The organism is Pseudoalteromonas sp. NCCP-2140 (assembly GCF_023708065.1).
In the GTDB taxonomy this organism is placed as follows: Bacteria; Pseudomonadota; Gammaproteobacteria; order Enterobacterales; family Alteromonadaceae; genus Pseudoalteromonas.
Genome location: NZ_BRCZ01000015.1, coordinates 1 through 57,671, shown reverse-complemented (window position 1 = coordinate 57,671; position 57,671 = coordinate 1). Strand labels below are relative to the sequence as shown.

At 42.5% G+C, this 57,671-nt stretch carries 58 protein-coding genes and 1 pseudogene (1 of these 59 running past the window's edge); 40 read left to right on the top strand and 19 right to left on the bottom strand.

Annotation, left to right across the window (positions count from 1 at the left end; genetic code table 11):
• Positions 1-573: the final stretch of a cysteine desulfurase-like protein gene (locus tag NFU46_RS19045; RefSeq protein WP_251604073.1), read on the top strand. 666 nt of this gene lie to the left of the window's left edge; the window shows 573 of its 1,239 coding nt (coding positions 667-1,239); the start codon falls outside the window, past its left edge; its stop codon occupies positions 571-573.
• A gap of 123 nt (positions 574-696) precedes the next feature.
• Here NFU46_RS19045 and NFU46_RS19040 read toward each other — a convergent pair whose 3' ends face one another.
• A complete protein-coding gene (locus NFU46_RS19040; RefSeq protein WP_251604070.1) occupies positions 697-2,739 on the bottom strand; it encodes a glycoside hydrolase family 97 protein in 2,043 nt (680 codons plus the stop codon).
• A gap of 160 nt (positions 2,740-2,899) precedes the next feature.
• Between NFU46_RS19040 and NFU46_RS19035 the strand changes: the two genes are divergently transcribed.
• From NFU46_RS19035 to NFU46_RS19025, 3 genes are all read left to right on the top strand, one after another.
• Entirely contained in the window at positions 2,900-3,517 is a 618-nt protein-coding gene (locus NFU46_RS19035) for a methylamine utilization protein (protein WP_251604067.1), read from the top strand.
• Positions 3,504-4,733 (top strand): hypothetical protein, encoded by a 1,230-nt coding sequence (locus NFU46_RS19030; RefSeq protein WP_251604064.1) that lies wholly within the window; start codon positions 3,504-3,506, stop codon positions 4,731-4,733. The genes NFU46_RS19035 and NFU46_RS19030 overlap by 14 nt, the downstream gene beginning before the upstream one ends.
• 74 nt (positions 4,734-4,807) lie before the next feature.
• On the top strand, positions 4,808-6,409 hold the full coding sequence (locus NFU46_RS19025; protein WP_251604061.1) for a methyl-accepting chemotaxis protein: 1,602 nt from the start codon (positions 4,808-4,810) through the stop codon (positions 6,407-6,409).
• Positions 6,410-6,464: 55 nt separating this feature from the next.
• Here NFU46_RS19025 and speE read toward each other — a convergent pair whose 3' ends face one another.
• Complete coding sequence (gene speE, locus NFU46_RS19020; protein WP_054562846.1) at positions 6,465-7,328, bottom strand: polyamine aminopropyltransferase; 864 nt, start codon at positions 7,326-7,328, stop codon at positions 6,465-6,467.
• A gap of 198 nt (positions 7,329-7,526) precedes the next feature.
• Between speE and speA the strand changes: the two genes are divergently transcribed.
• Genes speA through NFU46_RS19000 form a run of 4 tightly spaced genes read left to right on the top strand, consistent with a single transcriptional unit; the run spans position 7,527 to position 12,506 of the window.
• Entirely contained in the window at positions 7,527-9,407 is a 1,881-nt protein-coding gene (gene speA, locus NFU46_RS19015; protein WP_251604058.1) for a biosynthetic arginine decarboxylase, read from the top strand.
• A 21-nt stretch (positions 9,408-9,428) separates the two neighbouring features.
• On the top strand, positions 9,429-10,307 hold the full coding sequence (locus NFU46_RS19010; RefSeq protein ID WP_251604055.1) for an acyltransferase: 879 nt from the start codon (positions 9,429-9,431) through the stop codon (positions 10,305-10,307).
• Between the two features lie 28 nt (positions 10,308-10,335).
• Positions 10,336-11,259 carry an acetyltransferase gene (locus tag NFU46_RS19005; protein ID WP_251604052.1) on the top strand — a complete coding sequence of 308 codons (924 nt, stop codon included), beginning with the start codon at positions 10,336-10,338 and terminating at the stop codon, positions 11,257-11,259.
• A complete protein-coding gene (locus tag NFU46_RS19000; protein ID WP_058586162.1) occupies positions 11,256-12,506 on the top strand; it encodes a mechanosensitive ion channel family protein in 1,251 nt (416 codons plus the stop codon). Before NFU46_RS19005 ends, NFU46_RS19000 begins: the two co-directional genes overlap by 4 nt.
• On the opposite strand, the gene chrA is transcribed toward NFU46_RS19000, so the two are convergent.
• Entirely contained in the window at positions 12,503-13,639 is a 1,137-nt protein-coding gene (gene chrA, locus NFU46_RS18995; protein ID WP_251604049.1) for a chromate efflux transporter, read from the bottom strand. The genes NFU46_RS19000 and chrA overlap by 4 nt on opposite strands.
• 33 nt (positions 13,640-13,672) lie before the next feature.
• Between chrA and NFU46_RS18990 the strand changes: the two genes are divergently transcribed.
• Positions 13,673-14,542 (top strand): ABC transporter substrate-binding protein, encoded by an 870-nt coding sequence (locus NFU46_RS18990; protein WP_251604046.1) that lies wholly within the window; start codon positions 13,673-13,675, stop codon positions 14,540-14,542.
• An 80-nt stretch (positions 14,543-14,622) separates the two neighbouring features.
• On the top strand, positions 14,623-15,255 hold the full coding sequence (locus NFU46_RS18985; protein ID WP_054562840.1) for an OmpA family protein: 633 nt from the start codon (positions 14,623-14,625) through the stop codon (positions 15,253-15,255).
• Between the two features lie 61 nt (positions 15,256-15,316).
• Here NFU46_RS18985 and NFU46_RS18980 read toward each other — a convergent pair whose 3' ends face one another.
• Positions 15,317-17,089, bottom strand: a complete 1,773-nt coding sequence (locus NFU46_RS18980; RefSeq protein WP_251604042.1) for an ABC transporter transmembrane domain-containing protein — start codon at positions 17,087-17,089, stop codon at positions 15,317-15,319.
• 77 nt (positions 17,090-17,166) lie between these two features.
• Between NFU46_RS18980 and NFU46_RS18975 the strand changes: the two genes are divergently transcribed.
• From NFU46_RS18975 to NFU46_RS18950, 6 genes are all read left to right on the top strand, one after another.
• A complete protein-coding gene (locus tag NFU46_RS18975) occupies positions 17,167-17,571 on the top strand; it encodes a DUF3224 domain-containing protein (protein ID WP_251604039.1) in 405 nt (134 codons plus the stop codon).
• Between the two features lies 1 nt (position 17,572).
• The gene (locus NFU46_RS18970; protein WP_054554414.1) at positions 17,573-17,752 is read left to right on the top strand and encodes a DUF4177 domain-containing protein; all 180 of its coding nucleotides are present in this window, start codon (positions 17,573-17,575) and stop codon (positions 17,750-17,752) included.
• Positions 17,752-18,369, top strand: coding sequence for a LysE family translocator (locus tag NFU46_RS18965; RefSeq protein WP_175082986.1), 618 nt, complete (start codon positions 17,752-17,754; stop codon positions 18,367-18,369). The genes NFU46_RS18970 and NFU46_RS18965 overlap by 1 nt, the downstream gene beginning before the upstream one ends.
• 187 nt (positions 18,370-18,556) lie before the next feature.
• A complete protein-coding gene (locus NFU46_RS18960; protein WP_251604036.1) occupies positions 18,557-21,451 on the top strand; it encodes a TonB-dependent receptor in 2,895 nt (964 codons plus the stop codon).
• 22 nt (positions 21,452-21,473) lie between these two features.
• Entirely contained in the window at positions 21,474-25,790 is a 4,317-nt protein-coding gene (locus NFU46_RS18955) for an alpha-1,6-glucosidase domain-containing protein (protein ID WP_251604033.1), read from the top strand.
• Between the two features lie 98 nt (positions 25,791-25,888).
• On the top strand, positions 25,889-26,431 hold the full coding sequence (locus tag NFU46_RS18950) for a PH domain-containing protein (RefSeq protein WP_054562834.1): 543 nt from the start codon (positions 25,889-25,891) through the stop codon (positions 26,429-26,431).
• Here the strand turns inward: NFU46_RS18950 and NFU46_RS18945 are convergent.
• The 5 genes and pseudogenes from NFU46_RS18945 to NFU46_RS18930 form a co-directional block, all read right to left on the bottom strand.
• Entirely contained in the window at positions 26,428-28,218 is a 1,791-nt protein-coding gene (locus NFU46_RS18945; protein ID WP_251604030.1) for an alkaline phosphatase, read from the bottom strand. The genes NFU46_RS18950 and NFU46_RS18945 overlap by 4 nt on opposite strands.
• 62 nt (positions 28,219-28,280) lie before the next feature.
• A pseudogene (locus NFU46_RS20505) lies at positions 28,281-28,358 on the bottom strand (rhodanese-like domain-containing protein); the annotation flags it as partial.
• Positions 28,359-28,441: 83 nt separating this feature from the next.
• On the bottom strand, positions 28,442-29,605 hold the full coding sequence (locus NFU46_RS18940) for a hypothetical protein (protein WP_251604027.1): 1,164 nt from the start codon (positions 29,603-29,605) through the stop codon (positions 28,442-28,444).
• Between the two features lie 182 nt (positions 29,606-29,787).
• Entirely contained in the window at positions 29,788-30,132 is a 345-nt protein-coding gene (locus NFU46_RS18935) for a rhodanese-like domain-containing protein (RefSeq protein WP_054562833.1), read from the bottom strand.
• 1 nt (position 30,133) lies between these two features.
• A complete protein-coding gene (locus NFU46_RS18930) occupies positions 30,134-30,322 on the bottom strand; it encodes a DUF2892 domain-containing protein (protein WP_054562832.1) in 189 nt (62 codons plus the stop codon).
• A 133-nt stretch (positions 30,323-30,455) separates the two neighbouring features.
• On the opposite strand from NFU46_RS18930, the gene NFU46_RS18925 reads away from it, so the two are divergent.
• The 3 genes from NFU46_RS18925 to NFU46_RS18915 are packed head-to-tail and all read left to right on the top strand — an operon-like array spanning position 30,456 to position 35,095.
• Complete coding sequence (locus NFU46_RS18925; RefSeq protein WP_062564815.1) at positions 30,456-30,758, top strand: metalloregulator ArsR/SmtB family transcription factor; 303 nt, start codon at positions 30,456-30,458, stop codon at positions 30,756-30,758.
• Positions 30,759-30,765: 7 nt separating this feature from the next.
• Entirely contained in the window at positions 30,766-34,053 is a 3,288-nt protein-coding gene (locus tag NFU46_RS18920; protein WP_175082982.1) for an efflux RND transporter permease subunit, read from the top strand.
• Positions 34,043-35,095 (top strand): efflux RND transporter periplasmic adaptor subunit, encoded by a 1,053-nt coding sequence (locus NFU46_RS18915; RefSeq protein ID WP_251604024.1) that lies wholly within the window; start codon positions 34,043-34,045, stop codon positions 35,093-35,095. Before NFU46_RS18920 ends, NFU46_RS18915 begins: the two co-directional genes overlap by 11 nt.
• Before the next feature lie 16 nt (positions 35,096-35,111).
• Here NFU46_RS18915 and NFU46_RS18910 read toward each other — a convergent pair whose 3' ends face one another.
• The 4 genes from NFU46_RS18910 to NFU46_RS18895 form a co-directional block, all read right to left on the bottom strand.
• Positions 35,112-36,179, bottom strand: coding sequence for a hypothetical protein (locus tag NFU46_RS18910; RefSeq protein WP_251604021.1), 1,068 nt, complete (start codon positions 36,177-36,179; stop codon positions 35,112-35,114).
• A gap of 95 nt (positions 36,180-36,274) precedes the next feature.
• Positions 36,275-36,952: a nitroreductase family protein gene (locus tag NFU46_RS18905; protein WP_055198623.1), complete on the bottom strand. Its 678-nt coding sequence runs from the start codon at positions 36,950-36,952 to the stop codon at positions 36,275-36,277.
• Positions 36,953-36,981: 29 nt separating this feature from the next.
• The gene (locus tag NFU46_RS18900; protein ID WP_251604018.1) at positions 36,982-37,344 is read right to left on the bottom strand and encodes a DUF5329 domain-containing protein; all 363 of its coding nucleotides are present in this window, start codon (positions 37,342-37,344) and stop codon (positions 36,982-36,984) included.
• A gap of 8 nt (positions 37,345-37,352) precedes the next feature.
• On the bottom strand, positions 37,353-38,207 hold the full coding sequence (locus NFU46_RS18895; RefSeq protein WP_251604015.1) for an endonuclease/exonuclease/phosphatase family protein: 855 nt from the start codon (positions 38,205-38,207) through the stop codon (positions 37,353-37,355).
• 175 nt (positions 38,208-38,382) lie between these two features.
• Here NFU46_RS18895 and NFU46_RS18890 point away from each other — a divergent pair, with 175 nt between their 5' ends.
• Positions 38,383-38,697 carry a Bor family protein gene (locus NFU46_RS18890; RefSeq protein ID WP_251604012.1) on the top strand — a complete coding sequence of 105 codons (315 nt, stop codon included), beginning with the start codon at positions 38,383-38,385 and terminating at the stop codon, positions 38,695-38,697.
• Positions 38,694-39,017, top strand: a complete 324-nt coding sequence (locus NFU46_RS18885; protein WP_054562825.1) for a Bor/Iss family lipoprotein — start codon at positions 38,694-38,696, stop codon at positions 39,015-39,017. Before NFU46_RS18890 ends, NFU46_RS18885 begins: the two co-directional genes overlap by 4 nt.
• On the opposite strand, the gene NFU46_RS18880 is transcribed toward NFU46_RS18885, so the two are convergent.
• Genes NFU46_RS18880 through NFU46_RS18865 form a run of 4 tightly spaced genes read right to left on the bottom strand, consistent with a single transcriptional unit; the run spans position 39,018 to position 42,881 of the window.
• Positions 39,018-40,256 (bottom strand): ABC transporter permease, encoded by a 1,239-nt coding sequence (locus tag NFU46_RS18880; protein ID WP_058586180.1) that lies wholly within the window; start codon positions 40,254-40,256, stop codon positions 39,018-39,020.
• The gene (locus NFU46_RS18875) at positions 40,249-40,956 is read right to left on the bottom strand and encodes an ABC transporter ATP-binding protein (RefSeq protein ID WP_054562823.1); all 708 of its coding nucleotides are present in this window, start codon (positions 40,954-40,956) and stop codon (positions 40,249-40,251) included. Before NFU46_RS18875 ends, NFU46_RS18880 begins: the two co-directional genes overlap by 8 nt.
• A complete protein-coding gene (locus tag NFU46_RS18870) occupies positions 40,956-42,122 on the bottom strand; it encodes an efflux RND transporter periplasmic adaptor subunit (RefSeq protein WP_251604009.1) in 1,167 nt (388 codons plus the stop codon). Before NFU46_RS18870 ends, NFU46_RS18875 begins: the two co-directional genes overlap by 1 nt.
• A gap of 48 nt (positions 42,123-42,170) precedes the next feature.
• A complete protein-coding gene (locus NFU46_RS18865) occupies positions 42,171-42,881 on the bottom strand; it encodes a YIP1 family protein (protein WP_251604006.1) in 711 nt (236 codons plus the stop codon).
• A 170-nt stretch (positions 42,882-43,051) separates the two neighbouring features.
• Between NFU46_RS18865 and NFU46_RS18860 the strand changes: the two genes are divergently transcribed.
• A complete protein-coding gene (locus NFU46_RS18860) occupies positions 43,052-43,945 on the top strand; it encodes an aldo/keto reductase (protein WP_405030699.1) in 894 nt (297 codons plus the stop codon).
• Positions 43,946-44,009: 64 nt separating this feature from the next.
• Here the strand turns inward: NFU46_RS18860 and NFU46_RS18855 are convergent, their stop codons facing one another.
• Together NFU46_RS18855 and NFU46_RS18850 are read right to left on the bottom strand one after the other, a co-directional pair.
• Positions 44,010-44,687 carry a TorF family putative porin gene (locus NFU46_RS18855; protein WP_130049946.1) on the bottom strand — a complete coding sequence of 226 codons (678 nt, stop codon included), beginning with the start codon at positions 44,685-44,687 and terminating at the stop codon, positions 44,010-44,012.
• Positions 44,688-44,975: 288 nt separating this feature from the next.
• The gene (locus NFU46_RS18850; protein ID WP_251604000.1) at positions 44,976-46,142 is read right to left on the bottom strand and encodes a hypothetical protein; all 1,167 of its coding nucleotides are present in this window, start codon (positions 46,140-46,142) and stop codon (positions 44,976-44,978) included.
• Between the two features lie 405 nt (positions 46,143-46,547).
• On the opposite strand from NFU46_RS18850, the gene NFU46_RS18845 reads away from it, so the two are divergent.
• The 18 genes from NFU46_RS18845 (at position 46,548) to rplQ (ending at position 57,248) form a co-directional block, all read left to right on the top strand.
• Positions 46,548-48,491 (top strand): AsmA family protein, encoded by a 1,944-nt coding sequence (locus NFU46_RS18845; RefSeq protein WP_251603998.1) that lies wholly within the window; start codon positions 46,548-46,550, stop codon positions 48,489-48,491.
• 275 nt (positions 48,492-48,766) lie between these two features.
• The gene (rplN, locus tag NFU46_RS18840; protein WP_010378257.1) at positions 48,767-49,135 is read left to right on the top strand and encodes a 50S ribosomal protein L14; all 369 of its coding nucleotides are present in this window, start codon (positions 48,767-48,769) and stop codon (positions 49,133-49,135) included.
• Positions 49,136-49,145: 10 nt separating this feature from the next.
• Complete coding sequence (gene rplX, locus NFU46_RS18835; RefSeq protein ID WP_054554391.1) at positions 49,146-49,460, top strand: 50S ribosomal protein L24; 315 nt, start codon at positions 49,146-49,148, stop codon at positions 49,458-49,460.
• A gap of 16 nt (positions 49,461-49,476) precedes the next feature.
• Entirely contained in the window at positions 49,477-50,016 is a 540-nt protein-coding gene (gene rplE, locus NFU46_RS18830) for a 50S ribosomal protein L5 (RefSeq protein ID WP_054554390.1), read from the top strand.
• Positions 50,017-50,026: 10 nt separating this feature from the next.
• Positions 50,027-50,332, top strand: coding sequence for a 30S ribosomal protein S14 (rpsN, locus tag NFU46_RS18825; protein WP_054554389.1), 306 nt, complete (start codon positions 50,027-50,029; stop codon positions 50,330-50,332).
• Positions 50,333-50,353: 21 nt separating this feature from the next.
• Positions 50,354-50,746, top strand: a complete 393-nt coding sequence (gene rpsH, locus NFU46_RS18820) for a 30S ribosomal protein S8 (protein ID WP_054554388.1) — start codon at positions 50,354-50,356, stop codon at positions 50,744-50,746.
• 13 nt (positions 50,747-50,759) lie between these two features.
• Positions 50,760-51,293: a 50S ribosomal protein L6 gene (gene rplF, locus NFU46_RS18815; RefSeq protein WP_054554387.1), complete on the top strand. Its 534-nt coding sequence runs from the start codon at positions 50,760-50,762 to the stop codon at positions 51,291-51,293.
• Positions 51,294-51,302: 9 nt separating this feature from the next.
• On the top strand, positions 51,303-51,653 hold the full coding sequence (gene rplR, locus NFU46_RS18810; protein WP_036974021.1) for a 50S ribosomal protein L18: 351 nt from the start codon (positions 51,303-51,305) through the stop codon (positions 51,651-51,653).
• A gap of 9 nt (positions 51,654-51,662) precedes the next feature.
• Entirely contained in the window at positions 51,663-52,169 is a 507-nt protein-coding gene (gene rpsE / locus NFU46_RS18805; RefSeq protein ID WP_036974018.1) for a 30S ribosomal protein S5, read from the top strand.
• A 3-nt stretch (positions 52,170-52,172) separates the two neighbouring features.
• Entirely contained in the window at positions 52,173-52,355 is a 183-nt protein-coding gene (gene rpmD, locus NFU46_RS18800; RefSeq protein ID WP_016710201.1) for a 50S ribosomal protein L30, read from the top strand.
• 4 nt (positions 52,356-52,359) lie between these two features.
• The gene (rplO, locus tag NFU46_RS18795) at positions 52,360-52,794 is read left to right on the top strand and encodes a 50S ribosomal protein L15 (RefSeq protein ID WP_054554386.1); all 435 of its coding nucleotides are present in this window, start codon (positions 52,360-52,362) and stop codon (positions 52,792-52,794) included.
• A gap of 10 nt (positions 52,795-52,804) precedes the next feature.
• Entirely contained in the window at positions 52,805-54,133 is a 1,329-nt protein-coding gene (secY, locus tag NFU46_RS18790) for a preprotein translocase subunit SecY (protein WP_036974013.1), read from the top strand.
• A 22-nt stretch (positions 54,134-54,155) separates the two neighbouring features.
• Positions 54,156-54,269 (top strand): 50S ribosomal protein L36, encoded by a 114-nt coding sequence (gene rpmJ, locus NFU46_RS18785; protein WP_002959476.1) that lies wholly within the window; start codon positions 54,156-54,158, stop codon positions 54,267-54,269.
• Positions 54,270-54,397: 128 nt separating this feature from the next.
• The gene (rpsM, locus tag NFU46_RS18780) at positions 54,398-54,754 is read left to right on the top strand and encodes a 30S ribosomal protein S13 (RefSeq protein ID WP_054562818.1); all 357 of its coding nucleotides are present in this window, start codon (positions 54,398-54,400) and stop codon (positions 54,752-54,754) included.
• Positions 54,755-54,767: 13 nt separating this feature from the next.
• Positions 54,768-55,154 carry a 30S ribosomal protein S11 gene (rpsK, locus tag NFU46_RS18775; RefSeq protein WP_036974009.1) on the top strand — a complete coding sequence of 129 codons (387 nt, stop codon included), beginning with the start codon at positions 54,768-54,770 and terminating at the stop codon, positions 55,152-55,154.
• Between the two features lie 21 nt (positions 55,155-55,175).
• Positions 55,176-55,796 carry a 30S ribosomal protein S4 gene (gene rpsD, locus NFU46_RS18770; RefSeq protein WP_036974007.1) on the top strand — a complete coding sequence of 207 codons (621 nt, stop codon included), beginning with the start codon at positions 55,176-55,178 and terminating at the stop codon, positions 55,794-55,796.
• 24 nt (positions 55,797-55,820) lie between these two features.
• Positions 55,821-56,807 carry a DNA-directed RNA polymerase subunit alpha gene (locus NFU46_RS18765; protein ID WP_004589198.1) on the top strand — a complete coding sequence of 329 codons (987 nt, stop codon included), beginning with the start codon at positions 55,821-55,823 and terminating at the stop codon, positions 56,805-56,807.
• Positions 56,808-56,846: 39 nt separating this feature from the next.
• A complete protein-coding gene (rplQ, locus tag NFU46_RS18760; protein WP_004589197.1) occupies positions 56,847-57,248 on the top strand; it encodes a 50S ribosomal protein L17 in 402 nt (133 codons plus the stop codon).
• Positions 57,249-57,671: the final 423 nt, after the last annotated feature.

Sequence of the window (57,671 nt, the reverse complement as noted above, 5' to 3'; positions counted from 1 at the left end):
AAGTTCTTTGGTCCTCACCTTGGTATTGTCTATGGCAAACGTGAGCACCTTGAAGGTTTCACACCATATAAAGTTGAACCTGCAAAAGATGTTGCGCCAGGTCGCTGGGAAACGGGTACACAAAGCTTTGAAGCGCTAGCTGGCTTAATTGCTGCTGTTGATTACATTGCTGCAATTAGTGAGCTTGATGACAGCCATTCACGCCGAGAAAAACTTGCGGCTGCATTTGCGATTACTAAACAACACGAAATGGCATTAAGTAAGCATTTCTTAACGCGTTTAGCAGATTACTCACGCATCAAGTTATTTGGTATTGATGATCTAGAGCGTGTAGCTTACCGCACACCGACTTTTGCTTTAACGTTTGAAGGCATCGAACCACGTGTTGTGTCTGAATTTTTAGGTAAGCAACATATTTGTGTGTGGGATGGAAACTTCTACGCCCAAGGCTTATGTAAGCAGCTAGGTGTATTAGAAACCGGCGGCGTAGTACGCATTGGTTGTATGCACTACAACACTATTGAAGAGCTTGATAAAGTCTTTGATTTATTTGATCAATTACTAGCAGATTAAAGCCGGGTTTTTAGCTTCAAATCTTAAGTTATAAGCAGCCCGAGTGGGCTGCTTTTTTATGACAATAAAAAAGCGCGACATCAAATGCCGCGCTCTTTTTTCTTGAAGCTTAAAACTTACAGCTTAGATTGCTTTAAATCGAATCGCTGTGCCGCCGCTGGTGGCAAGCTTTAATGTTAGCTTATCATCAGCAGTCACTATGCGTTTTTCTACTTTTAAGTCGTAAGGGTTATTTACCCATTCAGCTTTGTCACCGTCACGGTAGATTTGCGCTTCAAACTTTTTACCTTTATCTAAGAAGTCTAACTTCACTTCTAAAGTGCGAGCTTTTTCGTCTGTAACTGCACCTAGATACCAGTCGTTACCTGAGTATTGATCACGCTTGCGTTCTTTACGTGCAAATACAACGAAATCGCCAACTTCACCTTGTAGTGCAATACTTTGTTGCCAATCAGTTGGTACATCCTGAATAAACTGGAATGCATCTGGCTTCGCTAAATAATTACGTGGTAAATCTGCGGCCATTTGAATAGGGCTGTACATTACAACGTATAGCGCTAATTGCTTCGCTAGGGTCGTTTGTGGGCGGTTGGTATCAGCACCTAAACCGTTAAAGCCCATATCAAAAATACCTGGAGTAAAGTCCATTGGGCCTGCAAGCATACGGGTGAAAGCTAGCATTGGAATGTGCTCTGGTGGGTTCGGCGGTGTACCCCATGCGTTAAACTCTTGACCACGGGCACCTTCACGAGCAATCCAGTTCGGGTATGTACGACGTAGGCCGGTATCTTTCACAGGCTCATGCGTGTTGATACTAATTTTATGTTTTGCAGCAAGTTTTACGTTGTGTAGGTATTCATTAACCATGAACTGACCATCGTGCCACTCTTTGCGTACAATACCGTTTTCATCGATGCGCTTGATGTTACCACCGTCAGCGACATAACCTGTTTTAACTTGGCTTACATTTGATTTTTCGTATAACGCAAATGCATCTTCCATTTGGTTACGGTAGTTGGTCACGTTGCCCGACGTTTCGTGGTGACCAATTAATTGTACGCCTTTTTCTTTGCCGTAACGTGTCAGCTCTTCAATATCAAAGTCGTCGTAAGGTTGTGTGAAGCTAAATACGTCACCGTTATAAAACCAGTCGCCATCCCAGCCAATATTCCAGCCTTCGACTAGCACGCCATCGAAGCCATATTTAGCAGCGAAGTCCATGTAATATTTAGTGTTTGCAGTGGTTGCACCATGGATTTTACCGCTACCCCAAGAATTTTCTTTGATGTGCATACCCCACCAAATACCTACGTATTTACCTGGTTTAACCCAAGATACATCACCCAGTTTATTTGGTTCGTTTAGGTTTAAGATGATATCTGAGTTGATTAAATCAACGGCTTCATCACCAATTTGAATTGTACGCCAAGGAGTATTAAATGCGCCTTGTTTTTTGACCGCTACACCGTCTGACCAAGGTGTTAGATCGGCTTGGAAGGTACCATCACGACGTTGATTTAAAACCATGCCTGCATAATCAACAAGGGCAGCTTCGTGAATACTGATATGCACACCCTCTTTATTTTTTATAGTAAATGGTGTGTGCACAAGTGCCGCTTTATGAAGTGGGGTGGTGTTATAAACATATTCATAACGGTTCCAACCACGAGCGGGGATCCACCAAGCTGTTGCATCTGATGAATCTGTAATAGCAAACTCTGTAAGCTCTTTAGTGATTTCTACATCATCATAACCAGCTTGTTTTGGTAATTCGTATCGAAAGCCTACGCCATCATTAAAAGCACGAAAACGTACCGTAAACGTGCCACCTTGTGGCTGTGGTTTTTTAAAGGTAACAGCGACTTCGTTATGGTTATCAACCACAGTTTGGCGTTCACCCCAAGGTTGCTCCCAGCTGTTTTTTACCGAATCAGTGGTTTGGCTGCTAATTTTATAACCTTCACTCATTGCTGGTTGTTGTTTAAAAACAAGCCCTAACGAAGAGTTAGCAATGACTTGTTTACCGGCAAAGCTGATTTCGTAGCTAGGTGTGTGTTGCTCATCTGAGATAGTTACTTTGATCTGCCCATCAGGTGAACTGACGGTTGTGGTTTGTGCTAGGCAAGTACCTGAAAAGGCTGCTAACATTAAGGCAGTTAATCGCATTGTTGTTCCTTGGCGGCTTATGGTTATGGATTGTTGTCATGTATTCACATATATCCTTAAAGCATAAAGTGACTTGCTGGTTAATACGAGAGATCTGCATACGTATTCAACAAAGTGAACGCGGCGATATCCAGCCCAGCACCTAAAAAGGTTTAGCAAAATGACAAGAATAACCCTGTTGCTACTACTATTGTTTAGTCAATGTTTATTGGCACAGCAAGTACAGATAGTTGATAAGCAGAATCAACCTGTCAAAAATGCCGTGGTTTGGCTTAAAGGTTCAAAACAAGATACAGTTCTTGATAGTCATTACACTATGAGCCAAAAAAAACGTGCCTTTGTGCCTCATGTGTTGGCAGTGCCACAAGGGGCTAATGTTGAGTTTCCTAACCTTGACTCAATCATGCACCACGTTTATTCATTTTCTAAAACAAAGCAATTTGAGTTAAAGCTTTACCACGATAAACCAGAAAAACCGATTAACTTTGCACAATCGGGGGTTGTCGAGCTTGGCTGTAACATTCATGACTGGATGCTGGGTTACATTGTTGTTGTCGATGGGGGTATTTATGGGCAAACAGATGAGCAAGGTATGGTTGAGTTAAGCTTACCAGAAGGTAAGTTTACTTTGGCTGTTTGGCATGACCGCTTTAATGATATCAGCATACCAGAAACCATCGATATGACTAACAATGCAAAGTCATTGAGCTACCAGCTAAAACAAGCCTTATTACCAAAACTAGAATTAAGCAGTGACGAGTTTGATGATTATGAATAAATGGCAAGCTTTAGCATTGGCGAGTGTTTTTGGGTTGCCCGCAGTGGCATTTGCTGAGCATGATGGACTGGTAACTGTTTCGGCTGTGCATGGTGACCAACTAGCGAGCTATCAACGCAAAGGAATTGGTTTATACCGTTATGACCAAGAGCATGATGGTGTTGTGATATCCCAAGCTATGCTGAGTAGTCGTTTTGAGTTAACGAGTGATTGGTCTGCGCATACAGTGCTTAACGCCCATCCTGATCCTGGACTAACAGTCGGTTTTACTCAGGCTTATTTACAATATCAACCGCTCACTGCAAGTCGTTACAAATGGGCTGTTAAAGCGGGTGGCTTTTATCCAAAAATGTCACTTGAAAACCCACAAAGTGGTTGGATGTCACCTTATAACTACACTAATTCTGCGATTAATAGCTGGATTGGCGAGGAGGTGCGGGCCTTTGGTTTAGAGGCAAGCATCAAGCGCCCAGGTAGAAAATTTAGAAGTAACCATAGTTTTGAAGGCTTTGCTGCGGTTTTTAAAGGTAACGATCCAGCGGGAACACTCCTGTCATGGCGAGGATTCGCTATGCATGACAGGCAAACCACGTTCAATGAACAAATCGACTTTGCTATTCCACATTCTTTTGAGTGGACGCAGTTAGATAAGCAAGCTGAGTATGTGGAGCCTTTCGAAGAAGTCGATGGGCGCTTTGGTTATTACGTCGGTGCACATTGGGATTATCAAAAAAAATCGCAATTACGTGTTTATTATTATGACAACAATGGCGATCCAGGTGCGTTGAATACCCGTACTGGTCAATATGCGTGGGATACACGTTTTTTAAGTGCGGCATGGTTGTATAAGTTTAATAAGCAAACCCGCATTATTGTACAGCTCCTTGATGGTAAAACAGCGATGGGTACAAATCGTGGGGTAGACAATGATTTTTATAGTCATTTTGTTCTATTAAGTCACAAGTTGGACCAGCATCGTCTCACAATTAGGTATGATTATTTTAAGGTTAGCGATCATGATGATTGGCAATTTGATCCTAACCAAAGTCGTGGAGAAGCTTTAACCGCAAGTTGGCGTTATCAACTGTCGACCAAGTGGCAAGTAGGTGCTGAATATTCAGTGCTGAGCAGTGACGCTCAAAATAGACCCGGTATGGGATTTAATGAGCATAACTCGCAGCAGCAATTGCAACTTTCAGCGAGTTGGCACTTTTAATTTCATACACTTTTTCAGTTTTTCTACTAACATTCTAATGAACGTGCTGATTAGAATTTAAATTAGGATAATGTATGAAGTTACAAAGCATTCGCGTCAAAAGTTCTTTGCCTATTGTGCTACTCGGCATTGCTATCGTCATTTTAATTGCTGGCTATACCTATCTAATTAACCTTCAAAAAGAAGCGATTGATGCACAATCAGAACGCTTCTTAAATGCGGTTTCTGTGGTTGTTAATGCTGACCGAGACTTGTACCAAGCTAAAGTGGCAGAGCTGCAACTGGTTACCCAAATGAAAGGGAATAAGGGCCAACTTACTGACCATCAAGAAAATGCCGAGCAAGTTAAAGAGCGATTTAAGCAATATTTATCTTACATGTCGCCATACTCTGAGGTGACTGGTCAGTTTCGTAACTTTGATAGCGCATTTGATGCTTGGTATGGAGCATCAACAGCTTATATTAATAACCCAGAAAATGCTTCACAAAAACAAGCGTCGGAGCAAAGCTTTTCGTCACTACGTGATATTTTAGATAAAGCCGGAGAAGCGGCAGACAAAACCTCACAAGCAGAAACAGAAAAGCTGATGGATAAAGTAATGGGCTTTAAAGTGATGCTTATGGTGATGATTGTAGTGGTTTTAGCTGTTGCTGGGTGGTTTAGTTATTTTGTGCCGCGTCAGCTTACAAAACAAATTAACTTTGTCACAGAGCGGATTAACGAGATAGCCTCTGGAGATGGTGATTTAACAGGTCGTATCAATGTTAAAACGCAAGATGAATTTGCCGAGTTAGCAACCGCATTTAATCGCTTTTTAGATAATCTGCAGCAGTTAATCAAAGACATTTTAGAGCAAGCGAAAGAGCTACATAATCTAGGTAACGACTTAGATAACTTTGCTAATCAAAACCATCAAGTTAACCAAAAGCTTAGCCAAGCTTCTGAGTCGATAGTCAGTGCTGTACATGAAATGAGTGTAGCAAGTCGCGAAGTAGCTAATGTGGCGCAAAACTCATCTCATGAAGCTGATAATTCGCAGCAGCTAGCTAAACAAGGTTTAGCTGCGGTTGATAATTCAAGCCGTAAAATTATTGCGCTATCAGACAACATGGATCATGCCAGCCAGCGTTCAACTGAGTTGCAACAAAGCTCAGACAACATTGCTAAAGTGCTTGAAGTTATTCGTGCTATTGCTGAGCAAACGAACCTACTTGCACTGAATGCAGCAATTGAAGCGGCCCGCGCCGGAGAACAAGGGCGAGGTTTTGCGGTAGTAGCTGATGAGGTTCGTACCCTTGCAACTCGCACGCAAGAGAGTACTAATGACATTCAAACTATGGTGGAGCAGTTTGCAACCAGCGTTGAGCAGTCACTGCAAGCTATTAACAGTGGTAAGCGCTATGCCGATGAAGCGGTTGAGTCATTCACACAAACTAATGATGTGCTTAACTCAATGCAAGAGTCATCAGTTAAGGTAAATGATATGGCGATGCAGACAGCGCAAGCGACTGAAGAGCAAACTGCTGTAGCAGATGAAATTAGTCAAAATTTATCAGACCTAAATGACCAAACCCAACAAGGGGGCGGCTTAGCAAGTTCAACACAAGAAGTGGCTAATCGTATGAACCAACTCACTGATGAGCTCAATCACTTAGTGAATCGATTTAAAGTGTAATTAAAGCTAACAAAAAAGGGCTCAATGAGCCCTTTTTTACATCTAACTAAAACGCTTACTTTTTCTCAAAAGCACGCTTCATATAATTTGGTGTCGCTAATGCGCCGTGGTGAATACCTGCATTATAGTACTCAGTGCTTTGCGCCAGTGTATTTGCATCATCTTCACGAAACCCTGCGAATGCTTCTGACTTACGAGCAAGGGTTACTGACCATAAACCGCTTGGGTAAATTGGCTGTGGGAAAGGCAGCGTTTGTAGGTCAACAAAACCTACTTCTGTCATTGCATCACGCATTTCGACCAATAGTGGCATATGCATTAGTGGTGATTCACTTTGCTGAATTAAGATGCCACCCGGGCGAAGTGCAGTTAAACAGCTGGTATAGAAAGCGTGGTTGAATAAACCTTCGCCCGGACCAACTGGATCTGTACCATCAACAATTACTACATCGATTGATTCTGGCGCTGCTTCACGCATGTACTTGATGCCGTCGTCAAACATCACTGTTGCGCGAGGATCTTGGTTTGATTCACACAGCTCAGGGAAGTATTTAAGTGACATTTGTGTCACGACTTCGTCGATATCAATTTGCGTTACGCTCTCAACACCTGGGTGTTTTAAAACTTCGCGTAAAGTACCGCAGTCACCACCACCAATGATCACAACATTTTTTGGATTTGGGTGTGCAAGCAATGCCGGATGGCTGATCATCTCGTGATAAAAAAAGTTTTCACGGCTACTTACCATAGTACAACCGTCAATAATCATCAGATTACCGAAGTCAGTTGTTTCGTACATTTCTACTTTTTGAAATGGCGATTGCTGTTCATCAAGCTTTTTAGTAATGCGTAATGAAAAGGCACTACCATCACGGTCACTAATTTCAGTGAACCAGTTGTTTTGATCTAAATTAGCCATCTTGCTTATACACTTTTGGTTAATGGTAAAAAAGGGGGGCAATTTTGCCAGTGCTTGACCAATTGCTCAATCAAATTTTAATCAGTATAGCGAATATTTTTTATCACTTTGGCATATAGCGCAATTTTTGTTAGCGTGGTCAGCTCTAGCGTATTAAAATGTGCGTTTATATTTAATGAAATTACAGAAGACATTGCCATGACTTGGGGTTTAGACAAAGCACGCGATACATACAATGTTGCTCATTGGAGTGACGGTTACTTTGACATTAACGCACAAGGTGAGCTGGTGGCTTACCCTGATGGCGATCAAACAAAAGCTGCGGTGTCTTTATCTGAACTAACCGAGCAATTCAAAAAGCAAGGTCTTACTTTACCTGTACTAGTACGCTTTACCGACATTTTACAAAATCGTGTTGATACCCTAACGAGTGCTTTTACCAAAGCCTGTAATGCCCGTGAATACCAAGGTAGTTATACCTGTGTTTACCCAATCAAGGTTAATCAGCAGCGCTCTGTGGTTAGTAAACTACTTGCTCATCCAAGTGGTTTAGTCGGCCTTGAAGCCGGCTCAAAGCCTGAGCTTATGGCGATTTTAGGTGTAGCACAAGAGCCAATTACCATTGTTTGTAATGGCTACAAAGACAGTGAGTTTTTACGTTTAGCCTGTATCGGTCAAGGCATGGGCCATAAGGTTCATATTGTTGTAGAAAAACTGTCTGAACTAACCACCTTATTGGCTGAAATTGACGACTTAGGTATTGAGCCATCAATCGGTATTCGCATTCGCTTAAACTCGGTAGGCAAAGGTAAATGGCAAAACACCGGTGGTGAAAAAGGCAAATTTGGTTTAACTGCAGGCCAAGTACTTTCTGCGGTTGAGCTACTTAAGTCACGTAATAAACTCCATTTAATGCAACTTGTGCATTTTCATATCGGCTCTCAAATTGCCAATATCCGTGATATTCATCGAGCACTGCGTGAATGTGCCCGCCATTTTGCAGAGTTAACGCAGTTAGGCGTGCCACTTAATACAGTTGATGTTGGTGGCGGTTTAGGTGTTGACTATGAAGGGTCTGGTTCACGTAGTTCGTGTTCAATGAACTACAGTGTTGATGAATATGCACGTAATGTAGTGAATGCATTTGCTGAAGTATGCCAACAACATGATCTTAAGCACCCAGCCATTATTACTGAATCTGGCCGTGCGTTAACTGCGCACCACGCAGTATTAATTACAGATGTTATTGATGTTGAGCGTGCACCTAACCATGCGAATCCAACGGCGCCTGAGGCTGACAGCGTATTAGTGTTAGATGAAATGTGGCAGTGCTTACAGCGTTTAACACCACGTATGGCACTAGAAATTTATCATGATGCAATGCATCTATTTAGTGAAGCCCATGACCAATATGTGCATGGCCTACTCACTATGCTTGAATGGGCGAAGCTTGAGCAGCTGTATTTCACCATTTTACACCGCGTTCGTGCATCCCTCAGCGAAAATGCCCGTGCCCACCGTGAAGTGTTAGATGATCTAAACGAAAAACTGGCCGACAAGCTATTCGTTAATTTCTCATTATTTCAATCACTGCCAGATGTTTGGGGTATTCAGCAACTTTTCCCTGTGATGCCAGTAGAAAACCTTCATCAGCCATTAACGCAACGCGCTATTATTCAAGACATTACCTGTGACTCTGATGGACAAATTCGTAACTATGTTGAAGGTACAGGTATTGAGAGTAGTTTACCTATTCCTGTGTACAAGCAAGGTCAGCAATACCACATTGCCATGTTCTTAGTGGGTGCGTATCAAGAAATTTTAGGTGATTTACATAACCTGTTCGGCGACACAGATTCAGTGCATGTTGAGCTTACTGAAGCGGGTTATCAGCTGACTAACGCAATTAAAGGTGACAGCGTTAAGGACGTATTAAAGTTTGTTGATTATGATAGCGACATTCTTGCTGAAAACTTTGCAAAACGGGTTAACTCACTGGCAATTGATGAGCAATCTAAGGCACAATATTTGTCAGAACTAAATGCAGGCCTTGCTGGCTATACGTATTTTGAAGATTAAGCATTAAAGGAATAAGTAGTAATGTCCATGATCCGTTGTGTGTTCAGTTTTATATTTTACACCCTCAATACACTTTTTTGGTTTGTGCCCATCTTTATTTGTGGCGTGATTAAACTGATCCCAATTAAGCCTCTACAAAAAGCAATGAGTTGGATAGCTAAGCAATGCGCCACTATGTGGGTGAGTTGTAACAGCATTAACCAAAATATTTTTGCTTCATATAAGCTAAACGTGACAGGTCTTGAGCAACTAAAAGCGAAAGACTGGTACTTGGTTATCGCAAATCATCAAAGCTGGGTAGATATCGTTGTAATGCAACGCGTGTTCAATCGCCGCATACCGTTTTTAAACTTTTTCTTGAAAAAAGAACTGATCTACGTTCCTTTTTTAGGCCTTGCTTGGTGGGCATTGGATTTCCCATTTATGACTCGCACGAGTAAAGCTCAGTTAAAGAAAAACCCTAAATTGCGTGGTAAAGACTTAGAAACCACGCGCAAAGCCTGTGAAAAATTCAAAGAAATGCCAGTAAGTATCGTTAACTTTGTTGAAGGTACGCGTTTTACACCGCAAAAGCACTCGCGCCAAAATAGTCCTTTTGAGCACTTATTAAAGCCAAAAGCGGGTGGTGTTGCGTTTGTTATGCAAGCAATGGGTGAGCAAATTTCCAAAGTGGTCAATGTCACTATTCATTACCCTGGTGGTATTCCTAGCTTTGTAGACTTTGCCAGTGGTCGTGTAAAAGAAGTCGAAGTGCGAGTAGAAGTGATGGAAGTAAGCTCTAATTTAATCGGTGATTACACCGGTGATGCTGAGTTTAGAGTTAACTTTCAAGCCGAATTAAACCGCATTTGGAATGAAAAAAACCAGCAGCTAGCCGAGTTAGAAGCAAAATCGCAGTAGTATTGCTAACGCAGTTGAGAGCACACTTATGTTAAAGAAATTTTTACCAAATTGGTTAACAGGCGTTCTAGTTAGCATTGTCTTGTTTGCTAATGTAATCATTTGGGGCACGATTGTGCTGCTGTTTGGTGTGCTTAAACTAATACTGCCATTTAAAGTGGTTAGCGATATTCTTCATGCGGCTTATCGCGGTTGGTGTAAAGGTAACCGCTTAGCTTTGTGGTTAGGTTGCCCAACAATAGATGTTGATATTAAAGGCAAAGTCAGTACAGATGGTTGGTATTTACTTATCTCTAATCATATGAGTTGGCTAGATATTGTTGTTCTAAGTGCGATTGATGTTTTACCTGCGCCAAAATTCTTTTTAAAAGATGAGCTGAAGTATGTGCCATTCATTGGCACCGGTGCGTGGGCCATGGGCATGCCTTTTATGAAACGTGTTAGCAAAGCGCAGCTGGCAAAAAATCCTAAGCTGAAAGGTCTCGATGTTGAACGCACCAAGCGCAGTTGCCGCGACTTTCGTAATCACCCGACAACCATTATCAACTTTGTTGAAGGCACACGCTTCACGTGCCAAAAACACAAAAAGCAAAATAGTCCGTTTACTTATCTTTTAAAACCTAAAGCGGGCGGTATTGCATTTGCCCTTGAGGTGTTAGGCGAACAGTTTGATGCATTATTAAATACCTCGATTATTTACCAAGGCGAGGGTGATCATATTTGCCGTAACCTGATGCGTGGCCGCCTTAATGTGATCAAAGTTGAAATGCACGTACAAGCAATTAGCGCAGAGATGATTGGTGATTATCAGCATGACCGTGCATTTAGAACGGCTTTTCAACAACATATTAATGAGTTATGGTTGCAAAAAGACGCTCAGCTACTAACTTATCATCAAGCCCAACAAGCTGAGTACCTTGCCAACATCAATAAAGAGGTTGAAGCCCCATGAAGCAAACTCACCTGCAAGAGCTGGTGATGCCTTGGTTTGAATCAATGCCAGATGCGGCGCTGTTAAGTGCATTAACGGCTACAGCGATTGGCGTTGGCTCATTACTATTAATTTATATGTTTACTCGTCGACTGCTGCTGCCGGGTATTCAAAAGGTTGTTACACGCCTGTCTCCAGAGCGCATTGGTGCGCTTACTCCAATGCTCAATAAACTGAATCGTCGTTTTGCGGGTATATTGTGCTGCGTACTGTATTTGGCAACCTTTGATTATGTTTACCCAGTTCATGATGTTGCAGCGTTGGTTTTGAAAACCGTAGGCCAAGTTGCATTGATCATTTATGGTGGCTTCATTTTAAGTAGTGTGGTGAGCATTGCTGGTGGCATTTATAACCAACTTGATTTTGCCCGCGATATTCCGATTCAGGGTTTGATCCAAGTTGTAAAACTTATCACTTTTATGGTTTGCGCCATTCTCATTGTGAGCATTTTGCTAGAGAAGTCGCCAACTTATATTTTGTCTGGCTTTGGTGCGATAGCGGCGGTGACCTTACTCGTATTTAAAGATACCATTTTGGGATTTGTCGCCAGTATTCAAATTGCAGCTAACCGATTAGTGACTTATGGTGATTGGATCCAAGTGGATAGCTATGGCGCGGATGGCGAGGTTATCGACCTTGGCTTAAATACGGTAAAAGTACGTAACTGGGATAACACTATCACAACCATTCCAACCTATATGCTGGTTGCTGGGTCATTTAAAAACTGGCGTGGTATGCAAGAGTCGGGTGGTCGTCGTATCAAGCGTGCTTTAAACATTGATATGAACAGTATTCGTTTGGTTGATGATGCGTTTCGAGAGCAAATTGATGCTGCTATTCCACTTAACGACTATATTCGTGTTTCAAGCTTGCCCGATCCGGTGACAAACCTTGGTTTGTTCCGTCGTTATGCTGAAGGTTACTTAAAACAACACGAAAAAATTAATCGTGATTTGACCTTAATGGTGCGTGAGCTACAACCGATGAATCACGGCTTACCTATTGAATTTTACTGCTTTAGTGAAGATAAGCGCTGGATTTCATATGAGCACTTGCAAGCAGAGATCATGGATCACCTGCTTGCTGTGTTGCCAATCTTTGGACTCAGACCATATCAAAGTGTTACTGGGCAGTTAAGTACAAGCGAAGCTCAAACAGGGCTAAAACCAAGTATCAAGGTCGCTAACCCTGTGCGCGAAAAAACTTAAAACTGACTAACTAGCACGCTCAGTGCAATAAAACCTAACAATAGCCACCAAATAGGTGGCTTTGCCATTCTTAGCCACGTAAATGCCGCAATGACTAAAGCTACTTGCCACAGGTTTTGCACTGCCGATTGCCAAATAGGTGAATAAAGAGCGGCAGCTAAAAAACCCACAACAGCGGCATTTAGCGCTGCAATACTACCCGCAAAGCGAGGCTTATCAGCTAGTTGTAGCCAGCTTTTCATAAAGGCTAACATCAATAAAAAGCCCGGTAAGAAAATCATGATGGTCGCGACAATGGCACCTAAAAGTGGTGTATTTGGCGACACTTGTGCGCCTAAGTATGTGGCGATAGTGAACATCGGTCCAGGTATGGCCTGAGCACTGGCATAAGCTGATAAAAACTGCTCGGTTTCAAGGCTCGGCACGCCAGCTTGTAAAATCGGTAACACAACGTGGCCGCCACCAAAGACCATAGCGCCAGTTTGGTAAAATGGGGCAAACAAAGAAAACCCTTCGCCTAAAGGCAAAAAGCTAATCAGTAACAAGACGGTAAATAAACAAAGCGGTAACCAAGCAATTTTCACAGGTTTATGTTCTTGGTTCTCTGGCAGTTTAAGCTGAGGATAAAACCAACCTATGGCCGCAGCCGCAATCAGTACTAAAATTTGACTCGATAACTGTGAGAATACAATCAGTGCAATCGTGCTCAATACCGCGATAAGCTTGTGTAAGTGGTTTTTGCAAAAGCTCATTGCCATGCTGTAGGTCGCATCGGCAACAATCACCACAGCAAAGAGTTTAAGCCCAGCAATGACCGCAAAGTAAATATCACCAAACTGGTGAGCGCTAAGAGCCAAAAAGAACATAATTAAAAATGAGGGCAGGGTAAAGCCAACAAATGCACACAGGCCTCCCAATATTCCTCCTTTTTCAACCCCCATGGCAAAGCTAACTTGGCTTGAACCAGGGCCTGGTAATGCTTGGCTTAGGCTAATCAATTGCGCATAGCGCTCAGCAGTGAGCCATTTTAAATTATCAACAAAGTGGCGCTTAAAATAACCAAGGTGTGCCGCAGGACCGCCAAAGCTCATACAGCCTAATAAAAAGAATTGTTTAAAGATGATAAATAACATTACTTTTACCGTTACAGGGTGATTGTTTCTATTATGACAAAATTGTATGACATTTTTGTGGTTTTTATGACACAAGGCCGTCTACAATATAGAGAACGAGTGAACGTAGTTATGAGTATCACTATGAAACGCTATATTACCAGTTTATTGTTATTACTTTGCAGCAGCTTTGCATTTGCAACCTCTTTTGAGAAAGTTGTGGTGGCTGTTGATCATGCGCCTCCTTATGGCATGGTCTCTGAAGATGGTAGAGTCAGTGGCGTAATAGTGGATATTATGCGTGAAATACAGCGTACCTTGCCAATTAAGCTTGAGTATGTCGCTTGCCCGTTTTCTCGTTGTTTAAAAATGCTCGAGCAAAATGAACTAGATGTGATGGGCGGGCTTATTCGCACAGAAGAGCGCGAGCAAAAAATGCAGTTTCTTACTCCACCATACATGATGCTGTCATCTTCTTTTGTGTTTTATGCCAGAGCTGATAGCGAGCTTAAAATAAACAATTATCAAGACCTAGTCGGTAAGCGTATTGCGGTAATGCGAGGCGCTGCGCACTTTCCTCGTTTCGATAAGGATAAAACACTCACCAAAGTCGAAGCATTAAGCGAACATAATGCGTTTGATATGTTATTAAAGAGCCGCGTTGAGCTGGTAATTGCTGTTGAAACCACGGCTGATCATGCCTCAGTGTTTTTGCAGCGACCTTCGCAAGATATCGTAAAAATGCCTTATCGCTATAAAGATGTTATTTATGGTCACATTGCCCTTAGTAAGCAGTTTGCAAGCTCGGGTTTAGCCGAAAAAATTCAAGACCGCCTCAATACGTTAGTCCTCAATGGCCGTTTAACAGAATTGGTCAAAAGTTATAACTTACCTCCGGTTACTGCTGTAGCAATCGATAAGTAACCCTTTCTTCATCATTTGTTCATAGATGTTCATTCATAATTGTTAACAATTCAATTTGAATAATTGCCATGGAGAGACACATGACTTTTACAAAATCAGTTTTAACAGTGGGCGTATTAGCCGTTCTATTAACAGGTTGTGAGACAACGAATACAGGTAAAGGCGCTGCGATTGGTGCTGCTACAGGTGCAGTACTAGGTAAAGCAACTGGCGACCACGACGATAAACGTATCTTTATTGGTGCGGCTATTGGCGCATTAGCAGGTGCAGCCGTTGGCGATTATATGGATAAGCAAGAAGAAGCATTTCGCGATGAGCTAGCAGGTTCAGGTGTTGAAGTGGTTCGTGAAGGCGACAATATTCGTCTAGTGATGCCATCAAATATTACTTTTGCAACTGACCAATCTTATATTTCGTCTGGCTTTCATAGCACCCTAGATGCAATAGCTAAGGTAATGAACAAATACGAAAAAACCTACTTAAGCGTTGAAGGTCATACCGATAGCACAGGTAAAGATAGCTACAATATGACGCTATCTCAACAACGTGCGCAAAGCGTAAAAGATTACTTAGTTAATCATCAGATTATGTCTGCACGCATCAGCACACGAGGTTATGGTGAAACACGTCCTGTGGCGAGCAATGACTCAGCAAATGGCCGAGCTTTAAACCGCCGCGTAGAAATTCAGATCGTACCGAATACACAAGGTTAGATATTACATCTAGATTTGTGGTCAGGTTTGATATGCCCTTTCAAACCTGACATTTCCCTTCTTAATCTCGATTAAACTGTAGTTCGCACAATTGTTTATACAATGGATTAGTTTCAAACAATTGTTGATGCGTACCCGTTGCAATAATTTCTCCTTTATCCATCACAACAATCACATCAGCGTGTTTAACCGTTGCTAAACGATGGGCAATGATCAGTGTTGTTCTGTCTTTCATTAGATGCTCAAGAGCAGCTTGTACATGAAACTCACTTTGTGCGTCGAGTGCACTGGTTGCTTCATCAAGCAACAAAATTGCAGGGTCTTTTAATATTGCGCGCGCTAGCACTATGCGTTGTTTTTGCCCACCTGAGAGCCTAACACCTTGCTCACCTAAAAAGCTGTGATAACCATCAGGAAGTTGCTTAATAAACTCATCGGCATGGGCATATTTGGCCGCCGCATATACTTGCTCGTCGCTGGCGCTTGGGTTGCCATAACGTATGTTATGCATTACGTCTGAGCTAAATAAAATTGGGTTTTGTGCCACCATCCCCATTTGCTGGCGTAAGCAATCAAGAGAGAGTGCTTTTATGTTTATTCCTGCCAGCGAAATACTCCCAGAGCTTGGGTCATAAAAGCGCTGTAGTAATTCAAACAGCGTTGTTTTACCAGCGCCTGACGGGCCAACAATCGCGACAGTTTGCCCTTGTTTTACTTGTAAATTAAGCGCATTTAAAGCGGCTTTATCTGGCCTTGAAGGGTAATGAAAAGACACATCATTAAACTGGATAGCAGGGTGATTAAGCTTGTTTTCCTCAAGTTGCGCATCATGATTTGTATCTGGACTTTTGATCATGCTTTCAACGGCGAGTAGTTCTAACAACCGTGCTGCCGCACCTGCTGCTCTTTGCAACTCACCGTACACTTCGGCAACGGTTGCTACAGACATCGCCACCATAATCGCATAGAACACAAAAGCACCGAGCTCACCACCAGTCATGGTGCCAGCTAATACGTCGCTGCCACCAACCCACAGCATCACGCTAATAGCACTAAAGGTCAGAAATATAACCGCTGCAATCAAAAACGAGCGCTGTTTGATTCGGCTCTTCGCTACTTGAAACGCTTTGTTGGTTTCTTCGCTAAATGCTGCTTTTTCACGCTCTTCGTGACTATAACTTTGCACGACTTTGATATTTTGAATGATCTCACCAGCATAGGTGCTGATATCAGCAATGGCATCTTGGCTTGAGCTTGCCAGCTTTCTTACTTTTCGGCCAAAAATCATCATCGGCAGTAATACCACCGGCACGCAGGCAACAACCACAAGAGTTAGCTTTAGGTTGGTGATAAGTAGCATAGCCAAGCCACCAATCAGCATTAGGCTACTACGTAATGCCATCGAAAAAGAGGAGCCAATGATAGATTGCAACAAGGTGGTATCGGTGGTTAGTCGCGACATCAGTTCGCCGCTGCGGTTTTCTTCAAAGTAGCTTGGGTGTAATGTAACTATGCGATCAAACACGGCTTTACGGATATCGTTACTGACTCGCTCACCAATCCACGACATCAAATAAAAGCGACAAAAAGTACCTACCGCTAATAAGCTTATTAAACCAATCAACACCATCACCGCTTGCTGAAGCTGAGCTTGCGAGCCTGCAATAAAGCCATGGTCGATAACAAATTTAACACCTTGTCCGAGTGACAAGTTAACACCGGCCGTAAGCAACAAGGCGCCAAGGGCTGCAAACACCACCCATTTATAGGGTTTTATAAAAGCTAAAATCGGTAACAGGCTACTAAATGCGGCCTTTTCTTTGTTGTTAGACATGCTAGATTCTTGTTGGTGAATAGGGTATAGATATGGTTATCAATGCTCTAAAAATCAACAGTTATTAAGGGATTAGTATGGAATCTACAACGATCAGTGGTCAATTCACCGTAAAATTAAACCCAATTGGTGGCTATGCCACAGGTAAAGATGGCGTAAATTTAGGACGCATGTCGATTGATAAACAGTTTTCAGGTCCATTAGAGGCAACAAGCCAAGGCGAAATGCTCAGTGCCATGACTGCAACTCAGGGCAGTGCAGGTTATGTAGCGATAGAACAAGTTGTTGGTAGCTTAGAGGGTAAGCAAGGCAGTTTTGTACTACAACATTTTGGCACTATGGATAAAGGGGCTGACCGATTGATTTTAGAAGTGGTGCCTGACTCTGGCGCAGGAGAGCTTGAGGGTCTCTGTGGTAAAATGGCTATTCGAATTGAATCGGGAATTCATCATTATGACTTTGAATACCAACTGATGGGCTAACATGCAAAAAGTAGTTGAGTTTAAAAAGAAGCGCTTTTTCGGCGGCATCGATATTGATGCATTAAATCAACGAGTGTTTGAATTAGGTCAAGCTGGCTGGCAAGTGAAAACAATCACCACTGCCACTGGGGTTTATGGTCAGATAACATCCGTTTTATTACTAATTGAGAATAACGAATAATGACACTAACTGAGTGGTTGAGTTTAGTTTTAATTTGCGTGATGGGGGCAATGTCGCCGGGGCCGAGTTTAGCAGTGGTTTTAAAACATAGTTTACATGGCGGTATGAAGAACGGCATGTTAGCGGCGTTGAGCCACGGTATTGGGGTTGGCTTTTATGCATGTGCCTCGTTACTAGGCTTAGGTGCGCTGATGACTCAGTTACCAATGCTTTATCAAGTACTGGTCTATGGTGGTGCAGCCTATCTCGCATATTTGGGTATTCGTATTCTGTTATCTAAACCCAGCTCGCAAACACTGAATGTTGAGCAGACTAAGCCGAGCCCTCGCATCGCACTGCAAGATGGCTTTGCTATTGCCTTTTTAAACCCAAAACTTGCGGTGTTCTTTTTAGCGTTGTTTTCGCAATTTATTGACCCAGAAAACCTGACTTTGCAAGTTGGTTTAATCATGTGTTTAACGGTATTTGTGCTTGATACAGGCTGGTATCTACTTGTTGCACTGTTAACCGAAATATCAAAAAAGCGTTTTGGTTTCACCAAGACAAATCCATGGCTCGAAAAATTGCTAGGGGTGATCTTTATTGCCTTAGCTGTTCGTGTCGTTATTACTCTATAAATCCCTCTATATTGCGATTACATCACTAATAAAAAAGGGTTGTGATCGCTGCTCTCCCCAGCAAGCTCCTATTGCATACGTATTCATCACACAATATTTACCTTTTGGTTACACTTTATTGGTTGTTTTTTGACAACAACAATAACCACAAATACAACACCTCCAACGACAACAGGGTGGAAATCCAATGGGGAAATTCAAGCTAAGTGCGCTTATGCTGGCTTTAGTGGCAGCAAATAGTGCAATAGCGGCGACGGAAGAAGAACGCACATCAGCAAAGGAAATCGATCCTGAGCTAGAAGTAATCGAAGTGCGCGGCTTTAGTCGCAGCTTAATTCAATCATTAAATCAAAAACGCTTTAGCGACACTGTCTCTGAGCAACTATCAGCTGATGACTTAGGGGCATTACCTGATGTGTCTATGGCAGATGCATTAACACGTCTACCGGGGATCTCGGCGGTACGTACCGGTGGCCAAGCTGCCGAAATCAACATTCGCGGTTTATCTGGTGGATTTGTTTTTTCGACATTAAATGGTCGAGAGCAAGTATCTACTAGTGGTAGTCGCAGTATTGAGTTTGACCAATACCCGTCTGAGTTAATCAGTTCCGCGGCGGTCTACAAGTCGCCAAAAGCATCACTTATTGAAGGGGGCGTAGCAGGTACGGTAGAGCTACAAACAGCCAGCCCATTGGATAATGACCAGCAACACAAATTTACTGCGAATGTGCGTGGTATGTATAACGACCGTGCTTCAGAGGTATTTGATGCCACGGAATATGGCGATCGTATTAGCTTTTCTTACCAAGGCAAGTTTCTTGACGATACGCTAGGTGTCGCAGTGGGTTACGCGCGCTTATTCCAACCAAGTGTGGCGACTCAGTTTATTGGTTTAGCATATAACGGTAATAAAGATGTTGATGGGCTAGCAAATGATACCGATGGCCCTGCTGATAATCCTGCTAATGAATACATCAGTGAAGGGTTTGAGCTTCAGCACTTAGGTGGTGAAGAAACCCGTAATGGTTATTTAACCTCAATTGAATGGGTGCCAACCGATAACTTTAAACTAAAAGGTGATGCGTTTTTATCGCGTTTTGATAGTGAGTCATTTGCCCGTGGTTTTCGGGTTAAGTTTGGTGGGCCGTCTGCGGTGTATGCTAATCCAGTGCTTGACGGTAATGCGGTGATTGGTGGTGCAATTAACCGCACATCAAATAGCTTTACCCGTGTTGAAATCGTTAATGATGATAACCAAGACTTTGATGAAGTAGACAGCTACGGCATTAATGCGGATTGGCAAGTTACTGAGCGTTTGAATGTTAATGCTGACTTATCGCTATCACGTGCTAAGAGTAATTTTCGTAATGGTTTACTTTGGGCATTGGTAGCAGAAGATGCCACCGTTGAGAACCCAGTGTTCGATACCAATGTATCGCTTAACTATCAATTGAACGGCTTAAACTTGCCTGATGTAGGTTTTAACCAAGCCGACGCATTTAGCGATATTGACCGCGTTATGGTCAGTAAATACGGTATTTACCCTTATGAAAATGAAGATGAAGTAAAAGCATTTCGACTCGATTTTAAGTATGAGTTAGAGAATAACTGGTTTAGCTCAATTGAATTTGGCGCGCGTTATTCAGACCGTGAGTACAGCAATAATCGCTCTGTATTTGAATACGGTAACGATGGTGCATTTTCTTCGACTCAACCACCGCTTCGTCTTACCGATGACATGAGTACAGTGGTTGATTGGCAAGGTGAGTTTAGTTATTTCCCATCATACCTAGCGATAGATTTAGATAAAGCACTCAACGCATGGTTTCCTGATGGGACTCCGCAGCCAGTACAGACCTGGGGTAACGCCGATGGTGTTGTGGATTTAGATGGTGATGGTGAGCCAGATGCGCAAGGCTATACCACTAACTACTCATGGACCATGTTACAAAGTGGCTCAGTGTATGAAGAAGTAGTGTCAGCCTATCTTATGCTTAACATTGATACTGAAATTGGCACTCTACCCGTTACAGGTAATATTGGTATTCGCCGAGTAGATACCGATCAGTCAGCGACGGTACTCGAAAACGTCGGTGGCGATCCGCAGCTCGGAGCGCAGTATATTGTCGATGACAATGGCATTGTTAATGACCTTTATGCACCAAGCGTTTTAGGCATTAAATACACTGACTACCTGCCTTCATTAAACCTAAACTTTAAAGTCAGTGACGCGACACAAATTCGTTTTGCTGCGGCAAAAGTGATGGCGCGCGCTCCGATTAACCGTTTAGCGGGTGATGCCAGTGCATCGGTTAACAATGACGGCGAAATTAACGGTTCAAGTACTAATAACCCATTCTTAAAACCTTTCTATGCTGATCAATACGATATCTCGTACGAGCAATACTTTGAAGACACCGATGGTGCGCTGGTTGTTGCTGCGTTTTATAAGAATATCGACTCATTCATAGATACGGTAGCCATAGAGAACTTTGACTTTAAAGGTAATGGTTTTAACGTACCAGAATACATTGTTGACCCTGTCAGCGGTGAGCAAATCGAAACCACGAATGGGGTGTACACAACTGCGGTTAACAATGCCAAAGGCGGTTATATTCGTGGTATTGAGCTTGCCTATACGCAAGTTTTCTCTTTCTTACCCTCGCCGTTTGAAGGTTTAGGCATTAACGCCAGTTACTCATATACCGAGAGTGAGGTGCAATCTATTACCGATTTAGGTGGTGATTCTGTGTCGCAAGACTTGCCTGGCCTTTCAAACAATGTCTTTAACGGCACACTTTTTTACAGCTATGAAAACTTTGAAACACGTTTGAATGTGCGTTATCGCGATGATTTCGTTTCAGAGCAAGTTGCTGTCAATGAGCAAGTGGTGAATTTTGATGCAGAAACGGTTGTCGATTTCCAAACGTCGTATCAGTTCACAGATTCATTCGGCATGTTATTACAAGTGAATAACTTAACCGATGAACCAACACAAAGCTACTTTGGAACAACCAGTAAAACAGGCACCACGCAATTTTTTGGTCGTCAGTTTTATCTAGGTTTTACCTATAACCATTGATCAGTAAGCTGGAGATAATAATATGAAAATAATAGCTAATTTTAGCCGCTTACTGATTGCATGTAGCATGGTATTGCTAACTGCATGTGGTGGTGGCGCTAGTAACGAAATAGATTCTGGGCAAGTTTTATTGACCTGTAGTGTCCCGCAAGTTCCCAATGAAGCGGGGACTGAGTGTGTTGATCCACCACCGATTAGTTGTCCGGCACCAACGGTACCCGATGAGAATAATGAAAGCTGCGTGGTAGGCGCTGATCCCACTTTGCCTGATCCTGTGGTTTTCCCTGCAGATGACGAAGCCATCTTATTCTATAACCGCACCAGTGATGATGCCTACGAAGGTTATCGATTACACTCATGGAATAACGATGACTGCGACGCGTACGCAGCGCCGTTTGATGCCACTGATTGGGCCAATGGGCATGAATACGATGGTATTGACCCTAACTATGGCGCGTACTGGATTGTAAAATTAAAAGAAGGTTACAACGAGTGTGCTAACTTCATCGTGCATATTGGTACCGAAGGGTCTGGCAAAGCGTTTGGTGATGTTGATTTAAAAATGCCATTGATGCAGGACGATGAAAAGTTCCAACGAATGAACTTTACTATTCATGGTGAACCATCAGTATTTGAGTATCCAATTGTTAGCTTAGGTGAGCGCCCGGTGAGTATTTCTGGTGCTTCAGCGCATTGGATTGATTTATCTACTGTGATTTACCAGCCAAGTAATGAGCTGACAAGCATCATTAAATTACACTCATCAAACAGTGCAGATTTAGCTGTCGATGAAGATACTGGTGAGTTAAATGGTCAAGTGGTTGAGCTTACATCGACATCTTTGAGCGATGAACAAATCGCTAAAGTGCCGCACCTTGCTGGATGGAATGCATACCAAGGTAACTGGGATGCAGCCGCTGCAAAAGAGCTTATTAAACAACAACTGGTTGTGGCAGGCTATGATGCTGATGGCAAGCTAACAGAAGCCACTTATGTGCAAGCCGCTAAAGCCCTCGATGACTTATACACCAGTGGCGAAAGTGATGCTAATGAAGCACAACTAGGTGTGCATTACGCCAATAATGGCATTGATGTGTCGGTATGGGCTCCAACGGCAAGCAATATGAAATTAGCGCTGTATGATGCTAATAAAACAGAGCTTGAACAACTTGCTATGACCTTTGATAGCGCAACGGGTATTTGGTCTAGCAATGTCGATATCAGTCACGATCGCCATTACTACCGCTTTATGTTTGATGTTTATCATCCAACGACTAAGCAAATTGAAAGCTTATGGAGCACAGATCCTTATTCATTAAACGTTTCAACCAATGGTCTATACAGCCAACTAATTAACCTTGATGATGAAGATACTAAACCGACTGGCTGGGATGAGCGTATGGTGCCAACGATTGATTACCCTGAGCAGGCGGTAATTTATGAAGGCCATGTGCGTGATTTTAGTGTACGTGATGAAACAGTCAGTGAAGCAAACCGTGGTAAGTATTTAGCGTTTACTGAGCTTGATAGCGCACCAATGCAACATCTTAAAAAGTTAGCAGATAATGGCTTAACACATTTCCATTTACTGCCACTGACTGATATTGGCACCATTGATGAAGATGCCAGTCAGCGTGTTGATATTACTGCAACCTTAGGTGATTTATGTAGCCGCATTGACGATGATGCCGATGCATGTAAAACCGAAGATAAGAGTGCATTGATAGTTGATTTAATGGCGTCATATCTACCAGGCTCTGATGATGCTCAAGCACTTGCTAATGCAATGCGTGGTGTTGATAGCTTTAACTGGGGTTATGATCCGCATCATTTTATTGCGCCTGAAGGCTCTTACGCTTCATCGCCTGAAGGTATTGCACGAGTCAAAGAAACGCGTGCGATGATCCAGTCTTTACAAGAAATTGGTTTACGTGTCGTGCTTGATGTTGTTTACAACCACACGACCTCATCAGGTGTTTGGGATAAATCAGTCTTCGATAAACTGGTACCAGGTTATTACCACAGATATAACGAAACATCCGGCGATATTGAGCGCTCAACCTGTTGTGAAAATACCGCGACTGAGCATGTCATGATGGATAAGTTTGTTGCTGATTCTATGGTGATCCTAGCTCGTGACTTTGGTTACGATAGCTTCCGCTTTGATGTGATGGGGCATATGCCAAAAGCGTCAATTATGACCGCGCTTAGTGCAGTACAAGCGGTTGACCCTGATACCTACTTTTACGGTGAAGGGTGGAACTTTGGTGAAGTCGCTGATAACCGTTTATTTGTGCAAGCTAAACAAATGGATATGGCAGGTACTGAAGTAGGTACCTTTAATGACCGTATCCGTGAAGCAATTCGTGGTGGTGCGTTCTTTAGTAATAATGTCACAGATGGCAATTTATCTGAGCAAGATACGTTGCGTTTATCACTGGCAGGTAACTTACAAAACTACATTCTTAAAGACTTTAAAGGTAATTCAGCAAAAGGCAGTAGCTTTAGTTGGAGTGGTCAGCCTGCGGCTTATGCACTCGATCCGGCTGACAGCATTAACTATGTCTCTAAGCATGATAACGAAACATTGTGGGATCAGCTGCAATATAAACATGGCACTAACTTAAGTATTGAAGAGCGTGTGCGTGTTCACAATATGGCTTTAGCTATGCCGCTGATGAGCCAAGGTATTCCATTTATGCAAATGGGTGCTGATCTGCTGCGTTCTAAATCAATGGATCGTAACAGCTATGATTCTGGTGATTGGTTCAACTTTGTTGATTTCAGTAAAGAAACCAATAACTGGAATGTAGGCCTACCTCCTGCGCAAGATAACCAAGCGAAGTGGGGCGAAATTGCACCTATTTCGGCAAATACGAATGCGCAAGCGATGGCTAGCGACATTGAATACGCAAGTAATGTATTTACTGAGTTCTTAGCAATTCGTAGTGCCAGCCCATTATTTAGTTTAACCACAGAGCAAGACATCTTAGACCGCGTTGGCTTCCACAATATTGGTAAGCGTCAACAGCAAGGCTTAGTCGTGATGAGTATCGATGATGGTGTTGGTTTGACTGATCTAGATAGCCAATACGATGCCATTGTGGTGGTGATGAACGGCACTGAGCAAAGCTTATCGCATACGGTATCAACGGCTGCGGGTTTTGAGCTTCACCCTGTTTTAAAAGCGAGTGTTGACTCAAGTATGTCCGCAGCAAGCTTTATGGCTGGTGAAGGCGAAGGTACCTTTAATGTTCCGCCATATACTGTTGCTGTGTTTGTGAAACCACAAGGTGATGCACAAGGTGAAGGCTTAAGTGCCGATGCGACTGTGGGTGCGCCAGATATTGTGCCATTTGGTAGCACAACAGTTTATGTTCGTGGCTCGTTAAATGACTGGGGTACGACAAATAGCTTTGAATATGTAGGTAATGGCGAGTACAAAATTGCGATTCCTCTAACAGCAGGTAGCTATGAATTTAAAGTGGCTTCTGAAGATTGGTCTACCGTTGATTTTGGTGCGCTTTCTGCCGATGTTGCTGAAGTGATCGAAGGTGAAGATGAGCCGCTGACACGCAGTGGTGCCAATATGATCTTTACGGCGGCAATGGATGCTGTTTATGTGTTCTCATTCGATGCCACAGACACCGAAAACCCAGTACTTAAGATCTATAATGAAGAGCCATTTGTTGGTACGCCAATTTATGTACGCGGTAGCTTAAACGATTGGGGTACCAGTGATGAGTTGATGTATCAAGGTAAAGGTGTTTATACCTTCACTAAACAGTTAACTGCGGGTAGCTATGAGTTAAAAGTGGCCTCTGAAGATTGGAATACAGTGGATTATGGCTCAGGTGAAAGTATTGCAGCGGTTACAGTGGGTACTGAAAAACTACTCGCAGTAAAAGGCGCAAATATGACAATGGATATTGCAAGCGATGGTCAATATCAGTTTGTGTTTGATGCCAGTAACCTTGAAGAACCACTTATGACTGTATTCAATGCAGAAATGTTTGGCGAAACTCAAGTGTACTTACGTGGTAGCGTAAATGATTGGAGCACAGATAATCCACTGATTTATGCTGGTGATGCGATGTACAGTACCACCATGACATTAGAAGCTGGTGACTATGAGTTCAAAGTCGCTTCTGAAGACTGGAATACGGTGGATTACGGTGGCAGTGGTGATGCCCCTGTTGCTGTGCTTGGCGAAGCGGCTTTACTAGAAGCCGTTGGCGCCAATATCGCTCTGAGTATTGCAGCTGCTGGCGATTATCGTTTTATAGTGCAAGGACCTGATCTGAGTAAACTAACAGTGACGGTTGAAGCAGTGGAATAGCTTTCCCTGCAGTACCCTTAAGCCGGGCTTTGCTCGGCTTTTTTTGTATTTAATGAAAAGTTTGTATACTGTCATAACTCTCTATCAAGGAGCTTATGATGACAGAAACCAGTTTAACGAGTGCTAGCTTTGATCCAAAAGTAAAACAATATTGGTTATTACTGGGTATTTTTACCTGTGTGATTAGTATGGTAGGGATCCCTTTCATTCCGATAGTTGCGTTAATAATCTGGCTGGTGGCAGGGCGTATTTTAGCGGCGATGTCAGCCACATTGTTAACGCGTAAGTTAGTGGTAAAACGTGGTGTCTTCTTTAAAGAAGAAAAATCGATCCCACTTGAAAAAATAACCGATGTAGCACTAAGCCAAGGTCCTTTAATGCGTCAATTTGGTCTTTATAGACTGAGCTTTGAAACGGCAGGTCAATCAGGACAAGGTGCATTGGTATCATTGCTCGGAGTGGTTGATGCTGAGAAGTTTCGCGAAGCAATCTTGAAACAAAAAGATGAAATGACTCAAAGCAGCAGTGCTAAGGTTGAACATCAACCTGAAGATACTCAGTTAGAACTGCTGCGCTCACTTACCTACAGCGTAAAAAACATTGAGCAAATGTTAGTTACGCTATTAGATGAAAAACGTTAAGCCATTTGTAAAGTAGGGCTACCAGCTTGTACGCTGAGCGCTTTTTGACGCTCGTTAAGCAGTGTGTAATCGGCTGTTTTAACGCTACTTACATAATGCCACTGGGCAAGCGCTTGCTGTTGAGTAAAGGTGACCGTTAAGTAGCCTCGTTCAACTAAGTTGTTGTATGCTAAGTCGTTAATCAGTAATGCAATAACTTGCTCAATTTGTGCGACAGCCTCACTCGATTGCGTATTTAACGCTAAGTAGTTTTCAAGGCCCGGAGAAGAAACTGACGATGTGGCAAATTCAACACCAGCTGCAGCTTTAGCTGAAACAGGGTTGCTTGCATCAGTGACTAATTGTCCTGCCCAGCTGTTATGCGTATCACCCGCTAAAACCACCAAGTTCTTTTGCGCTGCAATTGCAGTCCCAAGTATTACTTCTCGTTCATAAGCATAGCCATCCCATGCATCAAGATTATAAGGCGCTGTTGTTTCTACGCGTGCTCGCTGCTCACTAGTAACCGTTGGATCGCCAGCTAATATACGTCCTTTAATTTGCGCAAGCTCACTAAATAGCGTGTTTGCTTGAGCAAGTAATGCAGATGGGTCAGCACCGCTAGCTTGAGTTACTTGAATATTCATAAGTAACTGCAAAATCTCAAATGGCAAATGCATTTTGGTCATCAGCACTTGTTGCCCAAGTACTTGCCATTGTGTTGTTGCTGTCGTTAAACCATCAGTCAGCCATGTAAGTTGCTCGTTACCTAATAGAGCACGAGTAGGAGAGCTAATTGCTGCAACAAAGTCAGTTTGTCCTTGGCTGCTGGTTAAGTCGAAATCCGCATAATTAACTTGCTCGTCGCGCGCTAAAACACGGGTATCGAGCATGTGTAATGAAACTAAATTACCAAACTCAAAGCGTCGATAAATACGTTCTTTATCGGCAACATTACGGATAGGCATCCATTCAAAGTAGGCTTGTAGCGCATGCATTTTGCGCTCGCTAAATTCACCTTCGCCGTCGTTGTGATTTTCAGCGCCACTATGCCATGTATCATTAGTTATTTCATGGTCGTCCCAAACAGTAATAAATGCACAATGACTATGGGCAGCTTGCAAGTTATCGTCTTTACGATAATGGGCGTAACGTTTGCGATAATCCGCTAAAGAAATGATTTCATCGCTATTGTCATCAGGTAATAAACGGCCAAGTTCGGCGGCATCTTCAGTGGCATAACCTGTATTACCGTATTCATAGATGTAGTCACCTAAGTGCAGTACTGCATCTAAATCGGTTTGTTTTGCGATTTCACCATACACATGGAAGTAGCCTGCAGGATAGTTAGCGCAAGAGACAACGGCAAATTTTACTTGTTCTATGTTGTCGGTTGGAAGTGTTTTACCTGCTCCAGTGGGTGAGGTTTTACCATTACTTATGAAGCGGTAGTAATAGGTGGTGTTGGCATCGAGACCTTGCAGATCAACTTTTAAGGTGAAGTCAGTTGCATCGCTTACCTGTGTTTCGCCATCATGGCTAATGGTTGTAAAGTTAGCATCTGTTGAGGCTTGCCAAACTACGTTAACACTCGTGACGTTTTCAAGAGGTGTTATGCGAGTCCAAATAATGAGACTGTCGGCGAGCGGGTCGCCACTGGCAACACCGTGATCAAAGCTAACAGGGATTTGCTTTGTAGTTTCGTCATCATCGTCATTAAGACTACAGCCCGTTAAACCAAAAGATAAAACGGCGGCTCCAAAACCAGCCGCCGATGCTTTTAAAAAGCGTCTGCGCGTAAAAGTCATTGCTCTGTACCTATAAGTAGAAAAGTACGAGCTTATCCGACCAGTGTTACTGTTCTATGAAGTTAAAACACCTGACAAATTTGTTCAGCATTACAGGTGATTACAGTGACATTTTCGTAGCCAACACGAGTCAGAGCTTCGTTAATCGCTAATTAGATAGTATTTACTTAAAGTGAGCCTGAGAGGAGTATTTCTAAACAAGCTCAATTTGAGAAATTACCAATCAGCATGAAACCCTAGCTGTAGCAATTTTTTTGCCCGTGGCATCATAGTAATGCTTATCACAAAGTTGATTCTCCCAGCCGTCACCACTTCCGCCCCCACCAAAAATAGGAGTGCTACCATTTGAACCTCCTGATGAATCACCCCCTCCAAAACCACCAGAACCACCAGAACCACCAGAACCACCAGAACCACCAGAACCACCAGAACCACCAGCAGGAACAGAGTTCGACACTAAGCGGCCATCAAGAGCAGACTCTAAACAAGGGCTTATATTTACTGAGCCAGCGTTTTTCAGTGAGCTTAATGACTTACCCTCTAATATTGTTCGTGTTTGGTTTATACTAACGTCAATAGCTTCATCAGTCTTATTCCAACGAATGTTAAACAAAACATTGTACTTTGCAGAGGAAGGTGCTCTTAAATCTACCTTGCTTGTAAAGTTCTTGGCTACTTTTTTCCAGCTGCCTTGATAAGAAAAGCCAGCTACAAATATTGAAAACCCTAACGAATCCATCTGGTCAGTTTCAAAGAATGAACCTGGGTTGTCCCCGAAATCGGCATAAGCTTTTGCTGTCAGTTTTGTAGATAGATTTGTGGCTGTATCAGCCCCCCAAATTGCATCTACTGCAGATTTTACGTAGCTTGGGCAATTTTCTTCACTACTAGCTGTATTAGAGTACGACTTGGTATCGTTGTAGGAATGTGCATTAAAGTAGGTCTGGCTTGAAACAGGTTGTTGCTTAATTTCTTGCTGTGCTTCAAGAATGAACTTTGAGAAGCTTTTCTCTGCCAACTTTATTTTATTTATCGCAATTAAATCGTTTGAAGAAAGGGAGGTATCTGAGGTATAAGTTTCGAGGTAATAAGCGGGTGAGCCTTGATTATAGTATCCAACCAAAAAAGCGAAGTGATTATTGCTAGATGTGTCAGCAATGATTATTTTTTTTTCATCAGCGAAACAGGCTTGGTTTTCAATAGTCATAATTTGATTGGGGTTAGCGGCTTCGCAACGCATTACAGGTATTTCTTGATTGGCATAGTATTTTGCTTCACTATATGAGCAGTTTTCACACATGTGAAGAACAATTTCATTTTCTTCTGCGTTAAGTGTAAAGCTTAATGTAGTAAAGAATATTGATGTTAAGAAAATAAAAACCTTCATAACAACTCCTTTTGTTAATTGAATGTTTGGATTTTTGGTGCAACACTTTTGCACAAATAATAAGCTAGCATAACTCAAGTTCTTAGTTCAACCCTAACTTTAACGTATTGTAAATAAAGTGAATGTCATTAGCTTTTTAAAGTGCAAGCCACAAATTAAAAGCTGTAAGCTAATTACTACCTTTAAAACACCTGACAAATTTGTTCGGCATTACAGGTGATTACAGTGACATTTTCGTAGCCAACACGAGTCAGTGCTTCGGCACTGAGTGTGGCGCGGGCACTACTTGCACAGTGTAAGTAAATGGGTCTTGCAGGATCTTTTTCAATTTCCATTAATTTCATTTCAAGTACACCACGTGGGATATTAATTGCACCAGTTGCTGCTTTAGTTGCGTGCTCAGCAGGTTCTCGTACGTCTATTAATAAACCGTGGTTTTCGCTTAATTCTTGTTTTGCTTGGTCAGCGCTAATACGGCGCTGGTTTGGGGCAATAATTTTCATTAAGTCAGGAATTGGGGTCAGCATACTAATCCTCCATGCCAAGTTTGCGTAAAATGGTGATCATTGGGCACCACTTAGTGAATGCCGATTGAATTAAGTTTAGAGCAATAAATACCGTAAACCAAATCCACAGCGGACTGTGAAACTGTTGTAGCAACAATGAAATACAGATCATTACACCAGCAATTAAGCGAAGCGCGTCATTTAGTTTCATAATAAGACCTCGATAACAGAGTGATGTATTTAATATATTAGATAATACTACATTAGTAAATTCTAATATTAGACTTTTCTAATATATCAATCTATACTTTAGCGGTATTTTAAGAATATAGAGTAGTGTGATTATGAACATCGATTTTGCGGCTATGGCCGACAATGTGGAACAAGCAGAGCAAATGCTAAAGATATTGGCGAATAAAAATCGTTTGATGATCTTATGTTCGCTGCAAGATGGTGAAATGAGCGTGAGCGAATTAAACGAAGCTGTGCCATTGGCGCAGTCAGCATTATCGCAACACTTAGCGGCGCTGAGAAAAGTTCAGATAGTTGCGACTCGACGTGAAAGCCAAACTATCTATTATCGCGTGGTCGATAAAAGTGTTATGGCAATCCTTGAAACCCTTCATGGTTTATTTTGCAAAAGGTAGTTAAGCAATGAATGCTATCGATAATGCAGTAAAAAACAGCTTGAGCGGCCGCCTCCCCGTCATTATTTTTATTATGTCGGTGCTGCTTGGTTTAATGGCATTAAAGCAAACCCCTCGTGAAGAAGAGCCGCAAATTGTGGTTCCTATGCTTGATATATATGTGGCAGCGCCAAACGTCGAAGCGCCAGAAGTAGCAAGGCTAGTAACTGAACCATTGGAGAAGTTATTAGCGCAATTGACGGGCGTTGAGCATATTTACTCGACTACACAAAGTAATGCTGCTGTTGTCACTCTTCGCTTTGAAGTTGGTCACGACCGTGAGCAAGCCATTCTCGACACTTACGCTAAACTCTATAGCTATCAACACACGATGGCGTCAGTGATCAGCTCATGGCAAATACGTCCGGTTGAAGTGAACGATGTACCCATTGTGATGCTGGGCTTATTTAGTAAAGATCCAAAACTTTACGATGACTATCAACTAACCCGCTTTGCTAACGAAATCGCTAACAGTTTACAGCGCATCGAAAATACCAGCGAAGTGAAAGTGATTGCAGGTAGAACTCGTCAATTAACGATTAACCTTGATGCAAGTGCCCTTGCTGCACATCAAACAACCCTTACTGATGTGTATTATGCGCTTAGCGTATCTAACCAATTAGTGAATGTGGGCAGCGTTGTTGAGGGTAAGCAGCAAATCGCCTTACAAGTGGGTGATGTTTTACGCTCTCAATCTGCGATTGAACGGCTTGTTGTCAATGTGGTTAATGGTAAGAGTGTTTACCTAAGTGATGTCGCCGAGGTGAGTGATGGGCCAAGCGAAGCACAAAGTTATCAATGGTTGGCTAAATCAGATAATCAGCAACAACTTCCTTTAGTCACAATTAGTGTCGCTAAACAAGCAGGTACCAATGCGGTAGCTGTAGCCAATGAAGTGCACAGCATGATGGATAGCTTATCGGCTAATCTACTACCAGATGAACTGGGCTACACCGTACTGCGTGACTATGGCCAAACCGCGAATGAAAAAGTAAATAACCTTACATCGAGCTTAGTGTTTGCGGTATTTACCGTGGTTATTTTTGTTGGCGTATTTTTAGGTTGGCGACCAGCGATTGTTGTGGGGCTAGCGGTACCTATTTGCTACGGCATCACCCTGACACTTGATTTTGCCTTTGGCTATACGATTAACCGAGTCACGCTGTTTGCATTAATACTTTCTTTAGGTCTATTGGTTGATGATCCCATTACTGGGATAGACAACATAAGTCGCTTTTTAACAAAAAAAGGCGATAAAAAACAACGCATAGTTGATGCCATGAGCGAAATTCGTGTGGCGCTGTTTATGTCTACATTGACCATTATGGTGGCATTTATCCCACTTGCGTTTATCACCGGCATGATGGGGCCGTATATGGCACCGATGGCATTCAATGTGCCGGTCAGTGTGATGGTTTCAACCATAGTGGCATTTTTTGTTACGCCATGGTTAGCCATGAAATTACTTAAAGCGCCAGTCGATGACAGCATGCAACTAGAAGCTAATCCCCATAGCTTATATGAGCGCATATTGTCACCATTACTTGAGTCTAAAGGCCGCGCCAAACTCGTTCTATGGACCACATTAGCTTTGTTTGTCGCCAGTGCCATGCTACCCGTAATGCGTGCAGTACCTCTAAAGCTATTACCGTTTGATAATAAAAACGAGTTGCAAGTTTTAATTGATATGCCAGAAGGCACAAGCCTTGAGCAAACCGCCGCTTTCACTCGACAAGTACAAACCATCACTTGGCAATTAAATGAAGTAAGCGAGGCGGCAGCCTACGTTGGTCAACCATCAAGCATGGACTTTAATGGCATGGTGCGTGGCTATTATCGACGTGAAGCTGCTAATTTAGCTGAGCTCAGAGTATTACTGCTCGATAAAACTGAGCGTGATCATCAATCTCATGGCGTGGTCATGCGCTTGCGAGCGGCATTAGCGCCACTGGCAACCGATGGCATTGTAATTAAAGTGGTTGAAGTGCCACCAGGTCCGCCGGTTTTAAGTACCTTAGTGGCCGAAGTTTACAGTGAGCCATTTGTTGATACAGGCACTCACTATCAAGCAGCCCTTGCCGTTGCAGCAAGGTTAAAACAAGAGCCGCATGTGGTTGAGGTTGATACTAGTATTGCTGCCAATGCGCCGTTACAACGTTTTGTTACTGATAAAAGTAAAGCATCATTGTCGGCGGTGTCTACGCAAGATATTGCCCAGACCTTAGCCATTGCCTCGCATGGGCAAAATGTTGGGGTGTTATATGTTAGCGGCGAAACAGATCCTGTCGATATTAAACTGCAACTACCATATCAAGACCGTAACCAATTTGCTCAATTGCTGGCATTACAAGTGCGTGGCGATAGGGAGCTTGCAAAAACTAGTGACGAATTTGGGCTGCAAAGTGCACCGCGTCCGCTGGTGGCGCTATCTGAGTTAGGTGAATTTCAGCATCAAGAGGTTGCCAAGCCAATTATGCGTAAAGATCAGCGTAATGTTGTATATGTTATGGCTGAGCTAAATGGCCGTACACCCGCTGAAATTATTGCTGACGTTAATGCCGACTTAGGCATCAGCGCTGACGAATTTAGCCAAACAGATTGGCAAAGTAGGCACTTTTTCAATAATGGTGGTGGCCAAGCTTGGCAATTACCTGCTGGCACTGACGTGACCTTTAGTGGTGAAGGTGAATGGCGAATTACCATTGATGTATTCAGAGATATGGGTATTGCGTTTGCGTTTGCGCTCACTGCAATTTTCATCATCTTACGCATTCAAACAAACTCTGCGAGTTTGTCACTGATCATCATGTCGGCTATTCCATTAACCGTAATAGGGATCATGCCGGGCTTTTGGCTATTAAATCAATTTGGAGAGCGCACTATTGCTGGTGCTCCAGAGCCGGTGCTATTCACCGCAACAGCCATGATCGGCATGATTGCACTTGCCGGTATTGTGGTTCGTAACTCACTTATTTTAGTTGAGTTTATTAATCAAGCTCGTGACCAAGGTATGGCAATTAAGCAAGCTTTAATCGCCGCAGGTACGGTGCGTATGCGCCCTGTGTTACTCACAGCGGGAACCACCTTATTAGGTAACTTGGTGATCACCCTAGATCCGGTATTTAGCGGTCTAGCGATCGCAATTATTTTTGGTATTGTGGCATCAACATTGTTCTCATTATTTGTTGTGCCGCTGGTTTATTATTTAGTGTTTGCAAAGGATGCAGCCAAAGAGGAACAAGCTCATGCAGGGTAAATCAAAACTTATTGGTTCAATTGTCGCGTTATCAGTGATTATTGTGGCGGTACTTTACATGGCGGGCAGTTTTTCTGATAAGCAAGCTGCAGGCATGAAAAACCCATCAGCAAATGATTACACTGGTCAGTTAGTGACAGTGACACTGGCAAATATTGCTCGTGATGAAGTTGTACCGGGCACCGTGATTGCAAAACAAAATACGCAAATCTCTTCTCGTGTAATGGCACAAGTTGAGCGTTTAAATGTACGCGCTGGCGATACTGTAAAACAAGGTGAAGTGCTAATTACCTTGCAGCAAGATGACTTTAAAGCTGGGCTTGCTCAAAGCGAAGCACAAATAAATGCTATTAATGCCTCGCTGACTCAAGCCGAGAAACAACTAAAGCGTATTAACGATTTATACAAGCAAGGCTTGGTATCTGTTAGCGAATACGACGATGCAAAAGCAAGGTTCGATAACTTAACAGCGAACCTAGCGATTGCTAAGCAGCAGCAAACACAAGCGCAAGTTGCACTGAGTTTTACGCAAATTAAAGCGCCGATTTCAGGTGTCGTGGTTGAGCGTTTTGCAGAGCCTGGCGATACCGCAACTCCTGGCACGCCATTACTCGCACTGTATAACCCACAACAATTGCAATTAGCATTTAATGTCAGAGAACAACAAGCAATTAAGCTGAATGTTGGTCAAACTCTAACGGTTAAACTACCTGCTTTATCTACGTCAATGCCTGCCACAGTGACAGAAATTGTGCCTGTTGCTGATAGTGCTGCGCGTAGTATGGAAATCCGTTTAGAAACAGATGCGCAAACTGGGTTAATGCCTGGGCTTTATGCGCAATTACAATTACCGCTCGCTACTGAAAAAGGAGTGTTGATTGAGTCAAGTTGGGTGCACCAATATGGCCAATTGAGTATGGTCTATTTACTTGAAAATAATCAGATAGTGCGCCGCTATGTGCGCCTCGGCGAAATGCTCGATGGCAAGCAGCACATCGTTTCAGGTTTAAACCCAGGTGATGTGCTGGCTGTTGATTATTAATTTTCCAAGTTTTGATTTAGCATGGGGCTTTAACGGAAGCTATCTTTTCGCCTTGGGTGTCATAATAATGTTTTTCACAATACTGATTCTCCCAGCCGCCAGAGCCCCCACCAAAAATTGGTGTACTACCGCCGCCATCTATAGGTGTTTTAGGTGAGTGAGATAGGTGTTGATCTAGTGCCTCTTCAAGGCAAGTAGAAATGCTTTTCACACCCTGTTTACTTAGTTGAGAGAGCGTATACCCTTCGAATTTAGTAAACAATGGATTTAATTCGACATCTAACCCTCTAAATTCTTTTATCCATTTTATATTAAATACCACTTTATAATCTGTGCTTGCTGGTACATCAGAGTTGTTAGATAAATCAACTGTAGAATTGAATGTACGCGATACTTTTTTCCAACTACCTTGATAAGAAAATCCTGCAGCGAATAGTGAAAAGCCAAGTGAATCCATTTCATCGGTTAAGAAAAAAGATTCAGGATTATTAAAATCGTTGTGAGCTTTTTCATTTAGCTTTGTTTGTAAATCTGAAGCTGTTCTTCCTCCATATGCTGCATTAACTGCGCTTTTTATGTATGAAGGGCATGTTTCAGAATTAGCTTCGTTGATTGACATAAAGCTATTCATGTTGCCGGATGAGCTTCGTACAGGTTGTTGTTTAATTTGCGCTTTAGCTTCTTCTATAAAAGTGGAAAAATTTTTATCTGTGATTTTGACCTTGTTTATAACTGATAAGTCATTACTTGTTGGTGAGGCGTTATGAATATAATTTTCCAGATTAAAAGCTGGTAAGCCTTGGTTGTGATAACCAATTAAAAAAACAAAATGGTTATCGCTTTTTGTATCAGCAATTATTACTTTTTTTTCGTCGGCATAACAAGCTTCATTTCCAAAAGTCATTTCTTGATTGGGATTAGATGACTCACAACGCATATGTGGTGATTCTTGATTTGCATAGTACTTTGCTTCGCTATAACTACAGCTTTCACACAAATGTAGAGTAATATCTTTTTCTACAGCAGCACATACAGAAGTGCTTGCCAGTGTAAAAAATAAAGCATAAAAATAGATTCGTTTCATCGTAGCTCCTTGCTTTGATTTAATACTTTGCTGTATATGTTGCTAACATTTGGTTATCAATATTTAAACATTAAGTTTTTTTAGTTACATGTCAATCAAATAAAGGTCGCTATTTCGTCTAGCGACTTTTTCACTAAGGCATGCTCAGGGATGGTTGCATCTGTGCCTGGGTAGCCTGCAATAAGTAGCATATAAGGGCGCTCATTATCTTTATCACGGCCACAAATTTCGGTTAAAAAACTCATTGGTTTTGGTGTATGCGTAAGGGTTGCAAGGCCAGCTCTGTGTAGTGCTTGAATTAAAAAGCCGGTTGCTAGGCCAACAGATTCATGAACATAGTAATTGGTATTTTTGTCATCGGCAGAAATACCGCCTTTCTTTTGACTAAACACGGCAATTAGCCAAGGTGCATGTTCAAGGTAGGGCTTACTGGCATCGGTGCCAAGTGGTTTTAAGGCATCTAACCATTCTTCACCTGCGCGACCTTCATAAAATGAGCGCTCTAGTTTTTCAGCGGCTTCTCGAATTTGTTTTTTCACATCGCTGCTGTGTATTGCTACAAAGTGCCAAGGTTGATGATTGGCACCGCTCGGTGCAGTGCCAGCCGCTCTAATACAGGTTTCGATTATTTCTTTTGGCACTGGGCGGTCGCTAAAGCTGCGAATACTGTGGCGACGCTGACTCACGGCTAAAAACTCTTCGGCGCGTTTTAGCATCTCGTCATGAGGATACTCAATAAAGTCATTGAGTGGCTGATTTTTGTGTTCTTGCATGGCTTTTCGCTTCTTGTGTGTTGATGATTTTAATTATGAATATGTTGGTTTCGGCGGTACTCTTTTAATTCATTGCTTAACCAATCTTTTGCATCGAGTAACGACCCATTGCTGAGTCTTACTTTATAGGGCTTACCGCTCCATGAGCTTTTACTCGCCAGATTCTCGATAAACTTTTCGGCAGTTTTGGCATAGCGGGTTGCTTTTCGATACTTCATTGCAAGGTGTTCGGCAGCATCTTGGCTTGAGTGCTCGGTGCCGTTGCGAATAAATACCGCATCGCTTTTAGCAACAAAATCAATGAGGTGATTTATCTCTTGTTCTGGGGTGGCTGCATCACTGAATTGGCTAATGCTCAATAATATTAACGCGATAAACCAATATCTTCTCATACATAATCTCATAGCGTTTGATGCTCTATCGTCAAGGTTGCAATTATTGGGTTATGATCTGAGCTTGCAAGCTCAGGCACAACGGTTGTTTCTATTTTGACACCTCGCACCCACACTTGGTCAAGTGCTAATCCAAATGCTTTGGTACGTTTATCATCTAAATAGATAGCTTCGTGCAAACCTAGCTGAGTCAATGTTTGCTGTAATAACGCTTGGCGCTCATCACTCCAAGTATTGAGATCACCGGCAAATACAATAGGGCCCTTATGCGTTTGCATAATAGCGGCGGCATCGTCTAGCTGTTGTTTAAAGTCACTAACGCCAAAAGTAAAGTTAATGGCATGCAGGTTAATACTCAGTAATAACTGCTGATCTGGCAGCGCATACTCCACAATATTGGTGGCTTTTGGGCTACGTAGCCAAGGCTCTTTATGAGTGAGTGTACAATGCACAGTAGCTGGCCAGCGGCTGAGTGTCATAACCCCAGATTGCACGCTGCCACTCTTATACCCTTTAGCAAAGCGCCAATAGGGTTTTAGCTTTGTAAGCGAAGGTTCTTCGATAGCTTCTTGTAGTAACACAATATCAGCATCGGCATTTAGCTTTTGCAAATCTGTGAGTAAGCCATCTATTTGTGCTTTGTAGATATTCCAACTCAATAACTTGAACTGATAGGGCAAAATATAATGTTCAGCATAAGTTTGCATGCGGCTTTGCGCTAATTGCTGTTGGCAATTAGCAAGGTTCACAGCGGTTTTGGTTATACCTTGTTGCTCATCAGAGCTAGGATCGCTTGAAAAGCTATACCAAGACAGCACACTCAAACACACAAGTAATAAAAATATACGCAGATATGCCGTCATAATGACCTTTAGTTACTTTTCTCAAGAGTTAGTCGTCGATAGCCCCAGTTTAGTTCAAAGGCTAAATGTTAGAAACTGTAGTATTTCCTACAATTTCTATACGCTTTCTTACCCAAAATGAGTACTCATATTCTTATACTTACTGAGCTTAACAACTCAGACAAAGGAACTACTCATGAAACAAATGGCCTGTATGCTGCTTTCCTTATCGGTGACAGCGTGTTCATCAGTCACCATAGTGCCAGAAAAAACAACCAATAAATTAGCCACTAAAGCTGATTACCAAGATAGCCGCCCATTCTTTTTGTGGGGCCTTGTTGGTGAAGAGCGCGTTGATGTAAAGGCTATTTGCCAAGATAAAAAAGTTGCCCAAATGCAATCGCAACAAACATTCGCTGATGGCGCATTAGGACTCGTTACACTCGGAATTTATGCTCCTCACACAGTAAAAGTATGGTGTGAGCAACAAGCACAGGAGCAACAATTATGAAAAGCCTACTAGTAACAACTGTGTTAGTAGCAACCTTAAGTGGTTGCACAAATATCTACTTTGATAATGGCAGTGCTGCACAAGCCAATAAAGCGCCTGCAACAGAGCAATGGCATCATAACTTTGCCGCAGCGCTTTACGAAGGTTCAAAGCCTGTCGACTTATCTGAGGAGTGTCCTGATTCCGAATGGCAAACCGTTCACACTTATAAGTCGTTCACCAATGGCTTAGCTGAAGTTGCAGTAAACCAAGTTGGGCCTATTTGGTACCCGAAAACAGTTGAAATAAGCTGCGCTCAAGTACCTTATAAGCCAGACTAGTTATTCATAACGCAGCGCATCAATTGGGTTTAAGCGTGCCGCTTTAATAGCGGGCGCTAAGCCAAACACAATACCAATCAATGAAGTAAAGCCAAATGACAGCATAATCGCCCAACCCGGTATGTAGGCATCTGGCATGCTCGGCACTGATAACGAAATCAGTGCCGCAGCACCATAACCAATCGCTAAACCAATTAAGCCTCCAAAAAGTGATAGCACCACCGCTTCAACTAAAAATTGCAGCATAATAAAGCCAGGTGTTGCCCCTAATGCTTTCAAGGTGCCGATCACACGCGTACGTTCTGTTACCGAAACCAGCATGATATTCATCACTCCGATACCACCAACTACCAGGCTGATACCCACTATCCCCGCGGTAATTGCGGTAGCACTTCCGGTAAATTTATCGATATTAGCACGGGCTTTTTCGGCGGTTTCAAATTCAAAGTCGTCATCTTCACCGTCTTTCAGTTTATGTAATTGACGTAAGATACGGCGAATTTTAGCCAGTACTTGCGCTTCGTTAGCATCGTCTTTCAAACGAAACATCATTTGTACATTGGTATCAACACTGCCGCCTTCTAGCGCACTCATGGTACTTATCGGAATATTAATGTAATCGTCTTGGTCAAAACCTAATAAACTACCTTGTTTTTCAGCAACACCAATAATGCGAAACCACTCACCACCGAGTTTGATATATTCACCTACAGGGTTTTCAGGCAGGTTAAGCTTTTCGATAATTGAAGGACCAATAAACGCCACTCGACGGCGCTTTTCATCATCTTCTGCGCGAATAAACCGCCCGAGTTCTGGGTAGGTGCGATAAGCTTTTTGGTAGTCTTGCTCGGTGCCCATTACCCGTGAAGCATGACTTTTATTGCCATACTCTGCTGCACCAGAAAAGCGCCAAGTAAACATTAGCGCAGTAAAGGTTTCGGCTTCTTTCACTCGGGCTTTTAGAGTTAAAAAGTCGCTGTAGGTTAACTTTGCTTGTTGACCTACCATTTCTTTTTCTACGCTAGTGTAAGGTTTTATATTGGTGACATCGGGAGACATATCAGCAAGCTGATCATTAATTTGCTTGGTAAACCCTTGCATCACTGCCACCACGGTCACAACCGCTGCAACACCAATAATAATGCCTAAGCAGGTAAGGGCACTGCGCATCGCATTGGCTTTAATTGCCATCAGTGCGGCTTTTGTACCTTCCATTACAGCGATAGCAGATTTAAACATGTTGTCTTGTTCCTTCGCCTTTACGGGTATCACTAACAACCTTGCCATCAACTAAGCGAATAACACGTTGGCAGTGATCAGCAATATCTTGTTCATGAGTAACCAAAATAATGGTGTGCCCTTCGTTATGAAGCTCATCAAACAGCGCCATGATTTCAGTGGTGGTTTTACTATCTAAGTTACCGGTAGGCTCATCACCAAGTAGAATGTGGGGCTTAGTAACCAGTGCGCGAGCTATAGCGACACGTTGACGTTGGCCACCAGAAAGCTGGCTCGAAAGGTGATTTACCTTATCGCCAAGACCAACCCGTTGTAATGATTCGAGCGCTTGTTGCTTTCGCTCTTTGGCAGAAATAAATCGATACACTAAAGGCTGCATAACATTTTCAAGGGCGGATGCTCGTGGTAACAAGTTAAAGCTTTGAAAAATAAAGCCAACACTTTCATTACGCTGATGAGCAAGCTCCGTTTCGGTCATGCGCTTTACTAACTTATCTTTTAAATAGTAATCACCACTGGTGGGAGTATCTAAACAGCCAAGCAAGTTCATCAGGGTTGATTTACCTGAGCCTGAAGGGCCAATGATGGCAACATACTCATTTTGCGCAATTTCAATATTAATATCATCAAGGGCTTTGAAAACTTGTTCGCCCATTTTGTATTGTTTATTGATATTACTGAGTTTGATCACCGCAGACATTAGTTAGCACCTTTTTCAGGGCTGTTTTTAACGGCTACCGTATCACCCTCTTTTAGTGAGCTAAGTGGTCTAGCTGGGCCTATAACAATACGATCTCCTTTAACAACACCGCTGGTTAGTGCTTGCTCTATATCTGAAGAAATACCTACCGTTACCGCTGTTTTAGTTACTGTATTATCTGCATTAAGCTTCCAGACAAAGTAGCTATCATCCTCTTTTTGAATAGCTTCAATAGGCAGTTTTAAGCCATTTTCGGCAATGCTTGTGGCGATTTCTGCGCGGCAGCTCATTCCGGCATAAAGCTGGCGGTCAGTGGCATCAAGCAGTACTTTGACTTTAAATGATAAGCCCTGAGAACCGGCTTGATTTTTTGCTGATGTGCCAATGTTTATTACTTTGCCAGTGAAAGGTTGATTTGGGTAAGCGGCGGCATAGATATCTGCATGTTGGTCTAATTTGATACCGGCAATATCGGTCTCATCCACTCGAAGCTCGGCTAATATTGCGCTGGGGTCTGCTACTAACATCAGGTCTGAGCCAATAATGTTAGTTGTTCCGGCAATAACAGTTTCACCTTCTTTAATATTGACCGAAGCAAGTAGGCCACTCATTGGAGCGCGAAACACGCTTTTATTTAAACGGTCTTCAGCAATCAATAACGATGCTTGGGCTTGGTTGTAAGCTTCACGTTTTGCTTCAATATCTATTTTTGCTAAATCGCGGGCATTTTGTAGGTTTTCATATACCTCTTGGCCAGCAAGGCCAACTTCATAAAGCTCTTTCTGGCGGCTTAGTTGACGCTCGATATTTTTCAATCGGGTTTCGCTATGCTTAATATCGATTTCGGTCGCGCGAAGCACGGCCTTGTTGCGTGCAACTTCAGATTCAAACGCGGTCGTATCTAGGCGCATTAAAATATCGCCCTCAGTGACACTTTCACCTTCCTCTACAAACACTTTCGCTACACGGCCTGTCACTTCTGAGCGCAGTTGCACTTGGGTGTTAAAGACTAGGTTGCCAGAGGCTAAAATTGAATCGGCAATATTGCCTTGTTCAACTTCTGCAATATGCATTTCTGGTGCATCTTTATTGCCTGTGACTTGTTTTGAAATCAGTAAAGCGACAAATGCCGTAACAGCGAGGCCAATAATAATGGCTTTTTTCATGTTACTTCCTTGGTAGTTAAGAGCGGCATATTGCCGCTCAAAGCAGAATTAAACGAGAGCGATTACAGTCCAAATACCGTAAATAACAATACTTGGTAGAGCTGCAAACAGTAGCGCTTTATTGAAAGTGAAATTAGTCCAGCTCTTTAAACCGATAGCTGCGATGAAAATACCCCAAATAGAAAAGATATTGAGACTTTCAAGTAAGGTGTAAAATGGGTGGCCAATTTCTAAACCAATTAAAAGTTGGTTAATCGAAGAGTAGTTCATTAGCGTTTGTGAAATTTGGTTAGTGCTTGCTGTAAGGACTAAGATTAAAAAGCCTAAATAATAAATAACCAAAGGCATCATGGCCCATACACCAAAGCCATACCACGCACCATAACCGTAGTTAGCTTCTGGATCTTGCTTAGATACAAATAGGTAGTAGCCTGCCATTAGGGCATTAATAACAGCTAAACCGATAATGCCACCAAACATAGCAAACCAAACTTGCAAATCTATGGTTTGCTCCATGCTTTGGCGAATCATTTTTTGTTCTGCAATGGTGGCATCAACACTGGCCGCTGCGACTTGTTGATCGATTAAAAACTGCGGGTCAGCTTTATTGTAAAAAGCAAACATGCTGGCAGCGAGAATGCTGGCAAGTAAAATAAAGGCAACAAAAGACCAACCTTTTGCTTCTTTTAAGCCATTAAAGGCTTTGCTTGGGCTGATAAAAATATCAACCAATGCGGTCATGACATTTGATGATTTCATTTTTTATTCCTTGTTTTATAACATTTGTTTTTAGGTACTAAAATATCCTGTTTAGTAACAAATTAGCAATTTGTTTTGTAACTGTATGTTAACAGCTGTGATTAGTAAATCTGTGATATGGTTAAAAGATTAATTTGAGTCGAATTTATTAGGAATAGTAGGTCGTTATGGTGAATAGCAATGGTCGTTGTATTGATGAGTTGGTATTAGGGTTCTGGCGCTTGCTAGATTGGCAGATAACGCCACAGCAATGCTTAAGTTTTTTAGAAAATGCAATCGATATGGGAGTTTCAAATACTGATCATGCTGACATCTACGGTGAATACGGTTGTGAAGCCGAATTTGGTAAAGCACTTAAACTAAAACCAAGTATTCGTGATGAAATCAAAATAATCACTAAATGTGGTATTAAGCCTGCGTTTGCAAGCCTAGGATTACAAGGCAAAGCAAACCATTATGATTCAAGTGCCGCGCATATAATTGCCTCAGCACAGCAGTCACTTAAAAACTTCAACACTGATCGTTTAGATGTATTACTTATCCATCGCCCTGATTACTTAATGAATGCTGATGAAATGGCACAAGCATTTAATACCCTAAAAGCAAATGGTGACGTGATTGATTTTGGTGTATCTAATTTCACCCCATCGCAATTTAGCTTGTTGCAGTCGCGTTTAGACTTTGAGCTTGTGACTAATCAAATTGAGTTTTCACCTTACGAAATGAAAGCCCTTGATGATGGTAGCTTAGACCAATGCCAATTGCTCGATATCAAACCTATGCTTTGGTCACCATTAGCTGGGGGTCGTATATTCTCAAGTGATGATGAAAAAGCGGTGCGTTTACGTACAGTGTTGGAGCAGGTTGGTGCTGAAATTGGCGCCACAGCCATTGATCAAGTTGTTTATGCTTGGCTGTTAATGCACCCAAGTGCACCGTCTGTGGTACTTGGTACGGGGAATATTGAGCGTGTTAAATCAGCTGTTGAAGCTAAGCAGCTTACTATGAACCGTGAACAATGGTATCGCATTTGGCAAGGCTCAACCGGGCATAGTGTGCCTTAATATATAGCCCAAAACGAGAAAAGGGCCTTAACGGCCCTTCGTGTTGCAGCAAGTAACACATTCTTTATAAAGTGAAGTCAACCGCGTAAGCGACATACACTTTTACATCTGAACCATCAATGTCGTTGTCTGAAAGACCGAAAGTAAAGCCGTCTTTCGACACTGAAACACCGTAGTCGATGATGTCATCATCACCAATGAAATCCCCTGAGTAATGACCTAAGTGAAGGGCCATTTCTGCACCGGTACTGCCAACTGGGAAACTGTAGTCAGCATTTAAATATAGAGAGTCACCAAAATCTGTACCGTCACCGCTTGCTGCTGATGTTGCTAGGACTGCTGCACCAAAGGTGAAGCTACCCATGCTAATGCTACCGTAGATTTCAGAGAAGTCTGCATCTGTATAAGATGCTGCATCTGGGTATGCATAATAAATGTAGCCAACATCGTAGCTAAAGGTTTCATTGATTTCACCGCCAAAACCAGCATAAAGGTCTAGCTCGTAAGTCATGTCGTCAGCCCAGCTAGCATTCGATACCCAAGTACCCGCATAAAAGCCAGATTCACTTGCGTAGTCGATACCACCTTGGATTGCAGCATCACCGCCGGTTTGTTCTTGACCACGCCATAAGTAGTTTGAAGTTGCCGCAGCGTTTGCTGTGACTTCTGCATAGCTATATGTTGAGCTCAAAGTTAATAGCGCAAGGGCGCTTGCTGCGACCGTTTTTTTTAGTTTTAGCATGTTTCTGTATCCTGTTGTTATGTTGATTTTGTCCCATTTTCAGATTGCAGTCTGGTTATTATTTGAGGACATTTTCTATGTGTTGTCTGGATACGATATTGCACTGGTTGTGCCAAGTTAATTTCGAATGGGATATTTTATGCTTAAAGGCTTTAAAAACAGGCTTTTAAACTTGTTTAATTGTGAAAAGGATGGTTATTTGAATTGTTCATGCGCACATGTGTGGTGCAAAAAATAACCCGGTTGCACAATTGCGAAGCAACCGGGTTTTGCTTATTTGAGAGTAACTTAGCCGAAAATTGCACGCATTAGAGTAATGGTTTCTTCAACACTGCGGCCTTTTTCAACTTCACTGATGATTGAATCGCGCTTAGCTTTGATATGTTCAGGGATATCATCACTTGCTAATGCTCGGTCCACCAGTATCTCTGCTGATTCTTTGCCACGGCGTACGGTCTTTTTACCTGCTGAGCTTGTGGTACTCTTAGGTTTGTTTAACAACTTAATATAGTTAGAGTTATCAGCGGTACTTTTATCTGCATAATAAAAGAAGCTAGGCAATAGGGCTTTGATTTCAACCAGAGATTGTTCAAGCTCATTTGCTGCACTGGCCATTTTGAACCAAGGCATGCTATGTATTGCTTCGACAACATCTTGCCAGTAGCGCTCAAAATCACGGTTATTAAGCTTAGTAATGCCTAATGCCGCACAAAGGGCATCAAGTTTACTATTTACGATTGGTGTAAACACGTCAGGTCGGCGCATCGCAAGCAAGCGAGTAGCAGGAGCAAGCGTTGGCTTTTCATCGCTGCCATTAAATGCCATGAAGTAAGCAACCATAAAATGCTGATAATGTTCTTGCGTTACTTCACCCTCAAGTGGAATGTGTACAAGCGCCTCATCGAACGCACCTGGTAAATCACTCAACATTTGGTGGAAACCTTTTGCGTTCTTAGTAGAAGCAAACCATTCAACGTCGAAGTTATAGCTGCTTGGATCAAGCGAGGCACTGTGTTTACCTGAAAACGCTAAACGGTCTTCTGGGATCATCTCTTTTAGGGATTGCGATTTAATTGCAGCAATGTAATTAGTTAAGCGTAATTGCTCATCAAGGGCTACAAGCTCTTTATGCTGCTCGATGAAGCCTGCAATAACAGGCCATGGCGCAACCCTTAATGTTTTTAACTGCAAAAAACTGATTGCAGAAATTAATAAGTCATGAAGTTTTTTAAGAGTGGGTAATTGCTTATCTTCTAACAGATCGTAGTTAATGCGATCACGGCTTGCACTTAATAGCTCATAGCACCAACCTAAAAAGTCTTCAGGGTGGTTTTCTACTTTAACTGCCATAAGGTTTAAGCTGATATCAGAGGCTTGCTTGAGGATATTTTGATAAATTTGACTTTCTTGCTCGCCAAGCGCCATTTTTGACGGTGAAATAAGCAGTTTCTTCATGCTTAATCGATACTCCAGTTTTGACCAAATTGGGTTGTTTAATTTTAGTACACAGGGTGCAAAAACAACAGGGTCGTGCATCATACCGAAGTAATGAAATGATGCAATCTTACTGATACTTTATAAGTAAGATTGCGACTGACATGGTTTATTAATCATTGTCATCGAGTGTAAATAATTGCTCAACACTGAGTTCAAAGTGAGCAGCGATTTTTAACGCGATAACCACCAAGGGTATAAAGCGGCCAAGGGATTTTTGTAACCTATAGGTATCAAAAAGTTTCAGCGCTGATTCATATTCTTGTACCTAAGCTTGTTTACAAACCTTTTTATGTGTTGGGCAATGCAATTGCGCCTAACTCCCGCTATGATATGAACATTGTTTGCCCATTTTTAAGGATGATTATGAAAACCTTACTGAAAATCGTTGGTGTCATCTTCGTATTACTGATTGCATTGGTAGTCGCTGCACCATTCCTAATACCTACAGACGCGATATTTAATAAAGTATCGGAGCAAGTAGAGCAAACCACAGGTCGTAGTCTGACTATTAATGGCGATAAAAAGCTGTCGGTATTTCCATCATTAAAACTCGAATTGAATGATGTGCACTTTGCCAATATGCAAACTGGCTCGCAAAAAGATATGGCAAGCATGCAGCAACTTGCTATCCGTATCCCGTGGATGTCATTGTTTGGCGGTGAGTTTAAGCTTGATAAATTCGTTATTAACGAACCAACAATTTTGTTAGAAACCGATAAAAATGGTAAAGCAAACTGGCAATTATTTGATGCGGTTGCTGAGCAACCACAGACCGAGCAGCAAAAGAGTTCTGGCGCTGTTAACTTACCAGATAACTTTGATATCGAACTTGGTGAAGTGGCAATCTACGGTGGTACTTTCACTTATCTAGATGGTAAAACCGGAGCAAAGCAACAGATAAGCGATTTAGAGTTAGCCATCTTACTACCTTCTCTTCGCAAGACCTTAGAATTAAAAGGCGGTATTACCTATATGGGTGAGCGTTTTGATTTAGATGTCACGCTAGATACACCTGTTAAAGCGATTGAAGGCGAAACCTTTAATGTCAGCACTGAGGTTGATTCACGCTTAGTCGATTTGAATTTTAAAGGTGCAATTGCAGAAATGGGTAATGACGTGCAAGGGCTTCTTTCTGTCAGTGGTGACTCTGTTAAAAACATTGCGAGCTGGCAAGGTGTTGAGCTTAATGCAAAAGAAAATGCGTTTAATGCCTTTAATGTAAAGGGTTCAATGCACCTAAAAGGACAACAGTTTAAGCTTACTGAGCTACTTGCCACCCTAGATGAGCTGCAAATTAAAGGTAAAAGCGATATTAAGCTTGGTGATCGTTTAGCTGTGAATGCTGATATTGATTTAGGTATGCTTGATCTAAACCCTTACCTACCAGAGGGCGTAGCTAAAGAAGAGCAAACAGAGCCTGCAGCAGATGCGCCAGCACAGCCAATTGTTTGGGATGATACTGCAATTGATATGAGCGGCTTAAATGCATTGGATGCAGATGTAGTCGTGCGTTCAAGTGGCTTAAAAGCCAATGATATTACCCTTGGTGAAAACCAGTTAACGGTGAACCTAAAAAATGCCGTGGCTAAAATCAGTCTAGACAAGTTTGTTGCTTATGAGGGCAATGGTAACGGTGTGATAACCGTTAACGCCAAGCAAACACCTTATAAAATTAGTACTAACTTTTCTTTAGATAAAATTGATGCGCAGCCATTACTAACTGATGCGGCAGGTTTCGATAAGTTAATGGGTAAAGGGTCTCTAAATTGGGATCTAACGACCACAGGTCAAAGCCAAAAGAGCTTTATAAATGCTTTAAATGGTAAGTTAGGCTTTGAGTTTGCTGATGGTGCGGTAAAAGGGGCCAACATTGCAGAGATGGTTCGTAAAGCAAAAGAGCTAATCAAAGGTAACTTAAGCGCAGTATCAGAAGGTTTAGATACAGGCTTTGATAACTCACAGCAAACAGACTTCTCGGCATTGCAGGGCAGTTTTGTATTCACTAACGGTGTTGGTGAAAATAAAGACCTGTCACTACTTAGCCCACTTATTCGTATCACTGGCTCAGGTAAAGTTGATTTACCTATGACGAATGTAGACTATCGCTTAGTAACGGGGATTGTTGATTCAATCGAAGGGCAAGGCACGACCGATGATAGTACAGGCTTTAAAATTCCACTGCGTATCAAAGGGCCATTCCATGATGTTGGTTATAGCCTAGATGTCAGTGATGCGGCTAAAGAAGAAGTCAAAGAAAAAGCTAAAGATAAAATCAAAGACAAATTAAAAGGTCTATTTGGTAATTAATAAAAATTTAATTAAAGTCAAAAACAGGGCGCATTTGCGCCCTGTTTGTTTTATAATCAATAACAAACCAGCAAGCTGCTGTAATTCCTCAATGCAGGCATTGCGATTAATTCCAAATTAATTAAAAAATAACCTACCACTTCCTTGCCATTGCTGCTACAATTGCCCGCCCTTAAGAGACAATTTGCTTGTTTTTTGAGTGGAATTTAACCGAAATGTCTTGATTTTAAACAAAATTAAGGCGTGTTGTAATTTCTACACCGGAGGTCATTAACATGATCCAAATGCAAACTCAGCTGGACGTTGCTGATAACAGCGGCGCTCGCAAAGTGCAGTGTATTAAAGTCCTTGGCGGTTCGCACCGTCGCTATGCAGCGGTTGGCGATATCATCAAAGTTTCTGTAAAAGAAGCTATTCCTCGCGGTAAAGTGAAGAAAGGTGATGTTAAAAACGCGGTAGTTGTGCGTACTAAAAAAGGCGTTCGTCGTCCGGACGGTTCTTTGATCCGTTTCGATAGCAATGCGGCTGTTATCTTAAACGATAACTTACAGCCAATTGGTACTCGTATCTTCGGCCCTGTGACTCGTGAACTTCGTACTGAAAAGTTCATGAAAATCGTTTCACTAGCACCAGAAGTACTATAAGGAGTCTATCATGGCAGCAAAAATCCGTCGTGATGACGAAGTAATCGTACTAGCAGGCAAAGACAAAGGTAAGCGCGGTAAAGTGCTTTCAGTTGTTGCTGAATCTGGTCGAGTATTTGTCGAAGGCATCAACTTAATCAAGAAGCACCAAAAGCCTGTTCCTCAGTTGAACCAAGCTGGCGGTATTGTTGAGAAAGAAGCGTCTATCGACGTATCAAACGTTGCGATCTACAACTCGGAAACGGGTAAAGCAGATCGTGTAGGTTTCAAGATTGAAGATGGTAAGAAATTACGTATCTTTAAATCTACTGGTAAAACTATCTAATAGTTGGAGTAGAATGATGGCGAAACTGCATGAAGTATATAAAGACAAAGTAGTTGCTGAGCTTCAAGAGAAGTTTGGTTTCAGCTCTGTCATGCAAGTCCCTCAGATCGAAAAGATCACATTAAACATGGGTGTGGGCGAAGCTCTAGCTGACAAGAAGATCCTAGATAACGCTGTTGCGGATCTAGAAGCAATCTCTGGTCAGAAACCTCTAATCACTAAAGCACGCAAATCAGTTGCTGGCTTCAAAGTGCGTGAAGGTTACCCAATTGGTTGTAAAGTAACCCTACGTGGCGAGCGTATGTGGGACTTTTTTGAGCGTTTGGTTTCAATCGCTATCCCGCGTATCCGTGACTTCCGTGGTGTAAGTGCTAAGTCTTTTGATGGACGTGGTAACTACAGCATGGGCGTACGTGAGCAAATCATCTTCCCAGAAATCGATTATGATAAAGTAGACCGTGTTCGCGGTATGGATATCACAATCACTACTTCTGCGAAAACAGATGATGAAGGCCGTGCGTTGTTAGAAGCGTTTAACTTCCCATTCAAGAAATAAGGGTAGGGTTATGGCAAAGAATTCTATGAAAGCGCGCGAAGCAAAGCGTGCGAAATTAGTTGCTCAGTTCGCTGAAAAGCGTGCGGCACTAAAAGCTATCATCAGTGATGTTAATACATCTGACGATGATCGTTGGGACGCGGTATTAAAGCTACAAGCTTTACCACGTGATTCTAGCTCTTCGCGTCAACGTAATCGTTGTAACGTTACGGGCCGCCCACATGGTTACCTTCGCAAATTCGGCATGAGCCGTATCAAAGTTCGCGAAGCAGCTATGCGCGGTGAAATTCCTGGCCTTAAAAAGGCTAGCTGGTAATAGTATCACGGGAGTAAGACTATGAGCTTGCAAGATCCTATTGCGGATTTGTTTACACGTATCCGTAACGGTCAGTCAGCGAAGAAAGTATCAGTAACGATGCCAACTTCAAAACTGAAAGTAGCAGTAGCTAAAGTATTAAAAGATGAAGGTTATATCGCAGATTACGCTGTAAGCGGTGAAGCGAAGCCTGAGCTTTCTATCGATTTAAAATATTTCGAAGGCAAAGCTGTTATTGAAAATATCCAGCGTGTTAGCCGCCCTGGTCTACGTATCTATAAGAAACGTGACGAATTACCAAAGGTAATGGGTGGTCTTGGTATCGCTATCGTATCAACTTCTAAAGGCCTAATGACAGACCGCGCAGCACGTAGTGCCGGCGTTGGTGGTGAGATCATTGGCTTTGTAGCTTAATCGGAGGGGAACTATGTCTCGCATAGCAAAGGCACCAATCAATGTTCCTGCCGGTGTAGAAGTTACATTAAAAGGCCAGGACATCACAGTTAAAGGCAAAAACGGTGAATTAACTCGTACTATCAACGACGCTGTTGAAGTACAAGTTAACGACAACGTTATTACAACTTTACCTCGTGAAGGCGTAGCTAATGCATGGGCACAAGCAGGTACTGCTCGCGCTCTAATCAACAACATGGTTGTTGGTACGCATGAAGGTTACGAGAAGAAACTTCAGTTAGTAGGTGTTGGTTACCGTGCAGCAGCTAAGGGCAAAGTATTAGACTTAACTCTTGGTTTCTCACACCCAGTGAATTTCGAAGTACCAGAAGGTATTACGATTGAAACACCAAGCCAAACAGAAGTTCTAGTTAAGGGCGTAGACAAGCAGTTAGTTGGTCAAACAGCTGCTAACATCCGTGCATACCGTAAACCTGAGCCTTATAAAGGTAAAGGTGTTCGTTACGCGGACGAGAATGTACGCCGTAAAGAGGCTAAGAAGAAGTAAGGTAAGACGATGGATAAAAAAACAGCTCGTCTACGTCGTGCTAAACGCACTCGTAGAAATTATATTGAACAAGGCACAACGCGTCTTGTTATCCACCGCACGCCACGTCACATTTACGCTCAAGTAGTTACTGCTGAGGGTACTGTACTGGCTGCTGCTTCTACTGTTGAAAAAGCAATTAGCGAAACAGTTAAAGGCACAGGTAACGTTGCAGCTGCTCAAGCAGTTGGTAAAGCGGTTGCTGAACGTGCAGCTGACAAAGGCATCGAAAAGATTGCTTTTGATCGCAGTGGCTTTAAATATCACGGCCGTGTGAAGGCGCTTGCTGATGCAGCGCGTGAAGCCGGTCTGCAATTCTAGGAGTAGACAATGGCTAACGTAGAAGCAAAGCAACAACAGCCTGATTTGGCTGAAAAGCTAATCGCGGTAAACCGTGTGTCTAAAGTGGTTAAAGGTGGTCGTATCTTTAGCTTCACTGCACTAACAGTAGTTGGTGACGGCGCAGGTAAAGTAGGTTTTGGTTATGGTAAAGCACGTGAAGTTCCAGCTGCTATTCAAAAAGCAATGGAAAAAGCACGTCGCAACATGATCAGTGTAGACCTTAACGGTAACACGCTACAGCACCCAATCAAGGGTCGCCACGCGGGTTCTAAAGTATACATGCAGCCTGCTTCTGAAGGTACAGGTATCATCGCCGGTGGTGCGATGCGTGCAGTACTAGAAGTAACTGGTGTACAGAACGTATTGTCAAAAGCATACGGTTCAACTAACCCGATCAACATCGTTCGTGCAACGATTGCTGCTCTAGAGAACATGAACTCTCCAGAGTCAATCGCTGCTAAACGTGGTCTTAGCGTTGACGAAATCACGGGGTAAACCATGGCTAATAAAACTGTAAAAGTAACACAAGTAAAGAGCTCTATCGGTCGTTTACCGAAGCATAAAGCTACATTACGCGGTCTTGGTCTACGTCGTATCAATCACACTGTTGAGTTAGAAGACACAGCATGTGTGCGTGGTATGATTAACCAAGTTTCTTACATGGTAAAGGTTGAGGGTTAATTCGATGCATTTGAATACACTTTCACCTGCTGCTGGTGCAAAAACTGAAAAGAAACGTCTAGGTCGTGGTATTGGTTCTGGTCTTGGTAAGACTGGTGGCCGTGGTCATAAAGGCCAAAAATCACGTTCTGGCGGTAAAGTACGCGTTGGTTTCGAAGGCGGTCAAATGCCTATGCAACGTCGTCTACCTAAATTTGGTTTCACTTCACGTAAATCATTAGTATCTACTGAAGTTAACCTTTTTGAAATCGCTAAAGTTGAAGGCGATGTAGTAGACGTAAACGCGTTACAAGCAGCTGGTCTAGTTAAAAAGAACATCCAGTTCGTTAAAGTAGTTAAATCTGGCGAAGTTTCACGCGCAGTTACCGTTAAAGGTCTTAAAGTGACTAAAGGTGCTCGCGAAGCTATCGAAGCTGCCGGAGGCAAGGTAGAAGACTAAGGAAGTACTAATGGCTAAACCAGGTCAAGATATGAAAAGTGCACAAAGTGGGCTTTCGGAATTGAAGCGTCGATTACTATTTGTATTAGGTGCTATCATTATTTACCGTCTAGGTTCATTCGTGCCGATCCCTGGGATTGACGCCGCTGTACTTGCCGATTTCTTCGAGCAACAAAAGGGCACCATTGTTGAAATGTTTAACATGTTCAGCGGTGGTGCGCTTGAGCGAGCTTCAGTGTTAGCACTGGGTATTATGCCGTACATCTCGGCTTCGATTATTACGCAACTATTAACGCATATGTATCCGCCGTTTATAGAGCTTAAGAAAGAAGGTGAGCAAGGGCGTAAGAAAATTAGCCAGTACACACGCTACGGCACGCTTGTGCTTGCTACAATCCAATCAATCGGTATTGCTACTAGCTTACCGGGCATGATGGACGGGTTAGTTGTTAACCCAGGCATCGGTTTCTACTTCACTGCTGTAGTGAGTTTAGTAACTGGTACTATGTTCCTAATGTGGTTGGGCGAACAAATTACAGAACGTGGTATCGGTAACGGTATCTCAGTTCTGATTTTTGTTGGTATCGTAGCTAACCTGCCGTCTGCTATTGGTTCGACAGCCGAAATGGCGCGCCAAGGTGATCTGAATGTACTTGTACTGTTATTGATTGCTGTAATCGTATTCGCTGTTACTTACCTAGTTGTATTTTTTGAACGTGGTCAACGTCGTATCGTCGTTAACTATGCAAAGCGTCAACAAGGTCGTCAGGTATTTGCTGCTCAAAGCACGCACTTACCACTGAAAGTAAACATGGCGGGTGTTATTCCACCAATCTTTGCTAGCAGTATAATTCTGTTCCCTGGTACAATTGCAAGCTGGTTCGGCCAGGGTGAAGGTCCGGTCGCTGATGTGCTACAAGCAATCGCTACAACGTTGACTCCAGGTCAACCTTTATATGCGATGGTTTTAGCTGCGGCTATTATCTTCTTCTGCTTTTTCTACACCGCGTTGGTATTTAACCCGCGTGAAACAGCAGATAACCTGAAAAAATCTGGCGCATTTATCCCAGGTATTCGTCCAGGTGAGCAGACATCTAAATACATTGATAAAGTGATGACACGCCTGACATTGGCAGGTGCTTTGTATATAACCTTTATCTGTCTGGTGCCCGAATTCATGACTATGGCATGGCAAACGCCATTCTATTTCGGCGGTACATCAATTTTGATTATCGTTGTTGTAATCATGGACTTTATGGCACAAGTACAGACGCATCTGATGTCACATCAGTATGATTCTGTGCTGAAAAAAGCAAACCTTAAAGGCTACGGTCGATAAGGTCATTTTACGGAGTTGAGCAATGAAAGTACGTGCTTCCGTTAAGAAAATATGCCGTAACTGTAAAGTTATTAAACGTGCTGGTGTAGTACGCGTAATTTGCAGTGAGCCTAAGCACAAGCAAAGGCAAGGCTAATTAAACAGTCGTGCAGGCTGAGTTATTTACTCGGCCTGTGTTTTTAGTTGTGATTTGGTCTTCGTTTGAGTATCCTTACGGGCTTTTCAAACAGATGATTACCAAATTCAAATATAGGAGATGTGTTAGTGGCCCGTATCGCTGGCATTAACGTCCCTGATCATAAACATGCAGTTATCGGTTTAACTGCTATTTATGGCATAGGTAAGACTCGCTCTAAGGAAATCTTAGCAGCGACTGGTATCGCCGAGACCACAAAAATCGGTGAACTTTCAGACGAAACACTTGACGTATTGCGTGAAGCAGTTGGCAAGTACACTGTAGAAGGTGACCTTCGTCGTGAAGTTACATTAAATATCAAGCGCCTTATGGACCTTGGTTGTTTCCGTGGCCTACGTCACCGTCGTTCGTTACCACTACGTGGTCAACGTACTAAGACTAACGCGCGTACTCGTAAGGGTCCTCGCAAGCCTATCAAGAAATAAGGTGGGGTAGATTATGGCTAAAGCACCAATTCGTCGTAAGAAGGTTAAAAAGCAAGTTGCTGATGGTATGGCTCACGTTCATGCTTCTTTCAACAACACTATTGTAACAATTACCGACCGTCAAGGTAATGCACTATCTTGGGCAACAGCAGGTGGTTCAGGTTTCCGTGGTTCACGTAAATCTACTCCATTCGCGGCTCAGGTTGCTGCAGAGCGTGCAGGTACTGCTGCTCAAGAATACGGTTTAAAAAATCTAGAAGTTTTCATCAAAGGTCCAGGTCCAGGTCGTGAATCTGCTGTACGTGCTTTGAATGCTGCTGGTTACCGTATCACCAACATCACTGACGTGACGCCAATCCCTCATAATGGTTGTCGTCCACCGAAGAAACGTCGCGTTTAACAATAGGTTAGGAGAAATAACATGGCAAGATATTTGGGCCCTAAGCTCAAGCTGAGTCGTCGTGAAGGTACTGACCTGTTCCTTAAGAGCGGCGTAAGAGCTATCGACTCTAAGTGTAAACTTGAGACTGCACCTGGTCAGCACGGCGCTCGTAAAGGTCGCTTATCTGATTACGGTTTACAGCTACGTGAAAAGCAAAAAGTACGTCGTATCTACGGTGTATTAGAAAAGCAATTCCGTAACTACTACAAAGAAGCTGCTCGCCTTAAAGGTAATACAGGTGAAAACTTGTTACAGCTTTTAGAGCAACGTTTAGACAATGTTGTATATCGCATGGGTTTTGCTAGCACACGCGCTGAAGCACGTCAGTTAGTAAGCCACAAAGCGATTTTAGTTAATGGTCGTGTAGTGAACATCCCTTCATACGTAATTACTCCAGAAGATACTGTTGTAATTCGTGAGAAGTCAAAAACACAAGCACGTATCATCGCTGCTCTAGAGTTGGCTGAGCAACGTGAAAAGCCGACTTGGGTTGAAGTTGACGGTAAGAAAATGGAAGGTAGCTTCAAGCGCCTACCTGAGCGTTCAGATCTGTCTGCGGACATTAACGAACAACTAATCGTCGAACTTTACTCTAAGTAAAGTTAAGAGTTAAGAGAGGATAAAATGCAGGGTTCTGTTACCGAATTCCTAAAACCAAGGTTAGTCGATATCGACGCTATCAACCCAACGCGTTCTAAAGTAGTTTTAGAACCATTAGAGCGTGGCTTCGGTCACACTTTGGGTAATGCCTTACGCCGTATACTGTTATCATCTATGCCTGGATGTGCAGTAACTGAAGTAGAAATCGACGGTGTATTGCATGAGTACAGCGCGAAAGAGGGCGTACAAGAAGACATCATTGAAATTCTGTTAAACCTTAAAGGTCTAGCAGTAACTTTAGAAGGCAAAGATGAAGTTTTTCTGACCCTGACTAAATCTGGTGTAGGCCCTGTGACTGCGGCTGATATTCAGCACGATGGTGATGTAACTATCGCCAACCCAGATCACGTTATCTGTCACCTTACGACAGATAGCAGCGAGATCAGCATGCGTATTCGTGTTGAGCGCGGTCGCGGTTATGTGCCGGCATCTAGTCGTTTATCCTCTGATGACGATGAGCGTCCAATTGGTCGTCTGCTGCTTGATGCATCATTCAGCCCAGTTGAACGTATTGCGTACTCGGTTGAATCAGCCCGTGTTGAGCAACGTACAGACTTAGACAAGCTAATCATTGATATGGAAACAAACGGCACTTTAGATCCTGAAGAAGCGATCCGCCGTGCGTCTACTATCTTAGCTGAGCAATTAGATGCATTCGTAGATTTACGTGATGTAACTGAGCCAGAAGAGAAAGAAGAGAAGCCAGAATTCGATCCTATTCTGCTTCGTCCAGTTGATGATCTTGAGCTAACAGTACGTTCAGCAAACTGTTTGAAAGCCGAGCAAATTCAATATATCGGTGATTTAGTTCAGCGCACTGAAGTTGAGCTTCTTAAAACGCCTAACTTAGGTAAGAAGTCTCTAACTGAAATTAAAGACGTGCTAGCTTCACGTGGTCTTTCTCTAGGTATGCGCCTAGAAAATTGGCCGCCTGCAAGCCTAGCTGAATAATCTAAATCACTATATTAGTTTAGTTAGAAGGATAGGGTCATGCGCCATCGTAAGAGTGGTCGTCAATTAAACCGTAACAGCAGCCATCGCAAAGCGATGTTCAGCAACATGGCTGGTTCTTTGGTGAAACATGAAATCATCAAAACAACTTTGCCTAAAGCTAAAGAGTTGCGCCGTGTAATTGAACCTTTAATCACACTGGCTAAGACTGACAGTGTAGCAAACCGCCGTTTAGCGTTTGCTCGCACGCGTGATAATGAAGTAGTTGGTAAATTATTCAGCGAAATCGGTCCACGTAATACAGACCGTCCTGGTGGTTACACTCGTATTCTTAAGTGTGGCTTCCGTGCTGGTGATAATGCACCAATGGCTTATATTGAACTAGTTGGTCGCCCAGCGACAAACGAAGAAGTTCAAGAAGACGCGCAGTCTGCAGAGTAAGTCGTAAAGACACCAAAAAGCCGAGCTTATGCTCGGCTTTTTACTTTCTAAAACTCACTACTATTCTAAAACTCACTACTAATAAAACAGCTCTATCAACCCCAAACATTTTCCTACAATCTTTAAGCGCCTAGCAATTAAGATCATATATAAAGATCAATTCGCATTCCTTAATAGTTAAATCACCTTCTATACAATTTAAAAACAAGCATATTTATAAAATACACTGCTTAAATAGCCATATTACGAGTGATTTAGTGCTATTTTTACCCGTTTCGTTCGTATTTTGCGCGAACAGTTATTTTTTTCATAAAAACTTCAAAAAACAGTTGATCTCAATTCGGATCTCCCTATAATGCGCATCCACCGACACGGCGGACTGCTTACAAAAAAGCAAAACGACGAGTTGGTTGAGTCAAGTAA

Coding starts and splice junctions, on each gene's coding strand:
- rpsK (WP_036974009.1), top strand. CDS start 54,768: ATGGCTAAAGCACCAATTCGTCGTAAGAAGGTTAAAAAGCAAGTTGCT.
- rpsH (WP_054554388.1), top strand. CDS start 50,354: ATGAGCTTGCAAGATCCTATTGCGGATTTGTTTACACGTATCCGTAAC.
- NFU46_RS18845 (WP_251603998.1), top strand. CDS start 46,548: ATGAAAACCTTACTGAAAATCGTTGGTGTCATCTTCGTATTACTGATT.
- NFU46_RS18945 (WP_251604030.1), bottom strand. CDS start 28,218: ATGACTTTTACGCGCAGACGCTTTTTAAAAGCATCGGCGGCTGGTTTT.
- NFU46_RS18910 (WP_251604021.1), bottom strand. CDS start 36,179: ATGAAACGAATCTATTTTTATGCTTTATTTTTTACACTGGCAAGCACT.
- NFU46_RS18930 (WP_054562832.1), bottom strand. CDS start 30,322: ATGAAACTAAATGACGCGCTTCGCTTAATTGCTGGTGTAATGATCTGT.
- rplO (WP_054554386.1), top strand. CDS start 52,360: ATGCATTTGAATACACTTTCACCTGCTGCTGGTGCAAAAACTGAAAAG.
- NFU46_RS19025 (WP_251604061.1), top strand. CDS start 4,808: ATGAAGTTACAAAGCATTCGCGTCAAAAGTTCTTTGCCTATTGTGCTA.
- NFU46_RS18890 (WP_251604012.1), top strand. CDS start 38,383: ATGAAACAAATGGCCTGTATGCTGCTTTCCTTATCGGTGACAGCGTGT.
- NFU46_RS18965 (WP_175082986.1), top strand. CDS start 17,752: ATGACACTAACTGAGTGGTTGAGTTTAGTTTTAATTTGCGTGATGGGG.
- rplN (WP_010378257.1), top strand. CDS start 48,767: ATGATCCAAATGCAAACTCAGCTGGACGTTGCTGATAACAGCGGCGCT.
- NFU46_RS19010 (WP_251604055.1), top strand. CDS start 9,429: ATGTCCATGATCCGTTGTGTGTTCAGTTTTATATTTTACACCCTCAAT.
- NFU46_RS18925 (WP_062564815.1), top strand. CDS start 30,456: ATGAACATCGATTTTGCGGCTATGGCCGACAATGTGGAACAAGCAGAG.
- NFU46_RS18885 (WP_054562825.1), top strand. CDS start 38,694: ATGAAAAGCCTACTAGTAACAACTGTGTTAGTAGCAACCTTAAGTGGT.
- NFU46_RS18970 (WP_054554414.1), top strand. CDS start 17,573: ATGCAAAAAGTAGTTGAGTTTAAAAAGAAGCGCTTTTTCGGCGGCATC.
- secY (WP_036974013.1), top strand. CDS start 52,805: ATGGCTAAACCAGGTCAAGATATGAAAAGTGCACAAAGTGGGCTTTCG.
- rpsD (WP_036974007.1), top strand. CDS start 55,176: ATGGCAAGATATTTGGGCCCTAAGCTCAAGCTGAGTCGTCGTGAAGGT.
- rpmD (WP_016710201.1), top strand. CDS start 52,173: ATGGCTAATAAAACTGTAAAAGTAACACAAGTAAAGAGCTCTATCGGT.
- NFU46_RS18875 (WP_054562823.1), bottom strand. CDS start 40,956: ATGTCTGCGGTGATCAAACTCAGTAATATCAATAAACAATACAAAATG.
- NFU46_RS18975 (WP_251604039.1), top strand. CDS start 17,167: ATGGAATCTACAACGATCAGTGGTCAATTCACCGTAAAATTAAACCCA.
- NFU46_RS18895 (WP_251604015.1), bottom strand. CDS start 38,207: ATGACGGCATATCTGCGTATATTTTTATTACTTGTGTGTTTGAGTGTG.
- NFU46_RS18990 (WP_251604046.1), top strand. CDS start 13,673: ATGACAAAATTGTATGACATTTTTGTGGTTTTTATGACACAAGGCCGT.
- NFU46_RS18905 (WP_055198623.1), bottom strand. CDS start 36,952: ATGCAAGAACACAAAAATCAGCCACTCAATGACTTTATTGAGTATCCT.
- rpsE (WP_036974018.1), top strand. CDS start 51,663: ATGGCTAACGTAGAAGCAAAGCAACAACAGCCTGATTTGGCTGAAAAG.
- chrA (WP_251604049.1), bottom strand. CDS start 13,639: ATGTTATTTATCATCTTTAAACAATTCTTTTTATTAGGCTGTATGAGC.
- NFU46_RS19000 (WP_058586162.1), top strand. CDS start 11,256: ATGAAGCAAACTCACCTGCAAGAGCTGGTGATGCCTTGGTTTGAATCA.
- NFU46_RS18940 (WP_251604027.1), bottom strand. CDS start 29,605: ATGAAGGTTTTTATTTTCTTAACATCAATATTCTTTACTACATTAAGC.
- NFU46_RS19040 (WP_251604070.1), bottom strand. CDS start 2,739: ATGCGATTAACTGCCTTAATGTTAGCAGCCTTTTCAGGTACTTGCCTA.
- NFU46_RS18980 (WP_251604042.1), bottom strand. CDS start 17,089: ATGTCTAACAACAAAGAAAAGGCCGCATTTAGTAGCCTGTTACCGATT.
- NFU46_RS18985 (WP_054562840.1), top strand. CDS start 14,623: ATGACTTTTACAAAATCAGTTTTAACAGTGGGCGTATTAGCCGTTCTA.
- NFU46_RS19005 (WP_251604052.1), top strand. CDS start 10,336: ATGTTAAAGAAATTTTTACCAAATTGGTTAACAGGCGTTCTAGTTAGC.
- rplF (WP_054554387.1), top strand. CDS start 50,760: ATGTCTCGCATAGCAAAGGCACCAATCAATGTTCCTGCCGGTGTAGAA.
- speA (WP_251604058.1), top strand. CDS start 7,527: ATGACTTGGGGTTTAGACAAAGCACGCGATACATACAATGTTGCTCAT.
- rplQ (WP_004589197.1), top strand. CDS start 56,847: ATGCGCCATCGTAAGAGTGGTCGTCAATTAAACCGTAACAGCAGCCAT.
- NFU46_RS18850 (WP_251604000.1), bottom strand. CDS start 46,142: ATGAAGAAACTGCTTATTTCACCGTCAAAAATGGCGCTTGGCGAGCAA.
- NFU46_RS18915 (WP_251604024.1), top strand. CDS start 34,043: ATGCAGGGTAAATCAAAACTTATTGGTTCAATTGTCGCGTTATCAGTG.
- rplR (WP_036974021.1), top strand. CDS start 51,303: ATGGATAAAAAAACAGCTCGTCTACGTCGTGCTAAACGCACTCGTAGA.
- NFU46_RS18865 (WP_251604006.1), bottom strand. CDS start 42,881: ATGAAATCATCAAATGTCATGACCGCATTGGTTGATATTTTTATCAGC.
- NFU46_RS18870 (WP_251604009.1), bottom strand. CDS start 42,122: ATGAAAAAAGCCATTATTATTGGCCTCGCTGTTACGGCATTTGTCGCT.
- NFU46_RS18960 (WP_251604036.1), top strand. CDS start 18,557: ATGGGGAAATTCAAGCTAAGTGCGCTTATGCTGGCTTTAGTGGCAGCA.
- speE (WP_054562846.1), bottom strand. CDS start 7,328: ATGGCTAATTTAGATCAAAACAACTGGTTCACTGAAATTAGTGACCGT.
- rpsN (WP_054554389.1), top strand. CDS start 50,027: ATGGCAAAGAATTCTATGAAAGCGCGCGAAGCAAAGCGTGCGAAATTA.
- rplE (WP_054554390.1), top strand. CDS start 49,477: ATGGCGAAACTGCATGAAGTATATAAAGACAAAGTAGTTGCTGAGCTT.
- NFU46_RS18855 (WP_130049946.1), bottom strand. CDS start 44,687: ATGCTAAAACTAAAAAAAACGGTCGCAGCAAGCGCCCTTGCGCTATTA.
- NFU46_RS18950 (WP_054562834.1), top strand. CDS start 25,889: ATGACAGAAACCAGTTTAACGAGTGCTAGCTTTGATCCAAAAGTAAAA.
- NFU46_RS19035 (WP_251604067.1), top strand. CDS start 2,900: ATGACAAGAATAACCCTGTTGCTACTACTATTGTTTAGTCAATGTTTA.
- rplX (WP_054554391.1), top strand. CDS start 49,146: ATGGCAGCAAAAATCCGTCGTGATGACGAAGTAATCGTACTAGCAGGC.
- rpmJ (WP_002959476.1), top strand. CDS start 54,156: ATGAAAGTACGTGCTTCCGTTAAGAAAATATGCCGTAACTGTAAAGTT.
- NFU46_RS18880 (WP_058586180.1), bottom strand. CDS start 40,256: ATGTTTAAATCTGCTATCGCTGTAATGGAAGGTACAAAAGCCGCACTG.
- NFU46_RS18900 (WP_251604018.1), bottom strand. CDS start 37,344: ATGAGAAGATATTGGTTTATCGCGTTAATATTATTGAGCATTAGCCAA.
- NFU46_RS18955 (WP_251604033.1), top strand. CDS start 21,474: ATGAAAATAATAGCTAATTTTAGCCGCTTACTGATTGCATGTAGCATG.
- NFU46_RS18765 (WP_004589198.1), top strand. CDS start 55,821: ATGCAGGGTTCTGTTACCGAATTCCTAAAACCAAGGTTAGTCGATATC.
- NFU46_RS19030 (WP_251604064.1), top strand. CDS start 3,504: ATGATTATGAATAAATGGCAAGCTTTAGCATTGGCGAGTGTTTTTGGG.
- NFU46_RS18935 (WP_054562833.1), bottom strand. CDS start 30,132: ATGCTGACCCCAATTCCTGACTTAATGAAAATTATTGCCCCAAACCAG.
- NFU46_RS18920 (WP_175082982.1), top strand. CDS start 30,766: ATGAATGCTATCGATAATGCAGTAAAAAACAGCTTGAGCGGCCGCCTC.